Annotated in this window: 59 protein-coding genes, 1 pseudogene and 1 riboswitch (2 of these 61 running past the window's edge); of the genes and pseudogenes, 42 read left to right on the top strand and 18 right to left on the bottom strand. The window is 71.7% G+C overall.

Annotated elements, in window-relative coordinates:
* Both ACYU8V_RS12820 and ACYU8V_RS12825 read right to left on the bottom strand, forming a co-directional pair.
* On the bottom strand, nt 1–1062 hold the 5' portion of the coding sequence (locus ACYU8V_RS12820) for an alpha/beta fold hydrolase (RefSeq protein ID WP_460847850.1). Its footprint begins 591 nt before the window's first position; only the first 1062 of its 1653 coding nucleotides appear in the window; the start codon lies at nt 1060–1062; its stop codon lies beyond the left edge, outside the window.
* A gap of 77 nt (nt 1063–1139) precedes the next feature.
* Entirely contained in the window at nt 1140–1781 is a 642-nt protein-coding gene (locus tag ACYU8V_RS12825; protein ID WP_460847851.1) for a TetR/AcrR family transcriptional regulator, read from the bottom strand.
* Between the two features lie 73 nt (nt 1782–1854).
* Here ACYU8V_RS12825 and ACYU8V_RS12830 point away from each other — a divergent pair, with 73 nt between their 5' ends.
* The 6 genes from ACYU8V_RS12830 (at nt 1855) to ACYU8V_RS12855 (ending at nt 7894) form a co-directional block, all read left to right on the top strand.
* Complete coding sequence (locus ACYU8V_RS12830) at nt 1855–2298, top strand: ester cyclase (protein ID WP_460847852.1); 444 nt, start codon at nt 1855–1857, stop codon at nt 2296–2298.
* 103 nt (nt 2299–2401) lie between these two features.
* Nucleotides 2402–2508, top strand: a riboswitch (TPP riboswitch).
* Nucleotides 2501–3484: a thiamine ABC transporter substrate-binding protein gene (locus ACYU8V_RS12835; RefSeq protein ID WP_460847853.1), complete on the top strand. Its 984-nt coding sequence runs from the start codon at nt 2501–2503 to the stop codon at nt 3482–3484. (Overlaps the previous riboswitch by 8 nt.)
* A complete protein-coding gene (locus tag ACYU8V_RS12840) occupies nt 3460–5061 on the top strand; it encodes an ABC transporter permease (RefSeq protein ID WP_460847854.1) in 1602 nt (533 codons plus the stop codon). Before ACYU8V_RS12835 ends, ACYU8V_RS12840 begins: the two co-directional genes overlap by 25 nt.
* Nucleotides 5058–6029, top strand: a complete 972-nt coding sequence (locus ACYU8V_RS12845) for an ABC transporter ATP-binding protein (protein ID WP_460847855.1) — start codon at nt 5058–5060, stop codon at nt 6027–6029. Before ACYU8V_RS12840 ends, ACYU8V_RS12845 begins: the two co-directional genes overlap by 4 nt.
* 9 nt (nt 6030–6038) lie before the next feature.
* Nucleotides 6039–7166: a phosphatase PAP2 family protein gene (locus tag ACYU8V_RS12850; protein WP_460847857.1), complete on the top strand. Its 1128-nt coding sequence runs from the start codon at nt 6039–6041 to the stop codon at nt 7164–7166.
* A 14-nt stretch (nt 7167–7180) separates the two neighbouring features.
* Entirely contained in the window at nt 7181–7894 is a 714-nt protein-coding gene (locus ACYU8V_RS12855; RefSeq protein WP_460847858.1) for a class I SAM-dependent methyltransferase, read from the top strand.
* On the opposite strand, the gene ACYU8V_RS12860 is transcribed toward ACYU8V_RS12855, so the two are convergent.
* Nucleotides 7888–8379: an inorganic diphosphatase gene (locus ACYU8V_RS12860; protein WP_460847860.1), complete on the bottom strand. Its 492-nt coding sequence runs from the start codon at nt 8377–8379 to the stop codon at nt 7888–7890. The genes ACYU8V_RS12855 and ACYU8V_RS12860 overlap by 7 nt on opposite strands.
* Nucleotides 8380–8519: 140 nt before the next feature.
* Here ACYU8V_RS12860 and dacB point away from each other — a divergent pair, with 140 nt between their 5' ends.
* The 6 genes from dacB (at nt 8520) to folE (ending at nt 15453) form a co-directional block, all read left to right on the top strand.
* Nucleotides 8520–9992 carry a D-alanyl-D-alanine carboxypeptidase/D-alanyl-D-alanine endopeptidase gene (dacB, locus tag ACYU8V_RS12865; protein ID WP_460847862.1) on the top strand — a complete coding sequence of 491 codons (1473 nt, stop codon included), beginning with the start codon at nt 8520–8522 and terminating at the stop codon, nt 9990–9992.
* A 93-nt stretch (nt 9993–10085) separates the two neighbouring features.
* On the top strand, nt 10086–11129 hold the full coding sequence (locus ACYU8V_RS12870) for a zinc-dependent metalloprotease (RefSeq protein WP_460847863.1): 1044 nt from the start codon (nt 10086–10088) through the stop codon (nt 11127–11129).
* Nucleotides 11130–11132: 3 nt separating this feature from the next.
* Nucleotides 11133–12089 (top strand): tRNA lysidine(34) synthetase TilS, encoded by a 957-nt coding sequence (tilS, locus tag ACYU8V_RS12875; protein ID WP_460847864.1) that lies wholly within the window; start codon nt 11133–11135, stop codon nt 12087–12089.
* Nucleotides 12090–12093: 4 nt separating this feature from the next.
* Nucleotides 12094–12645 carry a hypoxanthine phosphoribosyltransferase gene (gene hpt / locus ACYU8V_RS12880; protein WP_460847866.1) on the top strand — a complete coding sequence of 184 codons (552 nt, stop codon included), beginning with the start codon at nt 12094–12096 and terminating at the stop codon, nt 12643–12645.
* A 139-nt stretch (nt 12646–12784) separates the two neighbouring features.
* On the top strand, nt 12785–14836 hold the full coding sequence (gene ftsH / locus ACYU8V_RS12885) for an ATP-dependent zinc metalloprotease FtsH (protein ID WP_460847867.1): 2052 nt from the start codon (nt 12785–12787) through the stop codon (nt 14834–14836).
* Nucleotides 14836–15453, top strand: coding sequence for a GTP cyclohydrolase I FolE (gene folE / locus ACYU8V_RS12890; protein WP_460847868.1), 618 nt, complete (start codon nt 14836–14838; stop codon nt 15451–15453). Before ftsH ends, folE begins: the two co-directional genes overlap by 1 nt.
* 9 nt (nt 15454–15462) lie before the next feature.
* Here folE and ACYU8V_RS12895 read toward each other — a convergent pair whose 3' ends face one another.
* The gene (locus tag ACYU8V_RS12895; RefSeq protein ID WP_460847870.1) at nt 15463–16023 is read right to left on the bottom strand and encodes a hypothetical protein; all 561 of its coding nucleotides are present in this window, start codon (nt 16021–16023) and stop codon (nt 15463–15465) included.
* A 68-nt stretch (nt 16024–16091) separates the two neighbouring features.
* On the opposite strand from ACYU8V_RS12895, the gene folP reads away from it, so the two are divergent.
* From folP to ACYU8V_RS12920, 5 genes are all read left to right on the top strand, one after another.
* Complete coding sequence (gene folP, locus ACYU8V_RS12900; RefSeq protein WP_460847871.1) at nt 16092–16952, top strand: dihydropteroate synthase; 861 nt, start codon at nt 16092–16094, stop codon at nt 16950–16952.
* Nucleotides 16945–17355 (top strand): dihydroneopterin aldolase, encoded by a 411-nt coding sequence (gene folB, locus ACYU8V_RS12905; RefSeq protein ID WP_460847873.1) that lies wholly within the window; start codon nt 16945–16947, stop codon nt 17353–17355. Before folP ends, folB begins: the two co-directional genes overlap by 8 nt.
* The gene (gene folK, locus ACYU8V_RS12910) at nt 17352–17921 is read left to right on the top strand and encodes a 2-amino-4-hydroxy-6-hydroxymethyldihydropteridine diphosphokinase (RefSeq protein ID WP_460847874.1); all 570 of its coding nucleotides are present in this window, start codon (nt 17352–17354) and stop codon (nt 17919–17921) included. The genes folB and folK overlap by 4 nt, the downstream gene beginning before the upstream one ends.
* Nucleotides 17922–17946: 25 nt before the next feature.
* Nucleotides 17947–18426: a DUF3180 domain-containing protein gene (locus ACYU8V_RS12915; RefSeq protein ID WP_460847875.1), complete on the top strand. Its 480-nt coding sequence runs from the start codon at nt 17947–17949 to the stop codon at nt 18424–18426.
* A gap of 93 nt (nt 18427–18519) precedes the next feature.
* On the top strand, nt 18520–19104 hold the full coding sequence (locus ACYU8V_RS12920; protein ID WP_460847877.1) for a hypothetical protein: 585 nt from the start codon (nt 18520–18522) through the stop codon (nt 19102–19104).
* 70 nt (nt 19105–19174) lie between these two features.
* Here the strand turns inward: ACYU8V_RS12920 and ACYU8V_RS12925 are convergent, their stop codons facing one another.
* Entirely contained in the window at nt 19175–20278 is a 1104-nt protein-coding gene (locus tag ACYU8V_RS12925) for a glycosyltransferase family 2 protein (RefSeq protein ID WP_460847878.1), read from the bottom strand.
* Between the two features lie 170 nt (nt 20279–20448).
* On the opposite strand from ACYU8V_RS12925, the gene ACYU8V_RS12930 reads away from it, so the two are divergent.
* The 8 genes from ACYU8V_RS12930 (at nt 20449) to ACYU8V_RS12965 (ending at nt 29142) form a co-directional block, all read left to right on the top strand.
* Nucleotides 20449–21357, top strand: a complete 909-nt coding sequence (locus ACYU8V_RS12930) for a Rossmann-like and DUF2520 domain-containing protein (protein WP_460847880.1) — start codon at nt 20449–20451, stop codon at nt 21355–21357.
* A gap of 5 nt (nt 21358–21362) precedes the next feature.
* The gene (gene panC, locus ACYU8V_RS12935; protein ID WP_460847882.1) at nt 21363–22223 is read left to right on the top strand and encodes a pantoate--beta-alanine ligase; all 861 of its coding nucleotides are present in this window, start codon (nt 21363–21365) and stop codon (nt 22221–22223) included.
* A gap of 16 nt (nt 22224–22239) precedes the next feature.
* Complete coding sequence (panD, locus tag ACYU8V_RS12940; protein WP_460847884.1) at nt 22240–22659, top strand: aspartate 1-decarboxylase; 420 nt, start codon at nt 22240–22242, stop codon at nt 22657–22659.
* Nucleotides 22659–24317 (top strand): L-aspartate oxidase, encoded by a 1659-nt coding sequence (locus ACYU8V_RS12945; RefSeq protein ID WP_460847886.1) that lies wholly within the window; start codon nt 22659–22661, stop codon nt 24315–24317. Before panD ends, ACYU8V_RS12945 begins: the two co-directional genes overlap by 1 nt.
* A gap of 2 nt (nt 24318–24319) precedes the next feature.
* Nucleotides 24320–25252 (top strand): carboxylating nicotinate-nucleotide diphosphorylase, encoded by a 933-nt coding sequence (nadC, locus tag ACYU8V_RS12950; protein ID WP_460847888.1) that lies wholly within the window; start codon nt 24320–24322, stop codon nt 25250–25252.
* A 3-nt stretch (nt 25253–25255) separates the two neighbouring features.
* On the top strand, nt 25256–26032 hold the full coding sequence (locus tag ACYU8V_RS12955) for a type III pantothenate kinase (RefSeq protein WP_460847890.1): 777 nt from the start codon (nt 25256–25258) through the stop codon (nt 26030–26032).
* Between the two features lie 112 nt (nt 26033–26144).
* A complete protein-coding gene (locus ACYU8V_RS12960) occupies nt 26145–26477 on the top strand; it encodes a histone-like nucleoid-structuring protein Lsr2 (protein ID WP_460847891.1) in 333 nt (110 codons plus the stop codon).
* A 115-nt stretch (nt 26478–26592) separates the two neighbouring features.
* Complete coding sequence (locus tag ACYU8V_RS12965; RefSeq protein WP_460847892.1) at nt 26593–29142, top strand: ATP-dependent Clp protease ATP-binding subunit; 2550 nt, start codon at nt 26593–26595, stop codon at nt 29140–29142.
* Between the two features lie 79 nt (nt 29143–29221).
* Here ACYU8V_RS12965 and ACYU8V_RS12970 read toward each other — a convergent pair whose 3' ends face one another.
* Complete coding sequence (locus ACYU8V_RS12970; RefSeq protein ID WP_460847894.1) at nt 29222–29548, bottom strand: DMT family transporter; 327 nt, start codon at nt 29546–29548, stop codon at nt 29222–29224.
* Between the two features lie 89 nt (nt 29549–29637).
* Here ACYU8V_RS12970 and ACYU8V_RS12975 point away from each other — a divergent pair, with 89 nt between their 5' ends.
* A complete protein-coding gene (locus tag ACYU8V_RS12975) occupies nt 29638–30204 on the top strand; it encodes a TetR/AcrR family transcriptional regulator (RefSeq protein WP_460847896.1) in 567 nt (188 codons plus the stop codon).
* A gap of 28 nt (nt 30205–30232) precedes the next feature.
* Here the strand turns inward: ACYU8V_RS12975 and ACYU8V_RS12980 are convergent, their stop codons facing one another.
* Nucleotides 30233–31111: an HhH-GPD family protein gene (locus ACYU8V_RS12980; protein ID WP_460847898.1), complete on the bottom strand. Its 879-nt coding sequence runs from the start codon at nt 31109–31111 to the stop codon at nt 30233–30235.
* A gap of 65 nt (nt 31112–31176) precedes the next feature.
* Here ACYU8V_RS12980 and ACYU8V_RS12985 point away from each other — a divergent pair, with 65 nt between their 5' ends.
* Nucleotides 31177–31959, top strand: a complete 783-nt coding sequence (locus ACYU8V_RS12985; protein WP_460847899.1) for a hypothetical protein — start codon at nt 31177–31179, stop codon at nt 31957–31959.
* Here the strand turns inward: ACYU8V_RS12985 and disA are convergent.
* Nucleotides 31956–33032 (bottom strand): DNA integrity scanning diadenylate cyclase DisA, encoded by a 1077-nt coding sequence (gene disA, locus ACYU8V_RS12990; RefSeq protein WP_460847901.1) that lies wholly within the window; start codon nt 33030–33032, stop codon nt 31956–31958. The genes ACYU8V_RS12985 and disA overlap by 4 nt on opposite strands.
* 52 nt (nt 33033–33084) lie before the next feature.
* Nucleotides 33085–34536, bottom strand: coding sequence for a DNA repair protein RadA (radA, locus tag ACYU8V_RS12995; RefSeq protein ID WP_460847902.1), 1452 nt, complete (start codon nt 34534–34536; stop codon nt 33085–33087).
* 82 nt (nt 34537–34618) lie between these two features.
* Here radA and ACYU8V_RS13000 point away from each other — a divergent pair, with 82 nt between their 5' ends.
* Nucleotides 34619–35182, top strand: a complete 564-nt coding sequence (locus tag ACYU8V_RS13000; RefSeq protein ID WP_460847903.1) for a hypothetical protein — start codon at nt 34619–34621, stop codon at nt 35180–35182.
* Nucleotides 35183–35251: 69 nt separating this feature from the next.
* On the opposite strand, the gene ACYU8V_RS13005 is transcribed toward ACYU8V_RS13000, so the two are convergent.
* The 3 genes from ACYU8V_RS13005 to ACYU8V_RS13015 all read right to left on the bottom strand — a co-directional run bounded on the left by ACYU8V_RS13005 (nt 35252) and on the right by ACYU8V_RS13015 (nt 38172).
* Nucleotides 35252–36850, bottom strand: coding sequence for a DUF726 domain-containing protein (locus ACYU8V_RS13005; RefSeq protein ID WP_460847904.1), 1599 nt, complete (start codon nt 36848–36850; stop codon nt 35252–35254).
* A gap of 99 nt (nt 36851–36949) precedes the next feature.
* Nucleotides 36950–37393: a hypothetical protein gene (locus ACYU8V_RS13010; RefSeq protein WP_460847906.1), complete on the bottom strand. Its 444-nt coding sequence runs from the start codon at nt 37391–37393 to the stop codon at nt 36950–36952.
* Nucleotides 37390–38172: an N-formylglutamate amidohydrolase gene (locus ACYU8V_RS13015; protein ID WP_460847907.1), complete on the bottom strand. Its 783-nt coding sequence runs from the start codon at nt 38170–38172 to the stop codon at nt 37390–37392. The genes ACYU8V_RS13010 and ACYU8V_RS13015 overlap by 4 nt, the downstream gene beginning before the upstream one ends.
* 184 nt (nt 38173–38356) lie before the next feature.
* Here ACYU8V_RS13015 and ACYU8V_RS13020 point away from each other — a divergent pair, with 184 nt between their 5' ends.
* A complete protein-coding gene (locus ACYU8V_RS13020) occupies nt 38357–39070 on the top strand; it encodes a flavodoxin family protein (protein ID WP_460847910.1) in 714 nt (237 codons plus the stop codon).
* A 42-nt stretch (nt 39071–39112) separates the two neighbouring features.
* Nucleotides 39113–40291, top strand: a complete 1179-nt coding sequence (locus ACYU8V_RS13025; protein WP_460847912.1) for an NAD(P)/FAD-dependent oxidoreductase — start codon at nt 39113–39115, stop codon at nt 40289–40291.
* A gap of 9 nt (nt 40292–40300) precedes the next feature.
* Here ACYU8V_RS13025 and ACYU8V_RS13030 read toward each other — a convergent pair whose 3' ends face one another.
* The 4 genes from ACYU8V_RS13030 to ACYU8V_RS13045 all read right to left on the bottom strand — a co-directional run bounded on the left by ACYU8V_RS13030 (nt 40301) and on the right by ACYU8V_RS13045 (nt 43981).
* Nucleotides 40301–41080, bottom strand: a complete 780-nt coding sequence (locus ACYU8V_RS13030; protein ID WP_460847913.1) for a class I SAM-dependent methyltransferase — start codon at nt 41078–41080, stop codon at nt 40301–40303.
* On the bottom strand, nt 41005–41643 hold the full coding sequence (locus ACYU8V_RS13035) for a VOC family protein (RefSeq protein ID WP_460847915.1): 639 nt from the start codon (nt 41641–41643) through the stop codon (nt 41005–41007). The genes ACYU8V_RS13030 and ACYU8V_RS13035 overlap by 76 nt, the downstream gene beginning before the upstream one ends.
* 68 nt (nt 41644–41711) lie before the next feature.
* Nucleotides 41712–42473 carry a hypothetical protein gene (locus ACYU8V_RS13040; RefSeq protein ID WP_460847916.1) on the bottom strand — a complete coding sequence of 254 codons (762 nt, stop codon included), beginning with the start codon at nt 42471–42473 and terminating at the stop codon, nt 41712–41714.
* Nucleotides 42474–42565: 92 nt separating this feature from the next.
* Complete coding sequence (locus ACYU8V_RS13045) at nt 42566–43981, bottom strand: hypothetical protein (protein WP_460847918.1); 1416 nt, start codon at nt 43979–43981, stop codon at nt 42566–42568.
* Between the two features lie 194 nt (nt 43982–44175).
* Between ACYU8V_RS13045 and ACYU8V_RS13050 the strand changes: the two genes are divergently transcribed.
* The 5 genes and pseudogenes from ACYU8V_RS13050 to proC all read left to right on the top strand — a co-directional run bounded on the left by ACYU8V_RS13050 (nt 44176) and on the right by proC (nt 48213).
* On the top strand, nt 44176–45126 hold the full coding sequence (locus ACYU8V_RS13050; protein ID WP_460847919.1) for a Ppx/GppA family phosphatase: 951 nt from the start codon (nt 44176–44178) through the stop codon (nt 45124–45126).
* A gap of 7 nt (nt 45127–45133) precedes the next feature.
* Complete coding sequence (locus ACYU8V_RS13055) at nt 45134–45940, top strand: sugar phosphate isomerase/epimerase family protein (protein ID WP_460847921.1); 807 nt, start codon at nt 45134–45136, stop codon at nt 45938–45940.
* Nucleotides 45941–46029: 89 nt separating this feature from the next.
* Nucleotides 46030–46420: pseudogene (locus ACYU8V_RS13060) on the top strand (ATP-binding cassette domain-containing protein); the annotation flags it as partial.
* Nucleotides 46421–46664: 244 nt separating this feature from the next.
* Nucleotides 46665–47399: an ABC transporter permease gene (locus tag ACYU8V_RS13065; protein WP_460847922.1), complete on the top strand. Its 735-nt coding sequence runs from the start codon at nt 46665–46667 to the stop codon at nt 47397–47399.
* A 19-nt stretch (nt 47400–47418) separates the two neighbouring features.
* Nucleotides 47419–48213 (top strand): pyrroline-5-carboxylate reductase, encoded by a 795-nt coding sequence (proC, locus tag ACYU8V_RS13070; protein ID WP_460847924.1) that lies wholly within the window; start codon nt 47419–47421, stop codon nt 48211–48213.
* 35 nt (nt 48214–48248) lie between these two features.
* Here proC and ACYU8V_RS13075 read toward each other — a convergent pair whose 3' ends face one another.
* The gene (locus tag ACYU8V_RS13075) at nt 48249–48941 is read right to left on the bottom strand and encodes an HAD family hydrolase (protein ID WP_460847925.1); all 693 of its coding nucleotides are present in this window, start codon (nt 48939–48941) and stop codon (nt 48249–48251) included.
* 212 nt (nt 48942–49153) lie between these two features.
* On the opposite strand from ACYU8V_RS13075, the gene ACYU8V_RS13080 reads away from it, so the two are divergent.
* From ACYU8V_RS13080 to ACYU8V_RS13100, 5 genes are all read left to right on the top strand, one after another.
* A complete protein-coding gene (locus tag ACYU8V_RS13080) occupies nt 49154–49369 on the top strand; it encodes a helix-turn-helix domain-containing protein (RefSeq protein ID WP_460847927.1) in 216 nt (71 codons plus the stop codon).
* Nucleotides 49370–49519: 150 nt separating this feature from the next.
* Nucleotides 49520–49621, top strand: a complete 102-nt coding sequence (locus ACYU8V_RS13085; protein ID WP_008356322.1) for a 30S ribosomal protein bS22 — start codon at nt 49520–49522, stop codon at nt 49619–49621.
* Between the two features lie 22 nt (nt 49622–49643).
* A complete protein-coding gene (locus ACYU8V_RS13090) occupies nt 49644–50702 on the top strand; it encodes an NAD-dependent epimerase/dehydratase family protein (protein WP_460847928.1) in 1059 nt (352 codons plus the stop codon).
* A complete protein-coding gene (locus ACYU8V_RS13095; protein WP_460847930.1) occupies nt 50695–51873 on the top strand; it encodes a lysophospholipid acyltransferase family protein in 1179 nt (392 codons plus the stop codon). The genes ACYU8V_RS13090 and ACYU8V_RS13095 overlap by 8 nt, the downstream gene beginning before the upstream one ends.
* Nucleotides 51874–51953: 80 nt before the next feature.
* Nucleotides 51954–52574 carry a hypothetical protein gene (locus ACYU8V_RS13100; RefSeq protein WP_460847931.1) on the top strand — a complete coding sequence of 207 codons (621 nt, stop codon included), beginning with the start codon at nt 51954–51956 and terminating at the stop codon, nt 52572–52574.
* Nucleotides 52575–52629: 55 nt separating this feature from the next.
* Here the strand turns inward: ACYU8V_RS13100 and ACYU8V_RS13105 are convergent, their stop codons facing one another.
* Nucleotides 52630–53355 (bottom strand): septum formation family protein, encoded by a 726-nt coding sequence (locus ACYU8V_RS13105; RefSeq protein ID WP_460847932.1) that lies wholly within the window; start codon nt 53353–53355, stop codon nt 52630–52632.
* 61 nt (nt 53356–53416) lie between these two features.
* On the opposite strand from ACYU8V_RS13105, the gene fbaA reads away from it, so the two are divergent.
* Nucleotides 53417–54448, top strand: a complete 1032-nt coding sequence (gene fbaA / locus ACYU8V_RS13110; RefSeq protein ID WP_460847933.1) for a class II fructose-bisphosphate aldolase — start codon at nt 53417–53419, stop codon at nt 54446–54448.
* Nucleotides 54448–55046, top strand: the 5' end (the start) of a protein-coding gene (gene ilvA / locus ACYU8V_RS13115; RefSeq protein ID WP_460847935.1) for a threonine ammonia-lyase IlvA. 640 nt of this gene lie beyond the right edge of the window; the window shows 599 of its 1239 coding nt (coding positions 1–599); the start codon lies at nt 54448–54450; its stop codon lies off the right edge, out of view. Before fbaA ends, ilvA begins: the two co-directional genes overlap by 1 nt.

The raw sequence follows: 55046 nt of genomic DNA on the forward strand, positions 1-55046 counted from the left end.
GTCGCCGTCGTTGATCAGGCTCGCGTACGCCGCGGCGTCCTGGGCCCACCCGATGACGTAGTAGCCGGCGTCCAGCATGACGTCGGTGAGCTCGTCCGGTCCCAGCTTGCCGCCGGCCGCCGGATGGTCGACCAGGTGACGACGCTCGGCGTAGAAGCCGCTCTTCAGGGCCGTCCAGTCGGTGCCGAGGTGGTAGACGTCGTCGTTGGCCGCGACCCACTTCCAGAAGACGTCCATGTTCGCGTCGAAGTGGACGTCCTGGTCGAGGTTGGCCCGGTACCAGACCCGCGACGGGTCGACGACCCCGTCGAGCACGACCCGCTTGACCCGGTTCGGGAACAGGGTGAGGAAGTCCTGGCCCAGGTAGCTTCCCCAGGAGAAGCCGTAGTAGCTGATCTTCCTGACGCCGAGCGCCTTGCGGATCGAGTTCATGTCGCGGGCGTTGTCGGCCGTGGTCATGTGCGGCAGCAGTCGCCGGGCGTCGGCGGTGCCACAGGCCCGTGCGTAGGCGCGGGTCCTCGAGCGCCAGTAGTGCATCAGGGCAGGAGTGGTCGGCTCATAGCTCGGCCGGTCGTAGCCGTTGTAGGACGGGTCGCAGTTCAGCGCCGGCCGGCTCTGCCCGACGCCGCGCGGGTCGAAGCCGATCCAGTCGAAGCGCGTACCGACGCCGTTGGGCACGTAGTTCTGCAGGATGGGAAGCGTGAGTCCCGAGCCGCCGGGGCCGCCCGGGTTGGTGAGGATCGGGCCGAGGTACTGCCCGGCCGAGGACGTGTGCCGGCGGATCGTGAGGGCCAGGGTGATCGTGGCCCCGTTCGGGTGGCGGTAGTCGAGCGGGACGCGGAGGGTGCCGCATCGCAGCGAGTACCTGCGCAGGGTGGCGTCGGCGCACCTCGTCCACCGGATCCGCCGGACCGTGGACGTCGTCGCCCGGGTCGCGGTGGTGGCGCGCTCCGCCGCGGCGGAGCTCGAGGGTGCGGCGTGGGCCGCCTGGATGTCGACCGTGCTCGCGGCGCTGATCCCGAGAGCGACGGCGAGGGTGGCCACGAGGGCGCGGTTGATCACGAGTTCTCCCACCGACGACGAATGACGTGCTCCCTTTCTACGCCCCGGCCGGTGGCGGACCGGAATCCGGGCGCGCGTCAGTCGGTGTCGGCCTGCCCGGTCGCCCGCGACACGGCGACCAGCAGGTGCCGCGCCAGCCAGTCCTCGTACGCCGCTCGCGTCCACCCGCGGCTCTGGACGAGCCGGTGCCAGTTCTCCGGTGAGGTCAGGACCCACACCTCGTCGACGAGCCGCTCGAAGTCCTCGCCGTCGGCCAGGAGGCCCTGCTCGACCAGGAACCGCAGGCCCATGGCGTTGCCCGTGCGCCGCTCGGTGTTGATCGTGGCGACGAACTCCTCGAGCATCGGGTCGCCGGCGGTGCCGTGGAAGAGCAGGACGCCGAGCAGCGTCCCGACCCGGTCGAAGATGTCCGCCGACCAGCGGGCGTAGGCGGTCGCGTAGCTGGCGGCGTCCGTCGCCGCGCGCACGGCCAGGTACGCCGGGCGCTCCATCATCGGGACCGCGTCGTGATCGCCGGCCAGCCCCACGTCGTACGCCGCCTTGACGATCTCGGCCTTGCCGCCCACGGAGTTGTAGACCGTCTGCGGGCTGACGCCGGCCTCGCGCGCAAGGTCGGCGATGGTCATGGCGGCGAGCCCGTCGCGCAGGAGCATCGCAGCGGCGGTCTCGACGATGCGTGCCCGCGTCTCCTGCGCCTTCGCCTGCCGGGTGGTCGACACGTAGGCCCTTGTCATTGGAATCCCATTCCATTAGATTCGTGTTCCAGTCAAGTCTAGCGAAGGTGGTGTCCCGATGTCCGAAGCGGCCATCCAGTCAGCGCGTGCGATCTTCGACGCGATCAACTCCGGCGAGCTGGACGTGCTCGACGACCTCGTCACCGAGGACTTCGTCGACCACGGCTCCCCGTTCCCGCTGCCCCCGGGCCCGGCCGGCTACCGGCAGATCCTCGGGTTCGTCAGCGGCGTGCTGAGGCTCCGCTACGAGATCCAGGACATCTTCGACGGACCGGACCGGGTGGTGGTGCGCGCCATCGGCCGGGGCGTCGCCGTGGACGCACTGCACGGGCCGGGCACCGCGGGTCGGCCGTTCGTGATGGAGACCGTGCACATCTACCGCACCGAGGGCGACCGGATGGCCGAGCACTGGGGCATGCGCGACGAGTACGGCGTCCGGATCCAGCTCGGCGTCCTCGCCCCGCCGGACCCGTCCGCCCTCGAGGCGCCGGCGCACGCCTGACCCGGCCTGACCCCGGCCTCCTCCGGCCGCGCCCCGGTGGGGTGGGTGCGGCCGGAGGGTCACGCCGCCCGAGGGTCGAGGGGCGGCGCGTCGGTAGCATGGAGGACACAGACAGGGGAGCACCCGTGGGTGCTGAGAGTGCGGATCCGCCGCAGACCCTCCGAACCTGATCCGGTTAGCACCGGCGAAGGGAGTCCATCCGATGAACCGTTCACGTGCGCTCGCGGCGGCCACCGTCCTCCTGGCCGCGACGTCGGTCGCCGGCTGCGGGTCCCAGGCCACCGACTCCGCCGCCCCGACCGATCACAAGGTCGTGCTGATCGCGCACGATTCCTTCAAGCTGCCCAAGGCGATGGTCGCGTCCTTCCGGAAGGCATCGGGCATCGACCTCGAGATCGTGAGGGCCGGTGACGCCGGCGAGCTCGCCAGCAAGCTGCAGGTGACCAAGGACGACCCGCTGGGCGATGTCGCCTACGGCGTCGACACCACCTTCCAGGCGGCCGTCACCGGCGCCGGGGTGTTCGACGGCGACCTCAGCCCGGTCGACGTGGGCTACGTCTGCGTGAACGTCGACGACGCCTGGTTCGCCAGCCACCACGTGACCGAGCCGACCGGCCTGGACGATCTGGTGAAGCCGGCGTACAAGGACCTCCTCGTGACCGAGGGCGCGACCACCAGCAGCCCCGGCATGGCCTTCCTGCTCGCCACCATCGGCGCGTACGGCGACGGCTGGCAGGACTGGTGGAAGCAGCTGATGGCCAACGGGGCCAAGGTCGACAGCGGCTGGACCCAGGCCTTCGAGAGCGACTACTCCTACTCCGGCGGCGACCGGCCGATCGTGGTCAGCTACAACACCGATCCGTCGTACACGGTGAAGAAGGGGAGGAGCTCCACGCACGCCCTCTTGAACACCTGCTTCGCGGACACCGAGTACGCCGGCGTGCTGACCGGGGCGAAGAACCCGACCGACGCGCAGAGGGTCGTCGACTGGCTGCGTAGCCCGGCGGTGCAGAAGGCGATGCCGACCAGCAACTACGTCTACCCCGTCGTCGACGGCACCCCGCTGCCGAGCGACTGGAAGCGGTTCGCGCCGGTGCCGCGGAAGCCGATCGAGGTCTCCGCGTCCGACATCGCCACGAACCGGCGTGACTGGACCACGGCATGGACCGACATCGTCTCCGGCTGACCCTCTCGTTCCTCGCTCTCGCCGCGGTCCCGGCCGCGGTGCTGGCGGTCTTCTTCGTGCTGCCCGTGGGCGGGATGGTGGCGCGCGTCGACGCCTCCGGGTGGGCGCTGCTCGGCGACGACCGCACCCGCCGGGTCGTCTGGTTCACGGTCTGGGTGAGCACCCTGGCCACCGCCGTGTCCGTCCTGCTCGGGACGCCGTGCGCGTACGTCACCCACCGGCTCCGCTTCCCCGGCCGGGGCTTGCTCCGCGGGCTGCTCCTGGTGCCGTTCGTGCTGCCGACGGTCGTGGTCGGCGTCGCGATCGGCCGGCTGATGGACAACGGCGCGCTCGCGATCCTGGTCGGGCTGGTGTTCTTCAACGTCTCGGTGGTGGTCCGCACGGTCGGCGTCGCGTGGGAGTCGCTCGACCGCCGCCCGGCCGAGGCCGCTGCCGCACTCGGGGCCTCGCCGGTGCGGGTCTTCCGGACCGTGACCCTGCCGGCGCTGCGGCCCGCACTCGTCTCGGCGGCGGTCGTGGTCTTCCTGTTCTGCGCGACCGGCTTCGGTGTGGTCCTCACCCTCGGCGGCCTGCGCTACTCGTCGGTGGAGACCGAGATCTACCTGCTCACCACCGGCGGGATCACCGGCTTCCCCGAGCTCAGCGCGGCCGCCGCCCTGTCGCTGGTGCAGCTGGTCGTGGTCGTGGTGCTGCTCGTGGTCGCCGCCCGGCTGCGCGCCGTCCCGGATCCGACGGTACGACGCCTCCCGGCCACCCCCGCCCGGCCGCGGCTGCGGGACCTGCCCGTCCTCGCGGTGACCGCGGCGGTGCTCGTAGCGCTCGCGGTCCCGCTCGCGTCGCTGGTCCTCGGGTCGCTGCGGCGCGACGGGCACTGGACCCTCGCGTTCTACCGGTTGCTGCAGAGCGACGGCGGCGGGCTGGTGCGGGTGCCGATCACCGAGGCACTCGGGAACTCGCTGCGCATCGGCGTCGAGGCGGCGGCGCTGTCGCTGACCCTCGGTCTGCTCGTGGCGGTCGTCGTGACGCGGCGGTCGCGGAGCAGGGTCGAGCGCCGCGTGCGCGCCGTGTTCGACGGGCTGTTCATGGTGCCGCTCGGAGTGTCCGCGGTGACGCTGGGCTTCGGCTTCCTGATCACCCTCGACCATCCGCCGGTCGACCTGCGGGAGAGCCCGTGGCTGGTGCCGATCGCCCAGGCGCTGGTGGCCATGCCGCTCGTGGTCCGGATCCTGGTGCCGGTCCTCGCCGGCCTCGACGACCGGCAGCGGCAGGCCGCCGCGTCGCTGGGCGCCGGTCCGCTGCGGGCCGCGCTGGTGGTCGACGTCCCGGCGCTGTGGCGCCCGCTGCTCGCCTCGGCGGGCTTCGCCTTCGCGGTCTCGCTGGGTGAGTTCGGGGCGACGAGCTTCCTGGTCCGGCCCGAGACCCCCACCCTGCCGGTGGTGATCTACCGCCTCGCCGGCAGCCCGGGCCCGCTCAACTACGGTGCCGCCATGGCGGCCTCGGTGATCCTCGCCGCCACGGGCGCCGCCGTGGTGCTCGTGATCGAGCGGCTGCGGGTGCCCGGGGTGGGATCGCTATGACGCTGGAGCTCGTGGGCGTGAGCGTGGACGTCGGGGTGCCGCCGCTGCGGGCGGTGGCCGACGTCGACCTCGCCCTGGCCGACGGCGAGGTGCTGGCGGTCCTCGGCCCGTCCGGCTGCGGCAAGTCCACGCTGCTGCGGGCGATCGCGGGCCTCGAGCCGCTCGCCGCGGGGCGCGTCGCGTGGGACGGCACCGACCTGTCCGGCGTACCCACCCACCGGCGGGGCTTCGCCCTGATGTTCCAGGACGGCCAGCTCTTCGACCACCTCACCGTCGCGCGGAACGTGGCCTACCCGTTGCGGTTGCGCGGTGTGCCGCGCCGCCGGGCCGCCGCCGAGGCGCGCGACCTGCTCGAGCTCGTCGGCCTGCAGGCGTACGCCGGCCGCCTCCCGCGGACCCTCTCCGGCGGCGAGCGCCAACGGGTCGCCCTCGCCCGGGCGCTCGCGGCCGAGCCGCGCCTGCTGCTCCTCGACGAGCCGCTCAGCGCCCTCGACGCCGGCCTGCGCGCGCGGCTGGCCGCCGACCTGCGCCGGATCCTCACCGAGGCGGGCACGACCGCCCTGCTGGTCACCCACGACCAGTCCGAGGCGTACGCCGTCGCCGACCGCCTCGCCGTCATGCGCGCCGGCCGCGTGGTGCAGCAGGGGCCGGTCGGTGAGGTCTGGGCGCACCCCGTGGATGCCGAGACCGCCCATTTCCTGGGCTACTCCAGGCTCCTCGAGGGCGACGCCGCGCGCCGGATCGGGGGAGCGGATCGGGTCGCGCTGCGGCCGACCGCGCTCGCGACCTCCGAGGACGGGGACCTGAAGGGCGTCGTCCGGGGCGTCAGCGCCGCACCCGACGCGACGCGGCTGGTCGTCGACATCGAGGGCGTCGGCGAGCTCGACGCGACGACCGACGGTCCGCCGCCGGCACTCGGCGACACGGTCCGCCTCGCCCCGACCGGGCGCGGCGTAGCGGCCATCTAGACTCCGCGGGTGCGGACGGACGGGAGGCAGACGAGCAGGGCGGCGTACCGCCTCGCCTATCCGCTGCTCCTCGGCACCGCCGGGCTGATGGCGGCCGGCACCGTCTACGTGCACGTGCGGTACGACCGGCCGATCCTCGACCCCGAGGGCAGCTTCCTGGGGCCGTCCTACGTCCGGATCCCGGTGCTGGTCCTGCTGGCGATGGCGGTCGACCTGGTGCCGCTGGCGTGGTGGCAGTCGCGCGGCCAGCGCAGCGCGCTGATCCCGCTGATGCGCGACCGCTGGCGCAGCCACTGGACCAGCGAGCGGCTGCGGCTGGTGGTGCTCGGGGTGGCGTGCTTCTACGTCACCTACGTCGGCTACCGGAACCTGAAGTCCGACCTGCCGTTCGTCCGGATCGGCGACAACGGGATGCCGCTGCTCTACGACAACGAGCTGCACAAGCTGGACCGCGTGCTGTTCTTCGGGCACGACCCCAGTGACGCGCTGCAGGCCGTGCTGGGCACCCACGCGGCGTACGTCCTCTCGCCGGTCTACCTGTTCTTCCTGCCGCTGGTGCCGGTCGTCATCACGCTGTGGGCGGTGTGGTCGCGCAACATCTCCTACGGCTACTGGTTCGTGGCCAGCCAGTGCCTCGCATGGGCGCTGGGCACACTGAGCTACTACCTGCTGCCGACCCTCGGGCCCGGCATCGCCTTCCCCTCGGAGTACCAGGGCCTGCCGCACACCAGCACCACCGCACTCATGGAGACGATCGTCGACACCCGAGGCCGGCTGGTCTTCGGTGGCGTGTCCAACACGGTCAACTCCATCGCCGGCTTCGCGAGCCTGCACACCTGCATCACCCTGCTGGTCGCGCTGATGGTGCAGTACACGATCCGCAACCGCGCGCTGCGCATCGCCTGCTGGGTCTACTTCGGCCTGGTCGTGGTCTCGACCCTCTACTTCGGCTGGCACTACCTGGCCGACGACATCGCCGGCGCCGCCATCGCGATCGCGTCCTTCTGGCTGGCCGCCGTCTGCAGCGGCCAGCGGTTCGGCCCCGACACCCCGGTGGCTCCCTACCCCCGCCGGGCCGGCGCCGTCCCGCTGTGGCGGGTCCCGCTGGAGAAGGTCGGGCTCGGGCGTCGTCCCTGAGCGACCGTTGCGCGATGCTGGACCCGCACATCGACGATGGAGGGCCCGTGTTCCTGCTCAACCGCATCCCCGGCCTCGGCGGCTGGTCCGAGGACCCGCTGTGGGCCGGCTTCTACGACTGGACCGTGGAGCACCCCCGGGCGGGCGGGGCGATCTGGCGCACCGGGATCCGCAGCGACCTCGCGCGGCTCTACCGGGCGGCCGACGAGATCGGCCGGCAGCCGGCGGGGGCGAGGGTCCTCGACATCCCCTGCGGTGGCGGCGTGGCGCTGCGCGGCCTGAAGAAGGACCAGGGCGTCGAGTACGTCGCCGCCGACATCGCCCAGACCATGCTGGACCGCACGATGCGGGCCGCGGAGCGGCGTGGCGTGGCCGACCAGGTGACGCCGCGGCTGGCCGACGTGGGGGAGCTGCCGTTCGAGGACGGCGAGTTCGACCTGGTGGTCAGCTTCACCGGCCTGCACTGCTTCCCCGATCCCGAGCTCGCGGTCCGCGAGATGTCCCGGGTCCTGCGGGCGGGCGGCGTGGTGACCGGCAGCGCGCTCACCAACGACACCGGCATCGTCTTCGAGCCGCTGCGTCAGGTCGGCCGGGCGGCGGGCCTGCTCGGCCCGGGCTGCACCCGCGACGACCTCCGGGAATGGTTCGGCGCCGCCGGCGTCGACGACCTCGTCATCGACACCAGCGGCGCCATCGCCTACTTCCGGGGGATCCGCCGGGGTCAGTGACCGCCGGACTCCGCGAGCCGCTTGATCGAGTTCTCGATCTCGATCTCGGCGGCCGCGCGGTCCGCCCAGTTCGAGCCCTTGACCGACTTGCCGGGCTCGAGGTCCTTGTAGCGCTCGAAGAAGTGCTGGATCTCGTCGAGGTCCCACTCGGCCACGTCGGGCAGGTCCTGGATGTCGTCGAAGCGCGGGTCGCACGGCACGCAGAGGACCTTCTCGTCCTGGCCGGCCTCGTCCTCCATGACGTACATCGCGACCGGGCGGGCCTTGACGATCGTGCCCGGGTAGACCGGGAACGGCAGCAGCACCAGCGCGTCCAGCGGGTCGCCGTCGCCACCGAGGGTGCCCTCGATGTAGCCGTAGTCGGCGGGGTAGACCATCGAGGTGAACAGGACGCGGTCCAGACGGATGCGACCGGTCTCGTGGTCGACCTCGTACTTGTTCCGGCTGCCCTTGGGGATCTCGATCAGAACGTCGAACTCGGCCACTGCAGTTCCTCCACGCGTCGCGCCTGTCCGTCCAGGCTCTCTCAGGCCGCCCGGTGCGGTCGGCCCGGAGCATTGTCGCGCACAATATGCGCGAAGGGCAGTCGAGGGCCTCGGAGCGGACCGGGGGTGAGGGGACGATCGTGGCCGACGCGGCCCAGGCGGTACGACGCAAGCTGCTGCTCGCCGTCCCCATCGTGCTCGCGCTCGCGGTGGCCGTCGCCGGCCTCGTCGGCTGGCGCACCGGGAGGCTCGACGACTGGTGGCACCAGGTGCGCGGCGAGGTCGTCGCGACCGGCCCGGCCGCGGTCGCGCCGCCGCAGGGCGTCCAGGCGCCCGACGTCGTACGCCCGGGGGTCGTGGCGCAGCCGGTCGCCGACCACCCGCTCAGCCGCGCCCGGATCGCCGCGGCGCTGGCCGGCCCGCTCTCCAAGGCGGCGCTCGGGCGGCACGTGCTGGCCGCCGTCGGCCCGCTCGACGGCTCGGGGCTGACCTACCGCTACGCCTCCTCGGGCAGCTTCCTGGCGACCCCGGCTTCGACGACCAAGGTCGTCACGACCACCTCCGCGCTCTTCGCGCTGGGCCCGTCGCACACCTTCGACACCACCGCGGTCCTCACCGGCTCCGGCGCGAGCCGGCGCTTGGTCCTGGTCGGCGGCGGCGACCCCTACCTCGCGTCCGCGCCCGAGCAGCCGGGCCAGGACGACCCGTCGCCGACGTACGACCTGCACCGCGCGGATGTGACCACCCTCGCCTCCCGCGCCGCCGCGGCGCTGCGTCAGCGCGGGATCCGCAGCGTCCGGCTGGGCTACGACGACTCGCTGTTCTCCGGGCCCGCCGTCAACTCCCACTGGGAGGACGACTACGTCTCCAGCGGCGAGGTGGCCCAGACCAGCGCGCTGTGGGTCGACGAGGGCCACACCGCACAGGGCAGCAGCGTCGCGAACCCGCCGCTGACCGCGGCCACCGTCTTCCGCAAGGCGCTCGCCCGCCGCGGCATCACCGTGACCGGCCCGTCCACCCGCACCGTGGCCCCGCCGGGCGCGACGGCCGTCGCCACGGTCACCAGCGCGCCGCTGGGGCAGATCGTCCAGCGCATCCTGCAGGTCAGCGACAACGACGGCGCGGAGGTCCTGCTCCGCCAGCTCGGCGTCGCCGAAGAGGGCCAGGGCTCGATCGAGGCCGGCCGGACCGCCGTGCGGAAGGTCCTCGCGGCCAACGGCATCGGCATGCAGGGCAGCGTCCTGTACGACGGCAGCGGACTCTCCCGCCACGACCTGATGTCGCCCGGCCTGCTCGTCGCCGTGCTGCGGTTCGCCGCGAGCAGCGCCCACCCGGGGCTGCGCGCGGTGGTCGAGGGGCTGCCCGTCGCGGGCTTCAACGGCTCGCTGGCCGACAGCTCGGGCGGCCCGACCCCGCAGGGTTGGGGACGGGTCCGCGCCAAGACCGGCACCCTCACCGGCGTCACCGCACTGGCCGGCATCGGCGTGGACGGGTCCGGCGACCCGATGGTTTTCGTCCTGATGGCCGACCGCATCCCTGCCGACAAGGACGGCCTGGCCCGCGAGTGGCGCGACAAGGCCGCCTCCGCCCTCGGCGCCTGCCGCTGTCGTTGACGTCGTACCTGACCAACGCGTTGGTTTTCCACCCCGGACCCAACGCGTTCGTCAGGTACGACGGGCCGCGGACCGCCCCCGTAGGCTGGCCGCATGAGCGACGCCCCGGCACCCGAGATGATCGACTGGAAGATCGCGGTCGCGCTCGGCAGCAAGATCGCCGGTGACGGGCCGGTCGTGTCCCGCACCGAGGCCGACGAGGCCGTCGCCGAGCTGCGCGCGGACGCGAACCGCTCGACCTCCCTGGTCCGCGACTTCACCGGCCTGGACGCCCCCGACGGCACCGCGCCGATCCTGGTGGTCGACCGTCCCGGCTGGGTGCGCGCCAACGCCGAGGGGTTCCGGGCCGCCACCGCGCCGCTCCTCGACAAGCTGACCGAGAAGCGGCCGCCGTCGGGGCTGAGCCGCGCGATCGGCGCGAAGGTGACCGGCGTCGAGGTCGGCGGCCTGCTCGGCTACATGGCCGGCAAGGTGCTCGGCCAGTTCGACCCGTTCCACCCCGACCACGGCCGGCTGCTGCTGGTCGCCCCGAACGTCGTCCACGTGGAGCGCGAGCTCGGCGTCGACCCGACCGACTTCCGGCTCTGGGTGTGCCTGCACGAGGAGACCCACCGGGTGCAGTTCACGGCCGTGCCGTGGATGCGTGACCACCTCTTCTCCGAGATCGCCGCGATCACCGGCGCGATGGAGCCGGGCAGCCTGCTCGAGGGCGGCGCCGAGCGGCTCGCCGAGATCGTCCGGGCGGCCCGTACCGGCGGCAGCATCATCGACATGGTCAGCACCCCCGAGCAGCGCGAGATCCTGGACCGGGTGACCGGGATGATGTCGCTGCTCGAGGGCCACGCGGACGTGGTGATGGACGACGTCGGTCCCGAGGTCATCCCGAGCGTCGAGGCGATCCGCGCGAAGTTCACCCAGCGTCGCAAGGGCCTGGGCACCCTGGACCGGATCCTGCGCCGGCTGCTCGGTCTCGAGGCGAAGATGGCGCAGTACCGCGACGGCGCGAAGTTCGTCCGCGCCGTGGTCGACAAGGTCGGCATGGAGGAGTTCAACGCCGTCTGGGCCGAGCCCGCCCACCTGCCCAGCAAGGCCGAGCTCCTCGACGCCGAGGCCTGGATCGCCCGCGTCCTGGGGTAGCGGATGGCTCTCCACCCGGCCATCGCCGCCTGTCGCCAAGGAGTACGCCGGACCCTGGCGACCCTCGATCCGGGCGACTCGGTCCTGGTCGCCTGCTCCGGAGGGGCCGACAGCCTCGCCCTGCTCTCCGCCGCCGTCTTCGAGAGCCGCCGGGCCGGCCTGCGGGTGATCGGCGTGACCGTCGACCACGGCCTGCAGGAGGGCTCGGCCGCCCACGCCACCCACGTCGTCGAGCAGATGGCCGCGATGGGTGCGCACGAGACCGCGTCGGCCCGGGTCACCGTCGAGTCCGCCGGCATGGGCGTCGAGGCCGCCGCCCGGCAGGCCCGCTACGAGGTGCTCGAGCAGATGCGGGAGCACTTCGGCGCCGCCCTCGTGCTGCTCGGCCACACCCGTGACGACCAGGCCGAGACCGTGCTGCTCGGGCTGGCCCGGGGCTCGGGCGGACGCAGCCTGGCCGGGATGCGGCGTACCTTCGACCACTACGCCCGCCCCCTCCTCGACGTCGGCCGCGACGACACCGTCACGGCCTGCCAGGTGGAGGGGATCGAGACGTGGGAGGACCCGCACAACCTGGACCTGAGCTACGCCCGGGTGCGGGTACGCCGCCGGGTGCTGCCGGTCCTCGAGGACCAGCTCGGCCCGGGGATCGCCGCGACCCTGGCGCGCACCGCGGACCAGCTCCGCCAGGACGTGGAGGCGCTCGACGCCATGGCGGCGGCCGCCTTCGCGGCGGGGACCGACCCCCGCGAGGTCCCCCCGGCGCTGGCGACCCGGTTGCTCCGGCTGGCCGCGCTCGACGCGGGAGCGGTGGACGCGGAGCTGTTCCACGTGCACGTCCAGCAACTCCTGTCACTCGTGCTCGGCGAGATCCGGGGCGAGGTCCAGCTCCCGGGGCACGTCACCGGATATCTCCACGACGGTCGCCTGCGGTTCCGCACCACCCGTGTGGAATCCTGAGGACATGGATTCAGCCGCGGTTGAGAACGACCTGGTCGAGGTGCTGTTCACCGAGAAGCAGATCCAGGACCGGGTGGGCGAGCTCGCGGCCCAGATCGAGGCCGACTACGAGGGCAAGGACCTGATCATCGTCGGCGTCCTCCGCGGGGCCGTGATGGTGATGGCCGACATCGCCCGCAGCCTGAACCGGCACGTCGAGATGGACTGGATGGCGGTGTCGTCGTACGGCTCGGGGACGAAGTCCTCCGGCGTGGTCCGGATCCTCAAGGACCTCGACTCCGACCTCACCGGCCGGCACGTGCTCATCGTCGACGAGATCATCGACACCGGCCTGACCCTGTCCTGGTTGACCCGCAACCTGTCCTCGCGCGGCGCCGCGAGCGTCGAGGTGTGCACGCTGCTGCGCAAGCCGGACGCCCTGCAGATGCCGGTCAAGGTCCGCTACATCGGCTGGGACATCCCCAACGAGTTCGTGGTGGGCTACGGCCTCGACTTCCGTGAGCGCTACCGCAACCTGCGCGACATCGCGACGCTCGCGCCGCATGTCTACAGCTGAGCCACGGAGCGTGACCGATGTCGCCCGAGGGTGCTGGAACCAGGAGCCGGACCGGCGCGTTCAGTCTTCGGGAGCGCGTGTACGGTCATGTGATCCAAACGCGCGGCGTTGATCGCCGGATCAAGGAGCGGAAGAGTCAGTGAAGCGTGTGTTCAGGGGGCCGTGGCTCTGGATCGTGGTGGCCGTGGTCGCTGTGGTCCTGGCGCTGGAGTTCCTCGCCTCCGGCGGTGGGTACGACGAGGTCGACACCTCGCAGATGTCGACCTACGTCCAGAGCGGCGACGTCAAGGACATCACCTTCATCGACGGTGACCAGGTCATCCAGGCGACGCTGAACGACGGCGTACGTCCTCAGGGCTCGAAGATCTCGACGCACTACATCGACGGCCAGCAGCCCGAGCTGCTCAAGGTCGTCGACCAGGCGCTGAAGGACCACAAGCTGCAGACCTCCAACTCGGAGAACCCCAAGCCCAGCCTGCTCAGCTCGATCCTCGGCACCGTGCTGCCGTTCGTGCTGATCATGCTGCTGTTCATCTTCTTGATGAACAACGTGCAGGGCGGCGGCCGCGGGGTCATGCAGTTCGGCAAGTCCAAGGCGAAGATGATCACCAAGGACATGCCCAAGACCACCTTCGCCGACGTCGCCGGGTGCGACGAGGCGATCGAGGAGCTCGGCGAGATCAAGGAGTTCCTCCAGGAGCCGGCCAAGTTCCAGGCCGTCGGCGCCAAGATCCCGAAGGGCGTCCTGCTCTACGGCCCTCCGGGCACCGGCAAGACCCTGCTCGCGCGTGCCGTCGCCGGCGAGGCGGGCGTCCCGTTCTACTCGATCTCCGGCTCGGACTTCGTCGAGATGTTCGTCGGCGTCGGTGCCTCCCGGGTGCGCGACCTGTTCGAGCAGGCCAAGGAGAACGCCCCCGCCATCGTCTTCATCGACGAGATCGACGCCGTCGGCCGCCACCGCGGCGCCGGCATGGGCGGCGGCCACGACGAGCGCGAGCAGACCCTCAACCAGCTGCTGGTCGAGATGGACGGCTTCGACGTGCGCGGCGGCGTCATCCTGATCGCCGCCACCAACCGCCCCGACGTGCTCGACCCGGCCCTGCTGCGTCCGGGCCGCTTCGACCGGCAGATCGGCGTGGACGCCCCCGACCTCGCCGGCCGCCACCAGATCCTCAAGGTCCACTCGCGCGGCAAGCCGCTGGGCCCCGACGTCGACCTGCAGAACGTCGCCCGTCGTACGCCGGGCTTCTCGGGTGCCGACCTGGCCAACGTGCTCAACGAGGCCGCACTGCTCACCGCGCGCAACAACCAGAAGCTGATCACCGCGACCGCCATCGACGAGGCGATCGACCGCGTCATCGCCGGGCCGCAGCGCCGGACCCGCCTGATGAGCGAGAACGAGAAGCTGATCACCGCTTACCACGAGGGCGGCCACGCCCTGGTCGCGGCGGCGCTCCCGGGCACCGACCCGGTCCACAAGATCACGATCCTCCCGCGCGGCCGCGCCCTCGGCTACACGATGGTGCTGCCCGACGAGGACAAGTACTCCCAGACCCGCAGCGAGATGCTCGACAAGCTCGCCTACATGCTGGGGGGCCGGGCCGCGGAGGAGATGGTCTTCCACGACCCGACGACCGGCGCCGGCAACGACATCGAGAAGGCCACCAGCCTGGCTCGCGCCATGGTCACCCAGTACGGCATGACCGAGCGGCTCGGCGCCATCAAGCTCGGCGAGTCCAACTCCGAGCCGTTCCTGGGTCGCGACATCGGGCACTCGCGCAACTACTCCGAGGACGTCGCCGCGATCGTCGACGAGGAGACCAAGAAGCTCCTCGCGACCGCGCACCAGGAGGCGTTCGACATCCTGGTCGAGAACCGCGACGTGCTCGACGCCCTGGTGCTCGCGCTGCTCGACAAGGAGACGCTGGACAAGGCGCAGGTGGCGGAGATCTTCACGCCGCTGCGCCGCCGTCCCGAGCGTCCGGCCTGGACCGGCTCGCCGACGCGGATCCCGTCCGCGATCCCGCCGGTGGAGATCCCCGAGGAGATCCGCAGGCGGGCGCAGAACGGCACCAAGCCCGAGGAGCCGGCCGGGGGCCAGATCCTGACCCCGCCGTCGTCCGGTGGCGACATCCACGGGGGCGGTGGCGACGTGACCCCGCCGCCCGCACCTCCCACGCCGGGGATCTGATGCCGGACCCGATCTCCCACCCCGACGGCCCCGTCGAGGAGATTCCTCCGTTCGACCACGCGCGCGCCGAGGCCGCCGTGCGCGAGCTGCTGTACGCGATCGGCGAGGACCCGGAGCGGGAGGGCCTGCACGACACACCGGCCCGCGTCGCGCGTGCGTACGCCGAGGTGACCTCCGGGCTGCGCCAGCGGCCCGAGGACGTCCTCACCACCACCTTCGACCTCGGTCACGACGAGATGGTGCTGGTCCGCGACATCGAGCTGTGGTCGATGTGCGAGCACCACCTGGTGCCGTTCACCGGCGTCGCTCACGTCGGCTACATCCCGGCCGAGTCGGGCAAGATCACCGGCCTGTCCAAGCTGGCCCGGCTGGTCGACGTCTACGCGAAGCGGCCACAGGTCCAGGAGCGGCTCACGACCCAGGTCGCCGACGCCCTCGTCGAGCTCCTCGACGCCCGCGGCGTGATCGTGGTGATCGAGGCCGAGCACCTCTGCATGACGATGCGCGGCGTCCGCAAGGCCGGCGCCCGCACCATCACCTCGGCGGTCCGGGGCCAGATGCACAACGCCGCCACCCGCGCCGAGGCGATGTCGCTCATCCACTCGCCCCGCGGCTGAGGACCGGGCTCAGCGTCGGGGGATCTGGGCGTCGATGAGACGCGCCACGGTCCGGGCGTCGGGCACGTCGAAGAAGTTGACGCCGGACGGCGTACCGCCCAGCTCCCACCCGGTGTTCTGGTAGGGCCGGCGGCCCCACCCCGCGGCCGCGGCGTCGAAGAGCACGTCGCCGCTGCCGTCGGCGCGGATCTTGGAGGTCACCTGCGGCCGGCTGCCGAGGTACGCCGACGTGACCGTCCCGCTGCCGGTGAGGACCAGCGCGCGCTGATCGGTGAGCGCGTAGACGGTCCTCCGCTTGCGGGCCGCCTTCACCACGAACCGCCCCACCGTGATGTAGGCGCCGGCCACCAGGAACGGCAGGCCGAAGAGCCGGAAGAAGATCGGAGCGCCGCCGACGTTCACCGCGATGTTCCAGAAGAGCGCGAAGCCGCCCCACAGGAGGCTGAAGGGGATCAGGAAGATGTCCGCGGTGGTGAAGATCCGGGACGGGTCGGGCCGCCCGGTCCACAGCAGCTCCTCCTCCGGCGGCAGGGCGGCCAGCACGCGGGCGCGGTCCTCCGATCCGGTCACGGAGCAAGCGTCGCACGACGCCCTCCCACCCCGCAGGCGTTCGCGCGACCGGCGATAGGTTGGACCGCATGACCGCCTCGTCCGTGCCCTCCGCGCGGCCGCTGGTGATGGGGGTCGTCAACGTCACGCCGGACTCCTTCTCCGACGGAGGCCGGTACGACGACACCGACCGCGCCGTCGAGCACGGCCGCGAGCTGCTGGCGCAGGGCGCCGACATCCTCGACATCGGGGGCGAGTCCACCCGCCCCGGGGCGACCCGGCCGCTGCTGACCGAGGAGATGGACCGCGTGGTGCCGGTCATCTCGGCGCTCGCCGCCGACGGGGCGCGGGTATCGGTGGACACCATGCGCTCGGAGGTCGCCGCGGCCGCGCTCGCCGCGGGGGCCACGATCGTCAACGACGTCTCCGGTGGCCTCGCCGACCCGGCCATCCTGGACGTGGTGAAGGACTCGGGGGCGACGTACGTCGCGATGCACTGGCGGGCGCACAGCGACCGGATGCAGGCCCTGGCGACGTACGACGGACCGGGCGGTGTCGTCGAGGCGGTGCACCACGAGCTGGGCGAGCGGGTCGCGGCCGCGCGGGCCGCCGGCATCCCCGACGACCGCTTGGTGCTCGACCCGGGGCTGGGCTTCGCCAAGCTGCCCGAGCACAACTGGGAGCTGCTGCGGCACCTGGACCGCATCGCCGAGCTCGGCCTCCCGATCCTGGTCGGCGCCAGCCGCAAGACCTTCCTCGGACGCCTGCTGGCCGACGCCGGCGAGCCGCGACCCGTGGACGGCCGGGAGGCCGCCGGGGTGGCGCTGACAGCGCTGCTGGCCGCCGGCACGGGGCGCGCGGACGTGTGGGGGATCCGCGTCCACGACGTACGGGCGCACCTCGATGCTCTCCGGGTCGTGGCCGCATGGCAGGGTGAGGCGCGTGCCTGAGCTCACGAACGACGTCGACGTGCTGTCCGTCGTCGGCATCGAGTGCTGGGGGCACCACGGTGTCTTCGACCACGAGCGGCGCGACGGACAGCGGTTCGTCATCGACCTCGCGCTGGCCGTGGACACCCGCCCGGCGGCGGCCTCGGATGACTTGCGCGACACCGTGGACTACGGAAGTCTCGTGGCCGAGGTTGCGGATGCGGTGGGCAGGGACCCGGTCGACCTGATCGAGACCCTCGCCGAACGGATCGCCGCCGTCTGCCTCAGGGACCGTCGTGTTGAATGGGCTCGGGTGACCATTCACAAGCCGGACGCACCGATCGAGAATCCCTTCGGTGATGTCCAGTTGACCATCACCCGTCGTCAAGCCGCTGAAAGTGCGCAGGGAGAGGGCCAAGGATGACCGAGACTCCGAATCCGAACATCATCGATGCCGACACGCTGACCGGCGAGATGCGACCGATCCGGCGGGTTGTCATCGCCCTCGGCTCCAACCTGGGCGACCGCTTCGCCAACCTGCAGGGTGGTGTCTCGACGATCGCGGACACCCCCGAGGTCTGGGTGACCGGTGTGTCGCCGGTCTACGAGACCACCCCGGTCGACTGCCCGCCCGACTCCGGGACCTTCCTCAACGCGGTCGTCCTGGCGGACACCACGCTGTCGGCGAGCCGCCTGCTCGACCGCGCCCTCGCCGTCGAGGACGCCTTCGACCGCGCCCGCAGCGGCGAGAAGAACGCGCCGCGCACCCTGGACGTCGACCTGATCGTGGTCGGCGACCGTCGGGCCGACACCGCCTCGCTCAAGCTCCCGCACCCGCAGGCCCACCAGCGCGCGTTCGTGCTGAAGCCGTGGCTGGACCTGGAGCCGGACGCCCAGTTCCTGGACAAGGGCCCGGTCGCCGACCTGCTCGCCGCGACGGACAGCACCGGCATCACCCGGCGCGACGACCTGGTGCTCGAGGCGGAATGACCCGGGTGACCCGGCGTCCGCGGGTGTGAACGAGCCGTCCGAGGAGCAGCACGGATCGCTGCGCCCTACCTCGCCGCTCGCCCTGCTGGGCTGGGCGGTCGTGGGCGGTGCGGGAGGCTACGCGCTGCACGGGCTGTGCGACCGGTTCGGCGCCGTACCCCCGCTGGTGCCGTGGGTGCAGTCCGCCGCGATGTTCCTCATCGCGGGGATCCTGGGCTGGACGGCCTGGGTCACCCACCGTGCCCTGCAGGTACGCCGGGACCGCTGGTCGGTCGAGAACGCCGTCAACCGGCTGGTGCTCGCCCGCGCCTCCGCGCTGGTGTGCGCGCTGGTGGGGGCCGGCTACCTCGGCTACGGGCTGAGCTGGATCGCCGATCCCGCCGACCTGGCCGACGAGCGGCTGGTGCACTCGATCGTGGCGGCCGGAGGTGGCTTCCTGGCGGTGGTCGCGGCGCTCCTTCTCGAGCGGGCCTGCCGGGTCTCGGACCCGCCCGACCGCGACTGAGCATCTATCACCGAGCACACAAGTCACACCGGTCTCACCCGCCACGCGGGCGACCTCCGCGCGATCCGCTCCGGTCGGGCCTACCGTGAAGCCATGACGTCCCCGGTCGGAACCCGCCGCCGCCAGCGCTCGACCCGCATCGTGGTCGCGTTGGCCCTCCTCGTGCTCGCCGCGGTGACGGTCGTCGCCACCGCCCTCTCCGGTTCCCTCGCCGCCGCGGTCGTCGGTGGCGTGGTCGCGCTCGTGCTCGGCGCCGCCGCCACCAAGATCACCCACGCCGAGGTCACCGCGACCCGGCTCGAGGCCGCCCGCGACCGTGCCGCGCAGGCCCAGGACTACCGCCGGCTCACCGAGGAGCGGACCCGCGAGGGCGTCGAGTTCGCCGCCGACATGCAGGGCCGGATCGCCAAGCGCGACGCCACCGTCGCCCGCCTGGAGAAGCGCCTGACCGAGGCCGCCGGCGAGCTCGCCGACGCCCGCCGCGAGCTGGCCGACGTCACCAGCCGCGCCGAGATGGCCGAGCGCGAGACCGAGCGGGTCCGCACCCGGATCGGCGACGCCGAGACCCGTGCCGCCGACGCCGCGATCCGGGTGGCCGAGCTGGAGCAGCAGCTCGACGTGCTCGAGTCGGAGCTGGCCACCTGGCGGCGTACCGACTCCAAGCGGCGGGCCGTCTGACCCCACCCGCTGCCCCTTGCTTGCGCGCAAGCAAGGAGTTGCTTGCGCGCAAGCAAGGCAACGGCAGGGGCTACTTCTCGTCCGCCCGCAACGCCACCGCCTCCCGCGGCACACCCCCCAGGTCGAGCCCCGGCACGTCGACCCGCACCCCGGCCCCGTCCCGGACCCGCGGCAGGCCTCCGTTCTCCACGACGTAGGAGATCACCGCGCTCGCCTCCGCCCGGCGGTCCTGCTCGACGAGCCAGCCGACCAGCCGGTGCGCGGGCAGCAGCCGGCTGGCCGTGAGTGAGCCGTGGGTGCCCCAGAACTCGCGGACCCCGGCGACCAGGAGCGCCCACCACTCGTCGTCGCAGCTCGGGATCTGCAGGAAGTAGCGCCACAGGTCGCCGGGCAGCACGCGCTGCTCGAAGGTCTTCGTCACCGGCACCGAGCCGTAGCCGCGCACGCTCGCGAGGGACATCCGCTTGGTCGTCCACCGGTCACGCAGGTCGGCGGTGCTGGCACGCTGCTGGGTGATCGACGAGCCGTCCTCGCGGATCCGCCAGTGGTAGACCACGTCGGGGACGACGCCGATCAGCCGTGCCTGCAGGTAGGCGCGGGTGAGCGTGGGCTGGTCCTCGTAGCGCAGCCGCTCCGGCCACGACAGCCCGGCCGACTCCCAGAAGGAGCGGCGGTAGAGCTTGTTCCACGCGAACACGTCGCCGAGCAGCTCGGGACGCTGCTCGATGAGGACCGCCGCCCGGTCCTTGTGGATCCGCCGCATCCACGGGATCTCCCGCGTCTCCTCACCGACCAGCTGGACGACGTCGCCGGTCACCAGGTCGGCACCGGTGCGCCGCAGCTGGCGCAGCAGGGCGGCGTACGCCTCCGGCGGGACGACGTCATCGGAGTCCGCGAACGCGATGACCTCGCCGGTGGCGTGCCGCAGCCCCGCGTTGCGCGCGGCGCCGAGTCCGCCGTTCTCCTGGCGCACGAGCCGCACCCGCGGGTCGCGCTCGGCGTACGACGCCGCCACGGCCGCCGACGCGTCGGGCGACCCGTCGTCCACGACGACGATCTCGAGCTCGGTGTGGGTCTGCGCGAGCAGGCTGTCCAGGCACGCGGGCAGGTACGCCGCCGTGTCGTAGGCGGGAACCACCACGCTGATCAGGGGAGCCCTCCGACGCAACCGCACGCGGCAACGCTAGAGGATCACTACTCATTGTTGCCCTGCTCACACCCGCCAGAGGTATCGCAGCGGGATGACGGGGCCTACCCTCGACGTTGTCCAGTACGAGCACACACGTCCGGTACCCACACCGACCCGCAAGGGTGGCCGGTGGGATTGGAACGGAAAGGTTCGCCATGGCTGAGAGGTCCAGCAGTCCTGCCCTGCGGGTAGGCGTCATCGGTGCCGGCAGGGTCGGCTCCGTCCTCGCCGCCGCACTCCGCGCCGCGGGCCACGAGATCGTCGCCGTCGCCGGCGAGTCCGACGCCTCGCGCCGCCGCGCCGCCGACCTGCTGCCGGGCGTCCCGCTGCACAAGCCGACCACGGTCGCGCGCAAGGCCGACCTGCTGCTGCTGACCGTTCCCGACGACATGCTGTCCAACGTCGTCACGATGCTGTCCGAGAGCGGCGCGCTGCGCGCCGGGCAGTACGTCGTGCACACCTCCGGCGCGCACGGCCTCGCGATCCTCGAGCCCGCCGCCCGGGTCGGCGCCCGCGCGGTGGCCCTGCACCCCGCGATGACCTTCACCGGCACCGCCGTCGACCTGGACCGCCTCACCGGCTGCGTCTTCGGCCTGACCGCCGGCCCGCTGGAGCGCCCGCTCGCCGAGCGGCTCGTGAACGACCTCGGCGGCCGCGCCACGTGGGTTCCCGAGGAGATGCGCACGCTCTACCACGCGGGTCTCGCCCACGGCGCCAACCACCTCGTCACCCTGGTGAGTGAGGCGATGGGGATCCTCGCGGCCGCCGGTGTCGACGACACCGCCGGCACCCTGCGACCGCTGCTCCAGGCCGCCCTCGACAACGCCCTGACCCAGGGCGACGCGGCCCTGACCGGCCCGATCGTGCGGGGCGACATCAAGACGGTCGCCGCCCACGTGCGCGAGATCGAGCGCACCCGGCCGGACACGCTGCCGTCGTACGTCGCTCTCGCCCGGGCCACGCTCAGCCGCGCGGTCACCGACGGCCGGGTCCTGCCGATCCGCGCCCGCCGGATCCTCGAGGTGCTCGACGCGGCCGCGCAGCGCAGCCGCGTGGAGATCTGACGACGGTGGACATCGCCCGCACCCGCGTCGACCTCGACGCGATGATCGACCGTTCGCGCCCGGTCGCGCTCGTGCCCACCATGGGCGCGCTGCACGACGGTCACGTGTCCCTGATGCGGCTGGCCCGCGAGCGCGCCGGGGCCGACGCGACGCTGGTGGTCTCGCTCTTCGTCAACCCGCTGCAGTTCGGCCCCGACGAGGACTTCGACCGCTACCCGCGCACCGAGGACGCCGACCTCGACGTCTGCACGCGCGAGGGCGTGGACCTGGTCTTCGCTCCGAGCGTGGAGGAGATGTACCCGACCGGGGTGCCGCACGAGCAGGGCGCCGATCCGGTGACGGTCGACCCCGGAGCCACGGCCGCGATCCTGGAGGGCGCCAGCCGCCCCGGCCACTTCCGCGGCGTCCTGACCGTCGTCGCCAAGCTCTTCGGGCTGATCCGCCCGGACCTCGCCGTCTTCGGCGAGAAGGACTACCAGCAGCTGGCCCTGATCCGGCGGCTGGTCGACGACCTGTGCCTGCGGGTGGAGGTCGTCGGTGCCCCGACCGACCGCGAGCCGGACGGCCTCGCGCGCTCGAGTCGCAACCGCTACCTCGACCCCGAGCAGCGGCAGCAGGCGGTCACCCTGAGCCGGGCGCTGCGCGCGGCACAGGAGCGGGCCGTGTACGGCGTACCGGCGGCTCGGTGGGCCGCCATGTCCGTCATCAAGGGCGAGCCCGCCGTGGAGCTCGACTACCTCGCCCTCACCGAGACCAACCTCAGCCAGCCGCCGGACTATCCCGAGCCCGGCAGCGAGGGTCGCATCCTGATCGCGGCCCGGGTCGGCACGACCCGGCTGATCGACAACATGCCACTCACGTTCTGAAAGATTGGGCGATCCCATGCTGCGCACCATGATGAAGTCCAAGATCCACCGGGCCACCGTGACCCAGGCGGACCTCCACTACGTCGGATCGGTGACGATCGACGAGGACCTCCTCGAGGCCTCCGACCTGCTTCCCGGCGAGCTGGTCCACATCGTCGACATCACCAACGGCGCCCGGCTCGAGACCTACACGATCGCCGGCGAGCGGGGCTCGGGCGTGATCGGCATCAACGGCGCGGCCGCGCACCTGGTGCACCCCGGCGACCTGGTGATCATCATCGGCTACGGCCAGATGAGCACCGAGGAGGCCAAGGAGCTCCAGCCGCACGTGGTCTTCGTCGACGCCGACAACAAGATCATGGCGACCGGCTTCGATCCGGCGGAGACCTTCGGCGACGCCACCCTGCAGCGCGGCGACGCGGTGGCCGCGCGCTGATGCAAGCCCCCGCGACCGCCCTCCCCGCACGTCTCACCGCGCCCGAGCCCGGCTGGACCACCCGCGCGGACGTCGTCGTCATCGGCTCCGGCATCGCCGGCCTGACCGCGGCCCTGCGGCTGCGCAAGAAGGTCGGCAAGGTGCTGCTGGTGACCAAGGACGTCCTCAGCGCCGGCTCGACGCAGTGGGCGCAGGGCGGCATCGCGGCGGCCCTCGGGCCGGAGGACACCCCCGAGCAGCACGAGCGCGACACGCTCGTCGCGGGGGCCGGGGTGTGCGACCGGGCGGCCGTGCAGGTGCTGGTCACCGAAGGCCCCCAGGCCGTCCGGTACCTCCTCAAGCAGGGCACCAACTTCGACCTCGACGCCGCCGGCGACCTGTCGCTGACCCGTGAGGGCGGGCACCACCGCGACCGCATCGCCCACGCGGGCGGCGACGCCACGGGCGCCGAGATCCAGCGCGCGCTGATGAAGGCGATCGCGGACGCCCCCCAGATCGAGGTCATCGAGCACGCACTCGCGGTCGACCTGCTCCTCGACGCCGACGGCGGCGTGGCGGGCCTGACCCTGCACGTCCTCGGCGAGGGGCAGCGCGACGGCGTGGGAGCGGTCCACTGCCGGGCGATCGTCCTGGCCAGCGGTGGCCTCGGGCAGGTGTTCTCCCAGACCACCAACCCGGCCGTCTCCACCGGCGACGGGATGGCGATCGCGCTGCGGGCCGGCGCGGTGCTGCGTGACCTGGAGTTCGTCCAGTTCCACCCCACGGTCATGTACCTCGGCCCGGACTCGCTCGGCCAGCAGCCGCTCATCTCCGAGGCCGTACGCGGCGAGGGTGCCTTCCTCGTCGACGACGACGGCAACCGGATCATGCAGGGCGTCCACGAGCTCGCCGACCTCGCTCCGCGCGACGTGGTCGCCAAGACCATCATGAAGCGGATGCTCGAGACCGGCCGGCCGCACATGTGGCTCGACGCCCGGCACCTCGGCCCTGCCTTCTGGGAGCGCCGCTTCCCCACGATCCTCGCGTCCTGCCGCGCGCACGGCATCGACCCGACCACGGACCTGATCCCGGTCGCGCCCGCCTGCCACTACGCGTCCGGCGGTGTCGCCACCGACCTGCACGGGCGTACGTCGATCCCGGGCCTCTACGCCACCGGGGAGGTGGCCTGCTCCGGCGTGCACGGCGCGAACCGGCTCGCCTCGAACTCCCTGCTCGAGGGACTGGTCTTCTCGCGCCGGATCGCGAAGGTCCTCCCCGGCGAGCTGCGGCCGTGGTCCGAGCCGGCCCCCGACACCCGCTCCGCCGGCCTGGTCTCCGGATCGGTGCGCGGCGAGCTCCAGGAGACGATGAGCGGACGGGTGGGCGTGCTCCGCACCGCCCCCGGCCTGACCGAGGCGCGCGCGGTGCTCGACAAGCTCGCCGGCGTCTCCGCCGACGAGGTCGGCCCCGACGCGTGGGAGACCACGAACCTGGTCACCATCAGCACCGCGCTCGCCGCGGCCGCGCTGCTGCGCGAGGAGACCCGCGGCTCGCACTGGCGCGAGGACTTCCCCGACCGCGACGACGCCGGCTGGGCGGGCCACTTCGACGTGGTGATGGCCGACGCGACCACCTCGGTGTCGTTCCACCCGGCTCCGGCCACCGACGGGGAGGCCTGAGCATGGCGATCGCCCGGACGGCGTACGACGACCTCCCCGTCGCCCTCGTCGACGAGATCGCCGCGGCGGGGCTCGACCCGCGCGCGATCTACACCCACATCGCACTCGCCTTCGACGAGGACCTCCCGGGTGGCGTCGACGACGTGACGAGCGCGGCGATGCCGGACATGGGCGTCGCGGTCGGCGACTTCGCGGCTCGCGAGACCGGCGTCGTGGCCGGGCTCGCGATCGCGGAGCTGGCATTCCGCTACGCGCTCGGCGACACCGTCGAGCTCAGCGGCCGGATCCCCGACGGCACGCGCGTGGAGCCGGGTGACGTGGTGCTCACCGCCAGCGGTCCGGTGCAGGGCGTGCTCACCGCCGAGCGCACCGCCCTCAACTTCGCCTCGCACCTCTCCGGCATCGCGACCGCGACCTCGCACTGGGTGGAGGCCCTCGCCGGCACCAAGGCACGGGTCCTCGACACCCGCAAGACGCTGCCCGGGTGGCGTGCGCTGCAGAAGTACGCCGTGCGCTGTGGCGGGGGAGTCAACCACCGGTTCAGCCTCGTCGACCGGGCGATGGTCAAGGACAACCATGCCGTCGCGGCGGGGGGCGTCGTGCCGGCGTACCGCGCCGTCGTGGCCGCCAACCCGGGCCTGCGGGTCGAGGTCGAGGTCATGGACCTGGACGAGCTGCGGGCGATCCTCGAGGCCGGGTGCGTCGAGGTCCTGCTCGACAACATGTCCGACGCGGACATGACCGAGGCCGTGCGGATCCGCGACGAGCTCGCGCCGGCGGCGACCCTGGAGGCCTCCGGCGGGCTCACCCTGGAGCGTGCCCGCGCGGTGGCCGAGACCGGCGTCGACTTCATCTCGGTCGGCGCGCTCACCCACTCGGTCAAGGTCTTCGACCTCGGCCTCGACTTCCGGACCCAGCTGATCGAGGAGGCCTGACCCATGGGGCTCCTGCTCGCCGCCGACATCGGGAACGCCCACACGGTGCTGGGCCTGGTGACCGACGGTGAGGTCGGCGCGCACTGGCGGGTCTCGACCGACGCGCGGCGCACCTCGGACGAGTGGGCGGTGCTGCTGCGCGGGATCCTCGGCGACGCGCTCGGCGGCGTCGACGGCATCGCGGTGTGCTCCACGGTCCCCTCGGTCCTCAACGAATGGCGCGACATGCTCGCGCGGGAATTCGCCGATATCCGCCAGGTGATCGTCGAGCCCGGGGTGCGCACCGGCGTCGCCATCCAGGTCGACAATCCGCGCGAGGTCGGCAGCGATCGGATCATCAATGCCCTCGCCGCGGTCGATATCGCCGCTCCCAGCATCGTGGTGGATTTCGGTTCGACCGCGACGACTTTCGATGTCATCGACGCGCAGGGACGGTACGTCGGCGGTGCGATCACGCCCGGCATCGAGGTCTCCCTCGCCGCGCTGAGCCGCGCGGGCGCTCAACTGCGCCAGGTCGAGCTGGTCCGGCCCAAGGGCGTCATCGGCAAGAACACCGTCGAGGCGCTGCAGTCCGGCATGGTCTTCGGCGTGGCCAGCCAGGTCGAGGGCATGGTGGCGCGGCTGGTCGGCGCATTGGGCGCGGAGCCCGGTGAGGTCGCGATCATCTCCACCGGATATCTCGCGCCCGTGGTCATCGACGAATGCGATTGCTTCACCACGCATCGTCCCTTTCTGACGCTCGAGGGACTCGCAAAGGTGTTTGCGCGCAACGTGCGTTGATTCCAGGAGTCGTTCCGGCTTTATTCTCCGAATTCTGCGGATATGACAGGATCCGTCGAAAAGGGCGGTGCATTACGGGACCGCTCATCATGAATATGAGCGGAGAAATGCAATGGCGCAGAAGGTCAACATCGTCCTTGTCGACGACATCGACGGCAGCGACGCCACCCAGACGGTCGTGTTCGGGCTCGACGGCAGCAGCTATGAGATCGACCTGAGCGACGCCAACGCGTCGGCACTCCGCGAGGCGCTGGCGCCGTACGTCGGCCACGCCCGGAAGGTCGGCCGCTCGGCCCGTCGTACCGCCCGCGCGGCCGCGGCCTCCGGCTCCACCGGCGCCTCCGCCCGCGAGATCCGCGAGTGGGCCAAGTCCAACGGTCACTCCGTCCCCGAGCGCGGCCGCATCCCGGCCGATGTGCGGGAGGCGTTCGAGTCGGCCAACTAGGACGGCGTCCCGGCCCTGTTCGCTGTGAGCGCACGCGATCCTGCCCTCGGGTGGGAACGCGTAGGCTGCTCGTGGGGTTGTCTCATGCGTGACCCCCCAGTCTGGAGGAGCGAATATGTTCGAGCGGTTCACCGACCGAGCCCGACGCGTTGTTGTGCTGGCCCAGGAAGAGGCCCGCATGCTCTCGCACAACTACATCGGCACCGAGCACATCCTGCTCGGCCTCATCCACGAGGGTGAGGGCGTGGCCGCGAAGGCGCTGGAGTCGCTGGACATCTCGCTGGAGGCCGTGCGCGCGCAGGTCGAGGAGATCATCGGCCAGGGCCAGCAGGCCCCGTCCGGCCACATCCCCTTCACCCCGCGTGCCAAGAAGGTGCTCGAGCTGTCCCTGCGCGAGGCGCTGCAGCTCGGCCACTCCTACATCGGCACCGAGCACATCCTGCTCGGCCTGATCCGCGAGGGCGAGGGCGTCGCCGCCCAAGTGCTGCAGAAGCTCGGCGCCGACCTCAACCGGGTGCGCCAGCAGGTCATCCAGCTGCTCTCGGGCTTCCAGGGCAAGGAGTCCGGCCCGCAGGCCGCCGGCGCCACCACCGGCGCGGGCACCGACGCCCCGAGCTCGAGCCTGGTGCTCGACCAGTTCGGCCGCAATCTCACCCAGGACGCCCGCGAGGGCAAGCTCGACCCGATCATCGGTCGCCACCAGCAGATCGAGCGGGTCATGCAGGTCCTGTCGCGGCGGACCAAGAACAACCCGGTCCTCATCGGTGAGCCCGGCGTCGGCAAGACCTCGATCGTCGAGGGCCTGGCCCAGGACATCGTCAAGGGCAACGTCCCCGAGACGCTCAAGGACAAGCAGATCTACACCCTCGACCTGGGTGCCCTGGTCGCCGGCAGCCGCTACCGCGGTGACTTCGAGGAGCGCCTGAAGAAGGTCCTCAAGGAGATCCGCACCCGCGGCGACATCGTGCTGTTCATCGACGAGATCCACACCCTCGTCGGTGCCGGTGCGGCCGAGGGCGCGATCGACGCGGCCTCGATCCTCAAGCCGATGCTGGCCCGTGGCGAGCTGCAGACGATCGGTGCGACCACCCTCGACGAGTACCGCAAGTACCTCGAGAAGGACGCCGCCCTCGAGCGCCGCTTCCAGCCGATCCAGGTGCCCGAGCCGTCCATCGCGGACACCATCGAGATGCTCAAGGGCATCCGCGACCGCTACGAGGCGCACCACCGCGTGACCATCACCGACGAGGCGCTGGTCTCCGCGGCCACCCTCGCCGACCGCTACATCTCCGACCGGTTCCTGCCGGACAAGGCCATCGACCTGATCGACGAGGCCGGCTCGCGGCTGCGGATCCGCCGGATGACGGCGCCCGCCGACCTGCGCGAGTACGACGAGAAGATCGCCGAGGTGCGCCAGCGCAAGGAGGGCGCCATCGACGGCCAGGACTTCGAGGCCGCCGCCCGCCTGCGCGACGAGGAGAAGCAGCTCATCCTGAAGAAGGCCGAGCGCGAGAAGCAGTGGCGCGCCGGCGACATGGACGAGGTCGCCGAGGTCGACGAGGAGCTGATCGCCGAGGTCCTCGCGGTCGCGACCGGCATCCCGATCGTGAAGCTGTCCGAGGAGGAGTCCACGCGGCTGCTCAAGATGGAGGACGAGCTGCACAAGCGGGTCATCGGGCAGGACGAGGCGGTCAAGGCGCTCAGCCGCGCGATCCGTCGTACCCGTGCCGGCCTGAAGGACCCCAAGCGTCCCGGCGGCTCGTTCATCTTCGCCGGGCCCTCGGGCGTCGGCAAGACGTGGCTGTCCAAGACGCTCGCCGAGTTCCTCTTCGGCGACGAGGACGCGCTGATCCAGCTCGACATGAGCGAGTTCGGCGAGAAGCACACGGTCTCGCGGCTGTTCGGCTCGCCTCCGGGCTACGTCGGCTACGAGGAGGGCGGCCAGCTCACCGAGAAGGTGCGCCGCAAGCCGTTCTCCGTAGTGCTCTTCGACGAGGTCGAGAAGGCCCACCCGGACATCTTCAACAGCCTGTTGCAGATCCTCGAGGAAGGTCGCCTGACCGACTCGCAGGGCCGGGTGGTCGACTTCAAGAACACCGTCATCATCATGACCACCAACCTCGGCACCCGCGACATCGCCAAGGGCATCAACCTCGGGTTCCAGCAGAGCGGTGACGCGGCCGGCTCGTACGAGCGGATGAAGGCGAAGGTCTCGGAGGAGCTCAAGCAGCACTTCCGCCCCGAGTTCCTCAACCGCGTGGACGAGATCATCGTGTTCCCGCCGCTGAGCCAGGAGCAGATCATCGCGATGGTCGACAACATGATCGCGGCGGTCGAGGTCCGGCTGAAGGACCGCGACATGCAGCTCGAGCTCACGCAGGCGGCGAAGAACCTGCTCGCCGTGCGCGGGTTCGACCCGGTCCTCGGCGCGCGCCCGCTGCGTCGTACGGTCCAGCGCGAGATCGAGGACATCCTCGCCGAGAAGATGCTGTACGGCGAGGTCGGCCCCGGCCAGATCGTGCTGGTCGACGTCGAGGGCGAGGGCCCGACCGCGAACTTCACGTTCAAGGGCCAGAAGGTCGCCGAGCTGCCCGACCTGCCGCCGTTCGAGGCGGTGGCCGAGGGCGGCGAGGCCGGCGGCGACGAGGCGGAGAGCCTCGGCTAGACCGCATCGCACCTGATGGAATGGCCCCGGATTCTTGCGAATCCGGGGCCATTTCGTCTGGTGCGAGGTGTTTCTCGGGTCAGTGGGCGGTGCCGGTGAGGTTCAGCAGCACCACGCCGAGCACGATCAGGCTCAGGGCGGCCAGCTTCATCGGGTCCAGGCGCTCTCCGAGGAAGAGCACGCCGACCAGCGCGATCCCGGCCGTGCCGAGGCCGGCCCAGACGGCGTACGCGATGGAGATGGGGAGCTGCTTGACCACCACGGTCAGCATCCAGATCGACAGCACGTAGCCGCCGACCACCAGCACGGTCCAGAACGGGTCACGGAACCCCTCGGTGCGGGACAGCGCTGCGCTGGCCGACACCTCGACCCCGATCGCCGTGAGCAGGAGCATCCAGGCGAACATTCACAACACCTCCTTCCGATGACTTTGTAGCGACTGCTACAGAAATGTAGCACCTGCTACAGTTTGATGCCAGACGGGAGGTGGTGTTCGTGGCGAAGGACACGGACAAGCGCGCCAAGCTGGCGGACGAGGCGACCGACTACGTCCTCGAGCACGGCCTGATCGGGCTCAGCCTGCGACCGCTCGCGGCCGCGATCGGCACCAGTGACCGGATGCTGCTCTACCACTTCGCGGACAAGGACGACCTCGTCGCGACGGTCCTTCGAACCTCCAACCAACGATCGATCGAGATGGTGCGGGCGCTGCCTCCCGCCCGGTCGGTACGCCGGGCCGTCCTCGACCTGTGGGCCGCCTGGAGCTCGGGCCACCTCGAGCGCTGCCAGCGGCTCTACGTCGAGGCGGCAGCCCTCGGCCTGTTCGGGCAGGAGCCGTACGCCGGCGTCGTCCGCGCCGCCAACGAGGTGTGGGTGCAGGCGCTCGCGGACTGGCTGGTCGCGGCCGGCTGCCCGCCGAAGGTCGCTCCCCGCGCGGTCCTGCTGCTCGACGCCGCGCTGATGGGCCTGCACCTCGACCTCCCGCTGGATCGCGGCAGCCGCGAGCTGAGCCGCGCCGTGGCGGACCTCGCCGACACGATCCAGGCCATCGCGAATCCCTAGTTCGGCGGGCCACAACGCGTGATTCGCGTCAGGGGAGGCGGTAGCGGCCGTCCTCGACCGTGGCCAGGCCGTCCTCGACCAGGGAGGCCAGGCACCGGTCGCGCTGCGCGGCGTCCTCCCACACCCGGTCCAGCCGCTCCTTCGACACGCTGCCCTCGCTGTCGCGCAGCACCGCGAGCAGGCGGCCACGCACCTGCCGGTCGGTGCCGGCGTAGGTCTGCACGGGTCGCGGCGGCCCGTCGTACGCCGGGCGCCCGGAGCCGTGCCACGCGCACAGCGCGACGATCGGGCAGTCGGCGCAGCGCGGGCGCTCGGCGGTGCAGACCAGGGCGCCGAGCTCCATCACGGCGACCGACCAGGTCGCCGCGGTGGCGTCGTCCTCGGGCAGCAGCGCCGCCGCCGCGTCGCGCTCGGCCCGGGTGACCGACCGCGCCGGGAACTCCTCGCCCGACACCGCCCGGGCGATCACCCGGCGCACGTTGGTGTCCAGCACCACGTGCCGGCGGCCGTGGGCGAAGCTGGCGATCGCGGCGGCGGTGTAGTCGCCGACGCCGGGCAGCGCGATCAGGTCGTCGTACGCCGCCGGCACCTCGCCGCCGTGCCGCTCGACGATCGCCTGCGCGGCGGCGTGCAGGCGCAGTGCGCGACGGGGGTAGCCGAGCCGGCCCCAGGCGCGCACGGCCTCGCCGCTGCTCTCGGCGGCCAGGTCCGCGGGCGTCGGCCAGCGCTCCAGCCACGCCTCGTGCACGGGCAGGACCCGGACGACCGGTGTCTGCTGCAGCATGAACTCCGAGACCATGGCCGACCATGCCGACGGGGCCGAGGCGTCGGTACGCCGCCAGGGCAGGTCGCGCGCGGCACCGGCGTACCAGTCCAGGACCGGGGCGACGATGGGAGAGCTGGTCATGCCCGCATTCTGCGGGTACGGCGAGGGTCCGCCGATCGGTGGGTCGGTGTGGTTAGCGTGATCGCATGCAGTCCGGCACCACGCTCACCCGCGGACCGCTGCCTCCGGGGGTCTACTGGCGACGTCGGCTGGTCCTGCTCGTGGTCGGCGCCGTGCTGGTGTTCGTGATCGCCCAGCTCCTCGGTGGCGGCAGCGACGGCAAGGGCGGTGCGCCCGTCGCCCAGCAGGCCGCGGCCGGGTTCTCCACCTCCACCGACTCCCCGTCGACGAGCAGCACGGGGACGGTCATGGCCGGTCCGTCGTACTCGGCTCCCACGGGCCGCAGCACCTCGGCCTCGCCGCTCACCCTGGCCGCTCCGAGCGGACCCTGCGCCCCCAGCGACATCACGGTGACCCCGTCGGTGTCGCACGCGGTTGCCGGCTCCGACATCACCATCAACCTCGCGCTGGAGACCAAGAGCTCCGCCGCCTGCACGTGGGACGTCGACCAGCACGACATCGCGGTCAAGATCGCCCGCCACGGCAAGGTGCTGTGGACCTCGCAGCAGTGCCCCGGCGCGCTCCCGGTCCGATCCGTCGTGGTGCGCAACGTGGTCCCCAGCATCGTGACGATGGTGTGGAACGGCCGGGTCTCGACCGTCGGCTGCCGCAGCGGGTCGGACTTCGTGCGCCCCGGCAAGCTCTACCTGTACGCCAGCACCCTCGGCGGGGAGCCGGCACACTCCGCGTTCACCCTCGTGCTGCCGGACGCCCAGACCGTGACGGCCACGCCGACCCAGACCGCAACGGCCACTTCGTCGTCCTCGCCCTCGAAGGCGACGTCCACCACGAGCCCGAAGACCCGTTAGACGTATCTTTCAAGAATCGTCGACTCGGCGAGCCGCGAGAGACCCTCGCGGACGCTGCGCGCCCGGAGCTCGCCGACGCCCTCGACGGCCTGCAGGTCGTCGATGCCCGCCGACAGCAGCTTCTGCAGCGTGCCGAAGTGGTCGACGAGGTTCTCGACCACGATCGCCGGCAGCCGCGGCACCTTGGCCAGCAGTCGGTAGCCGCGCGGCGCGATGGCGCCGTCGAGGTGCTCGCCGCCGGCCAGGCCGAGCACCTTGGTGACCGCGGCCGGGTCGACGAGCTCGGTGGAGGACAGCTCGGCCAGCTTGCCGAGGAGCTCCTGCGGGTCACGGCTGCGCTTGCGGGACGGGACGTAGTCGCGGATCACCAGCTCGCGCTCGATGTCGACGCCGGTCACGAGCTCCTCCAGCTGCAGCGTCAGCAGACGGCCGTCGGTGCCGAGCTCGAGCACGTAGTCCTCGATCTCACGGGCGATCCGGGTGACCATCTCCAGCCGCTGCGCCACCACCGCGACGTCGCGGACCGTGACCAGGTCCTCGATCTCCAGCGCCGAGAGGGTCGAGGACACCTCGTCGAGGCGCAGCTTGTAGCGCTCCAGGGTCGCGAGCGCCTGGTTGGCGCGGGACAGGATCTGGCCGGAGTCCTCGAGCACGTGGCGCATCTCGCCGACGTACGCCGCGATGATCTGCATCGACTGCGACACCGAGATCACCGGGTGACCGGTCTGCTTCGCGACCCGGTTGGCGGTGCGGTGCCGGGTGCCGGTCTCCTCGGTGTGGATGCTCGGGTCCGGCATCAGGTGCACGGCGGCGCGGATGATCCGGGAGAGGGCGCCGTCGACGATGATCGCGCCGTCCATCTTGGCCAGCTCGCGCATGCCGGTGGCCGTGAAGGGCACGTCGAGCTGGAACCCGCCGCTCGAGATCTGCTCCACCAGCCGGTCGTGACCGAGCACGATGAGGGCGCCCGTGCGGCCGCGCAGGATGCGCTCCAGGCCGTCGCGCAGCGCGGTGCCGGGAGCGATGGCGGCGAGCGTCTCGCGCAACCGCTCCTCGTCCGTGCGTTCGGTCATCACGCCGTCACCCTACCGATCACTGCCCATGTCCATGCCCGGTTCGGCTCGTTCAGGTGACGCTGTGCAGATGGGCGCCCGCGACCGGGTCCGCCGCACGGGGCTCGGACTGCTGGCCCATCCGCAGCCCCTCCAGCGTCTGGCGCAGGTCGGGGGCCTCGATCACCCGCATGTTGTCGACGCGGCGCTCACGGATCCGGAGCGGGCGGTCGCGCGCGCTCGAGGGGACGATCGCGACCGAGAACCCCAGCCGCGCCGCCTCGGCGATGCGCAGCTCGGCGTCGCGCACCGGGCGCAGCTCCCCGGACAGCCCGATCTCACCCATCGCCACCACGCCGGCCGGCGGTGGGCTCCCCAGGTACGCCGACGCGAGCGCGATCGCCAGCGCCAGATCGCTCCCGGGGTCGGTGAGCCGGGCGCCGCCGACGGTGGAGGCGAAGACGTCGTACTTGTGCAGGACCAGGCCGCAGTGCTGCTGCAGGACGGCCATCACCATGGCCAGCCGGGACCCGTCGAGGCCCGAGGTGGTGCGGCGCGGACGCTCGGCGGGCGTGGGCGTGACGAGGGCCTGCACCTCGGCCAGCAGCGGGCGGCGGCCCTCCATGGTGACGGCGATGCAGGTGCCCGGCACGCGGCCGTGGTGACGCTCGACGAACAGGCCGGTGGGGTCCTCGACGGCGTGGATGCCGTCCGGGCCCAGGTCGAAGCAGCCGACCTCGTCGACCGGGCCGAACCGGTTCTTGATGGCGCGGACCATCCGGAAGCGCGAGTCGCGGTCGCCCTCGAAGTGCAGCACCACGTCCACGAGGTGCTCCAGCACCCGGGGGCCGGCGATGGTGCCGTCCTTGGTGACGTGGCCGATCAGGACGACCGTGATGTTGCGGGTCTTGGCCACCCGGACCAGTGCCTGGGCCACCTCGCGCACCTGGGTGACGCCGCCCGGCACGCCCTCGACGCCCGAGGCGCCGATGGTCTGGACCGAGTCGACGACCAGCAGCGTGGGGCGGACCTCCTCGACGTGGGTGAGCAGCGCGCCGAGGTCGGTCTCGGCGGCGAGATAGAGCTCGTCCTGGACACCGCCGGTGCGGTCGGCCCGCAGCCGCACCTGGGCCGCGGACTCCTCGCCGGTCACGTAGAGCGTGCGCTGGCCGGCCTGGGCGGTGCGGGCGGCGACCTCGAGCAGCAGGGTGGACTTGCCGACGCCGGGCTCGCCCGCGAGCAGCACCGCCGCGCCGGGCACCATGCCGCCGCCGAGCACCCGGTCCAGCTCGGCGACGCCGGAGGACGTGTGCGCCGCCCGGTCCGCCGACACCGTGCCGATGGGCACTGCCGGGGAGGTCACGGCCGCCGCCGGCGTACGACCCCCGGGGCCTGCGGCTGCCGAGGACGCCTCGGCCACTGATCCCCAGGCCTGGCACTCGCCGCAGCGACCCACCCACTTGCCGGTGCTCCAGCCGCACTCCGCGCAGCGGAACACGGAACGGGGAGCCTTCGCGGATGCCATGCGGCCAACGGTAGGCGGAGCCACCGACGGTGATCGTCCGACGTGCCGAAGCGTCGGGGGCCACTGGTTGAATCGGCCCACCATGAACGATTACTGCCACTTGTGCGATGCCGACCCTTGCTACTGCGGCCAGAACGGCACCGTCGCGGCGAGCCCGTCGCGATCCGCGACGTCCCGCAGCGGCCCGCGTGGCATCGACGAGCCGATGCGTGACTTCGTCCTGAGCGGCTACGAGTCCGGCGTGCACGAGGACTGGAACGGCTGGTTCGTCAGGCTCCTGGAGAAATTCGGGCCCGACCGCACCGCCGTCCGCAACGCCTGGAACCGGGTGAGCAACCAGCTCGGCCGGGAGTGGCGACTCATCGCGCCCGAGGGAGAGCCGATGATGCATCCCTCGCACTACCCGCACATGCAGCACCTCTCCGTGCCCGAGACGATCGTCGAGGTCGAGCGGCTCATCGCGTCAGGAGCGTGGAAGGTCGGTGATCCGGGTCTGCGCATGTGGCAGGTCGCGACACGCCTGCCCAGCGTCGTCTACATCAGCGTGTACGACGCTCTTCACGAGCTGAACCGGCGTCAGCACCTGGTCACCACCACCGCGCCGAGCGGCAAGCCGAGTCAGTTCTGGTACGTGCGGGCCGACTGATCGCGGGCGGGGTGCCCTGCCCTGCGGGCGCGGCGGTTGGCGATGTGGCGGTGGCCAGGGTGAACGCGGCTACCTCAGGCTGACGTTCGCCAGGTAGTCCGAGTGCCCATGCACCTTCGTCGTGACGTTGTGGTCCTTGATGTTCGGCCATTTCGAGGTGAAACCGCTGTGGCCGACGGCGGACGATCCGAGCTGGGCGGTCGAGTAGAGCCACTTCAGGACGTGGTCGTCGGTCGAGTGGTAGTTGCGCACCATGCCGCGCACCGCGCGGTGCAGCGACTGCCAATCCGCCTTGGTGTTGACGGCCGCTCCGAAGAGATGCATCTCCTCGATCTTCGGTGCGGTGCCTGTCCGCGTGCCCAGTGCCTGAGCAGCGTTCACCATCACTCGGCCACCCAAGCTGTGGCCCATCAAGATGTACGGCCCCTCATCGGCGCGAGCGATCAGATCGGCGAGGATCGCTCCCGTCATCGTGGCGCGGTTCACCGCGACCGACCAGGGGTTCACGGCGATGTCCCGGGCACCGAGAACCCAACCGAGACCCGGGATCCCCGCCTTCTTCGATGCGCCCTTCGCGAGCTTGACCACTGCCATCCTGGCGCCCTGCTTGCCGAGGCCATGAGCGGCGAGCACCCCCAGGCCGACGAGCTCCTTGGCGCCCCAGTGGACTCGGTACACGGGCGATTCTGGGTACTTCTGGTCGATCGTCTTCTTCCAGCCGGCCCAGCCGTCCTGGCCCTCGGTGAGGAAGCCGGTCGCGAACACCACGGCCGGGCCGTGCCCCTCCCGGAGCTTCTCGATCCTGAACGACTTGTCCGCTCCGACGTACGCCGTCGTCGCCGTTGCCCCGAGGATGCCTCCGAGTGCGGTGCCCGTCGCCGTCACGACGACCGTGCCGCCGAGCATCCCGAACCCTCCTGCGGCAACTGATCCGCCGCCCAACGCGGCCAGCCCAGCACTTCCGGCAGCCGCGCCCTGCAGACCGAGCACCGTCGTCCCGATCGCGCCGCCGATGGCCGGCGCAGCCATCAGCGCGAGTGGGCCGAGGACGGCCGCCGCGCCGACGACACCGCCTGCCACGAGCGTGACGCGCGAGGCGTTGACGTGGTCGAAGTCGAGCCAGTCGGCTGCTTCAGCCAGGGTCGGGATGTGGGCGTTGAGCTTCTCGAACGAGGGGATCTCGTGCCGGTGCGGCGCGCAGTAGTCCACGGGCCGTCCCGGCAGCTCCAGCGCGAAGTTCTTGCACCGGGGCACAGGGCACTCCACCGTCGGCGTCCCGCAATGGCTGCAGAGGAACTCCTGGAGCACTCGGACGCCGCGCCTCCGGCGGTGCATCGTGAACTCGAAGCAGCCCGAGCACCAGCCTTGCTCCGTCACGTCCGACAGCTGGCCGATGCGCGTGGCGACGCGTCGGGCCAGCTTGGCCTTGGCGGCCGACTCCTTGCGGTGACTCTCCCGCTTCTCCGGGGAGGAGGTCCGACGAGCGGCGAGCTCGTTGTCGGCATAGCCGACGAAGCTCCCGACGAGCGCGGCGTTCCCGATGTAGTCGTCATGACCACTGATCACCGCTCCCTCGCCGGACTCGACGGCTTCGACGACCGTGACGCCGTCGACCTCCAGCTGTGCCTCGTACCCGGTCCTGCGGCCGGTGTAGCGCAACTCGATCACTGCTGACCTCCATGGGTCTCGCTCACACAGCCTTCGGCGCGAGCACGGAAGGAGCCTAGGTTCGCAACATTCAGACCGATGTCGAACCAGGCATTCTCATCAGGGCCGCTCCGCGGCGGCGGTCCGGTAGAGGGCCCGAGCCGTGTCGTCGCCGTACTGCGACCACAGGATCTCGGCCGCGAGATGGGCGTAGCCGGCAACGGCCGAGCGCTCGTCGAGATCCTCGACGTCGTCACCCGCGAAGGGCGCGCCACCGTCCCACCTCTCCGCGCTGGTGAAGTTCTCGTTCTCCAGCGCCACGGCGTAGCCGTCGTACCAGGTCAGCCAGCCGAGCGACGGGCTGGACGACCCGGGGCTCGTGTCGGCTGCGTTCTCGCTGATGTCGAATCGCACGGTCGCCGAGGTCGGCGACGTGTGCTCGAACCGGAAGGTGAACGGCATGCCGTTCCACACGACGCTCACCTGCGCCCTCTCCGCGCCCTTGTCGTAGGCGCCCTCCCACCAGCCGGACTCGCCGTAGGCGATGGTCGATGAGCAGGTCATGGCTGCACTCCTTCGGGTTGATCGATCATGGTGACGAGTCGTGCTGTTGCGTGCTGGAGCTGGTCCATCCGGGCCGCGACGACGTCGCGGCGGATCTCGAGCATCACGCCACGGACGTGCCTGTTGGTGCCGTACTGCTCGAGCGGCACGTAGCAGCCAGCGAACGGTGAGTCGAGGCCGATCCCACCGACCGCGCTCATCGCCTCGACCGCCGCGAGCCGGAGGTGAGCGGGGGTGTGGAAGCTGTCCGTTCCGATGCAGATCTCCGGGCGCGGGCCGCTTCCGTGGAGCTCGTAGGGGAGCGCAGTCTGCGGGTACGAGTGGACGTCGACGACCGTCACGTCCCCTGCTGCTTCGAGCCGATCGCGCACGAGCTCGGCCAGTGCGTCGGCGTACGGCGTGAAGTAGCGGTCGATCAGGTCCTGCCGCTGACCCTGCGACGGCTCGCGGAGGATGCGCAGGTCGGTCGTGCGCTCGTAGACCGCTCCCATGCCGACGGCGTTCATCTCCTCACGCTCGTCGGGGAACCGCTCCGGGTCGACGACGAGACGCGACGTGCGGTTGACGAAGATCCACGGCCGTACGGACACGAGCTCGGCCGCGCCGAGTGCCACCCGGTCGGTGTCCGCGTCGGTGATGGCGCTCAGCTCCGCAGACAGCTCGTGGTCGTTCAACAGGATGTCGGCGCGGACGTCGCCGGGGATGTGCGTCGACGAGTGGGGAACATGCAGGACGACCCGCGATGACGCATCTCCCGGGATCACCTCGAACGTCCTCACGCGTCACGCACCCTTCGGTCGGCGGCGAAGCCGCGGTCGTTGCTCTCGTCCTTTGTCCTGCACAGTGCTCTTCTACAGCAGACGTCCGACGTGAAGGCGACACGAAGCCGTCGCCGAAGCGCCGTAAGGCTTCCGTAAGCCGCACCCCCTGTCGGTACGACGCCCGTGCGGCCAGCATGGGGACATGACCGACGCCCACGACTTCACCGGCCTCCGCGCCGTCTTCGTCAACTGCACCCTCAAGCGCTCGCCCGAGCCCAGCCACACCCAGGGCCTCGTCGACGCGAGCGCCGGCATCATGCGCAAGCACGGTGTCGAGGTCGAGGAGATCCGGCTCATCGACCACGACGTCGCGACCGGCGTCTACCCCGACATGACCGAGCACGGCTGGGCCAGCGACGAGTGGCCCGAGCTGGGGAAGCGGATCCTGGACGCCGACATCCTGGTCGCGGCGGGGCCGATCTGGCTCGGCGACAACTCCAGCCAGATGAAGGTCCTCATCGAACGGCTCTACTCGCTGTCGGGGATGCTCAACGACAAGGGGCAGTACCTCTACTACGGGCGCGTGGCCGGCTGCCTGATCACCGGCAACGAGGACGGCATCAAGCACTGCGCGCAGAACATCCTCTACAGCCTGCAGCACGTCGGCTACACGATCCCGCCGAACGCCGACGCCGGCTGGATCGGCGAGGCAGGGCCGGGGCCGTCGTACCTCGATGCGGGTAGTGGCGGGCCGGAGAACGACTTCACCAACCGCAACACCACCTTCATGACCTGGAACCTGATGCACCTGGCGAAGCTGCTCAAGGACGCGGGCGGGGTGCCGGCGTACGGGAACCAGCGCTCGGAGTGGAACGCGGGCACCCGCTTCGACTTCGAGAACCCCGAGTACCGCTGAGGACCCCTTCCGCGGCTTGGCTCCGCGCGCCACGATGGAGGAATGGCTGAGTCAGCGGGAGACAGCGTCGAAGAGATCGTCATCGTCGGAGGCGGGCTCGCCGCGGCCAAGGCCGTCGAGACCCTCCGGGACGAGGGGTACGCCGGCGGGGTGACCGTCGTGAGCGGTGAGGCGGAGCCGCCGTACGAGCGACCACAGCTGTCCAAGGACTTCCTCAAGGGCGACAAGGACTTCGCGGTCCTCCACGACCCCCAGTGGTACGCCGACCGCGACGTCGCGCTGCGCAGCGGTGTCCGCGCGACCCGGCTCGACCTCGGGGCCGGCACGGTGCACCTCGAGGACGCGACCGACCTGCGCTTCGACCGGCTGCTGCTGGCCACCGGCGCATCGCCGCGCCGCATCGACCTGCCCGGCGCCGACCATGCCGTCACCCTGCGCACCATCGAGGACGCCCGCCGGATCCAGTCGGCACTGGAGCCGGGGCGGACCGTCGCGCTCATCGGCGGCGGCTGGATCGGGCTCGAGGTCGCCGCGGCGGCCCGCGCTCGGGGTGCCGACGTCGTGGTCCTCGAGGCCGGCCCGCTGCCGCTCGGCAACGTGCTCGGCCCGGACCTGGCGCGCCACCTGGTCGAGCTCCACCGATCCAAGGGCGTCGACCTCCGCACCGAGGTGCACGTCGAGTCGATCGAGCCGGACGGGGTCGTCACCTCGGACGGGAGGGTCGACGCGGACCTGGTCGTGATGGCCGTGGGCGCGGTCCCGGAGACCGCCCTGGCCGAGGCGGCCGGCCTGGCTGTGGACAACGGCGTCGTGGTCGACCAGCACCTGCGCACGAGCGACCCGCGGGTCTTCGCCGCCGGCGACGTGGCCAAGGCGGAGAGCTCGCTGTTCGGCCCGCTCCGGGTGGAGCACTGGGACAACGCGATCCGGCAGGGCCGGCTGGCCGCGCGGACGATGCTCGGCCGGGAGGGGGAGTACGACTGGGCGCCGTACTTCTACACCGACCAGTTCGACTTCTCCATGGAGTACGTCGGCCACGGCGCCCCCGACGACGAGGTGGTGGTGCGCGGGGACCTCGCGGGCAACGAGTTCATCGCCTACTGGCTGCGCAACGGCACTCTGACCGCCGGCATGAACGTCGGGATATGGGACGTCAACGACAAGCTGCGGTCGATGGTCGGGACGCGGGTGGATCCCGAGGACCTCACTGACCTGCGCTGAGGCCGCTGATCAGAACCGCTTCCACCACAGGTTGACCGCGTAGTCGACCTCGAGACCCTCGTGGTGCCGCAGCACCTGCTCGGCGGTCTCCGGGTTCAGCTCGATCCGCACGACCTCCTCGAGGTCGGCCCGGCTCTCGAAGCGCCACCCCATGTCCACGCGCTCCAGCGTCCACCCGTGCGTCGTCCAGAACCGCTCGATCGTGTCCGGCGGGTCGAGGTGCGGGTAGCCGCGGCGGAACCAGGCGCCGAAGGTCGAGCGGGAGCCGTCGTTGTCGATGACCATGGCGGTCCCGCCGGGCCGGACGACCCGCGCGAGCTCCGCGAGTCCCGGCTCGCAGCCGGGCCCGAAGAAGTACGCCCAGCGAATGTGGACAGTGTCAACACTGTGGTCGGGCAGCGGGATCTGCTGGGCCGTGCCCACGCGCAGCGTGATGTTGCCGAGGTCGCGGGTACGACGCCCGGCCAGCCGCAGCAGGCCCGTGTGGGGCTCGACGCCGACGACGTGGTCGGCGGTCTCGGCGAACCGCGGCAGGTGGAAGCCGGTCCCGCAGCCGAGGTCGAGGACGACCCGGTCCCGCCAGTCGGCGCACGCCTCCATGGCGCGCCACAGCCGGCCGTCCGGGTCGGCGGCGCGGTTCTCGATCTCGTAGCTCGCCGTGTGCCGCCAGATGTTGGGGCTCGCGATCGCGCCGCGGGCGATCCCGGAGGTGCTCAGATGCGGACCAGGCCGTTGGGCGTGAGCACCTGGGCGGCGAGCAGCCCCGGCGTGCCGTGCGGGGCGACCCACTCGACCTTGACGTCCTCGAGCGGCGCCTCGACGGTCTCGCCGAGCCACTCGCTGACCCGCTGCGGGTCGCCGGCGATCTCCAGGGCGACCAGGCTGGCCTCGCCGTCGGAGTCGGCCGACGGGTGCAGCGCGCGGTCGGACTCCCACTGGATGAAGAACGGAAGCTGCGGGTCGGCGATCAGGCCGTTGACGCCGATCTGCTGCCAGCGCAGCTCGGTGCCGTCGGGCCGGTGCCGGCTGCCCTGCGCCGCGCTGCGGCCGAGCCGCTGCTCGACCACGGTGATGTCGGGAACGGCGACGACCCAGCCGAGCCACCCGCCACCGGCTGCCGAGCGAGCCTTGACGGCCTGACCGAACGGTGCCTTGTCCGAGGCCGGGTGGTCCAGCGCCTCGACGACCTCGAGGTAGGTGCCGTTGCTCATCGGCAGGATCCGGTTGCGGGTGCCGAAGCGGGGGTGCACGCCCCCCTCGCCGAACTCCACACCGAGAGCCGCGCCGAGCCGCTCGGCGGTGCTGTCGAGACCATCGGGGCCGGCGGCGTAGGAGAGGTGATCCAGGCGCATGTCGGTATTGTTCTCCGGCCCGCGCGGCCGGTGTCGCCCGGGGTCAGGATCTCTTGATGTCGAGGTACCTAGCGAGGGTCGGCGGGGTGCAGGGCCAGGGCCGACCGCGACCGCAGGTGCGCCTCGCAGTGCGCCACCAGCTCGTCGTACGCCGCCTGTCCCATCAGCGCGACCAGCTCGGCCTCGTTGGTCACGTAGACCGGCTCGACGCCGACGTGCGCCTCGGTGTTGCCCGAGCAGTACCAGTCCAGATCGTGCCCGCCGGCACCCCAGCCCCGCCGGTCGTACTCGCCGATCGAGACCTCGGTGTACGTCGTGCCGTCGGTGAGCTCGACGTTGCGGAACGTGCGCCGGATGGGCAGCTGCCAGCACACGTCCGGCTTGGTCTCCAGCGGGTTGCGGCCCTGCTCGAGCGCGAGCAGGTGCAGGGCGCAGCCGGCCCCGCTGGCGAAGTCGCCGCGGTTGTGGAAGACGCACGCCCGCTGGCCACCCACCTCGTGGGCGCGGGTCTTGCGCTCGCCGTCCTCGTCCTTCTCCACCCAGTCGCGTCGCTTGACCGCCCGTCCGGGGTGGAACTGCCACTGCTCGGGGGTGAGCTGGTCGACGAAGCCCGCGACGCGCTCCTCGTCCTCCTTGCCGGAGAAGTGCGCGCCCAGCGTGCAGCAGCCGACATCGGGGGAGTCGGCGTAGATGCCCTGGCAGCCGCTGCCGAAGATGCAGGTGAACGACGACGTGAGCCAGGTCAGGTCGCAGCGGAGACGTTCGGTGGCGTCATCGGGGTTGACGAATTCCACGAACGCACGGGGGAAATCCAGGGCGACCTCGGGCACCGCGCAACTGTAGTGCCCCGGGCACGACACAGGCCCCGTACCGGCCGGAGCCGGGACGGGGCCTGCTTGGTCAGGATCGGGTCAGGACCCGATCAGGGACCGAAGGTGGGGTCCGGGACCCACTTGCCCACCGAGAGGTGGATGCCGTAGTAGTTCGCCAGCGTCACCGTTCCCGGCGAGCACGGGCTCGCGGTGCAGGTCTTCTTGAAGGTGAACTTCCCCGGGGACGGGTTGCCCGACGGCGGGGTCGCGTAGCCCTGGATGTGGACGTTGGCACCCGCCGACGCCGGAGCGAAGACGAACCCATTGGCGAGCGTGATCCGCACGGCACCGGCCGCGCTGATGCTGACGGTGCCCGCGGCCTTGGTCTGGCCGGCGTACAGGTTCCAGGTGCCCGACGGGCCCTTGACGTACGTCGCCCAGTTGCCGCTGGTCATGCCGTTGTACTTGCCGGTCTTCGCGGCCGTGGCTGCCCAGGCGGTGTCGCCCTGGAACACGACGCACTGACGGTGGACGGTGGTGGACGCGCTGGCCGACTGCCCGGTCGAGAGCGAGGCGTTGTTGGTCACGACCGCGTCGCCGCACGGCGAGCCCGCGTAGGTGAAGCTCTCCGCGAACGACTGGTCATAGCTGGCCGGCGCGGTCAGCGGGACGCTCAGGCCGAGGCGCGCGTCGGTCAGGACCGTGTCGGCGCCGTAGGTGTTGGTCGGCGTCGAGGACCAGTCGACCGAGTCGGTGTCGCTGTAGGCGTCGACGTCGGTGGTCGCGGTCGCAGTGATCGGCCCGGCGAGCTGGGTGCTCGCGCTGTAGGTGCAGTCGACCTCGGCACCCTTGGCGATGGCGGCACTGGCGGACCCGCCGCCGCAGTCGACGTTGGTGATGCTCGGGTCGGACAGCGTCAGCGTGAAGTCGGTGTCGTTGTCGCCGTCGTTGGTGACCGCGACCATGCCGTGGACCGCGTAGTTGTCGTCGGCCGAGGTGGCCGAGGCCTGCAGGTGCCAGTTGACGGTTCCGGACTGCGGGCCGTCGGTGGAGTTCGCGTAGAGGTAGACGTCGGGGTCGTCCACGCTCTTGCTGAGCGACCAGGTGTAGGTGCGGTCCCAGCTCGTGGTGATCGTCTGGGCGACGGTCAGGTGCTCGACGTCGACGTGACCGGGGCAGATGTTCGCGTCGCTCGGGTCGTCGGACAGCGCCGGGATGTCGTGGCGCCCGTCGGAGGACATGTGCTTCCAGTAGACGATGCTGGTGTCGCCGGCCTCGTAGAGGGCCAGCAGGTCGGCGTCGATGTGGCTGTCGGACTTGTCCGGCGGGATCAGGTTCCAGCCGTTGCCGAGCTCGCCGGCCCCGTTGACCGGGTGGCAGACGTACTCGGCGACGTGGCCGCCGGTGTCGGCGGTGGCGTGCGGAGCGAGGGCGACACCCGAGATCGCCGCGGTGGCGGCGAGGGCAAGGGCGGCGCCGATGCGCGTACGGCGGTGGTCCCGCCTGCGGTGCAGTGGCTTGGGCATGACACGGAGTCCTTACCTGGGAGCTGGGGAGCTGGGTAGTGGCGGGGTGGGAGCACCCCACCGAGCAGCCAACGTGAGCCCGCACGATGCGGCAGCGGTTCGGCGGGATCCAGCGGATCCGAGGGATGGATCCGGGTCATCGGACTAGACCGGTCGGGCCTCGGGCCGCCCGTCGAGCGGGTAGTTTGGGTGCCATGCGGCTGGGCGTGCTCGACATCGGTTCGAACACCGGACATCTCCTGGTGGTCGATGCGCACGACGGAGCGGCGCCGCTCCCGGCGTACTCCTACAAGCAGCCGCTGCGGCTCGCCGAGCACCTCGACGCCGACGGCAACGTGTCGCAGACGGGCATCGACGCCCTCGCGTCGTTCACCGCGGAGGCCCTGGTCGTCGCCGAGGAGCGCGGCTGCGAGGACATGCTGAGCTTCGCGACCTCCGCCGTCCGCGACGCGGGCAACTCCGAGGACGTCCTCCGCCATGTCAAGGACCGCACCGGGGTGGCGATCTCGGTGCTGTCGGGGGAGGACGAGGCCCGCCTCACCTTCTTGGCGGTACGCCGGTGGTTCGGCTGGTCCGCGGGACGGCTCATCGTCTTCGACATCGGCGGCGGCTCCCTCGAGATCGCGGCCGGCAGCGACGAGCGGCCCGACGTGGCCCAGTCGCTCCCGCTGGGCGCGGCCCGGCTCGCGACGCGCTACTTCGGTGCCGGGGGTGAGGGGACGCTCGACGAGGACGCGCTGCGCGGGATCCGCCGGCAGATCCGCGCCGACATCGCCAAGGACGCCGGCCAGGTCCTCCGCGCGGGCAGCACGCACCGCGCGGCCGCGACCTCGAAGACCTTCCGCTCGCTGGCCCGGATCTGCGGAGCGGCGCCGTCGGCGGACGGCCCGCTGACGCCGCGGTCGTTGCCGCTCGACGGGCTGCGCCAGTGGATCCCCAAGCTGATCGAGATGACGCCCGCCGAGCTCGCGGACCTGCCCGGGGTCTCGCCGAGCCGCACCCACCAGATCGTCCCGGGTGCGCTGGTGGCCGAGGCGTGCATGGACATCTTCGACGAGGACCGCCTCGAGATCTGCCCGTGGGCGCTGCGCGAGGGCGTGATCCTCGAGACCATCGACAAGCTGAGCGTCGCCGACGAGGTGTGAGCCGGGCATGAGTCAGGCCACGAGTGACATCCAGGTGGGGCTGTCCACCGTGTCGGTCTACCCCGAGTCGACCGCGCACGGCTTCGCGTACGCCGCCCACCTCGGCTACGACTCGGTCGAGGTGATGGTCGGGATCGACGCGCTCTCCCAGCAGACGACGGCGCTCCAGCAGCTGTCCGACCACCACGAGATCCCGATCAGCGCGGTCCACGCGCCGTGCCTGCTGTTCACGCAGCGGGTCTGGGGGATCGAGCCGTGGGGCAAGCTGCAGCGCTCCGCCGAGATGGCCCGCGACGTCGGTGCCGACGTGGTCGTCGTGCACCCGCCGTTCCGCTGGCAGAAGGAGTACGCCGCCGACTTCGTCAACGGGATCGCGGCGCTGGAGGAGTCGACCGGCATCGCGTTCGCGGTCGAGAACATGTACCCGTGGCGCGCGTCGCGGCGGCAGATGCCGATGTACCTGCCCGGCACCGACCCGTCCGAGGAGCCCTACGCCAACGCCACCATCGACCTGTCCCACGCGGCGATCGCGGGCGACGACGTCATCGCGATGGCACAGCGCCTGGGGCCTCGGCTGCGGCACATCCACCTCACCGACGGCACCGGCAACGCTCGCGACGAGCACCTGGTGCCGGGCCGCGGCGAGATGGGCGCGGGCGCGTTCCTCGAGCACCTGGTGACGAGCGGGTTCGCGGGCGAGGTGATCGTCGAGATCAACACGCGCCGCTGCCCGACCGTCGATGAGCGGACGGCCGACCTGGCGGAGTCGCTGGCGTTCGCCCGCGCGCACCTGGCCGTCCGGGCCCGGCCGTGAGCGCGCCTCCCGTCGAGGTCGCCGGGCTGCGGGTCGTCCGCGGCGGTACGACGGTGCTCGACGGGCTCGACCTCACCGTCGAGGCGGGGGTGACCGGACTGCTCGGACCGTCGGGCTGCGGCAAGTCCACCCTGCTGCGCGCGATCGTCGGCGTGCAACGGGTGGCGGGCGGCTCGGTCAGCGTGCTCGGGGCCCCGGCCGGGTCGGCGTCGCTGCGCACCCGGGTCGGCTACCTCACCCAGTCCTCCAGCGTGTACGACGACCTGTCGGTCACCGAGAACCTCCGCTTCTTCGCGCGGGTGCTCGGGCGCCCGTCGCGCGTGGTCGACGAGACGATCGAGCTGGTCGACCTCGGCCGGCACCGCGACCAGGTGGTGGGTCGGCTCAGCGGCGGGCAGCGCTCGCGCGTGGGTCTGGCCGCGGCGTTGCTCGGTGACCCCGAGCTGTTGGTCCTGGACGAGCCCACGGTCGGCCTCGACCCGGTCCTGCGGCGCGACCTGTGGGCGGTGTTCCACCGACTGGCCGACGACGGCAAGGTGCTGCTGATCTCCAGCCACGTGATGGACGAGGCGGACCGCTGCGACCGGCTGCTGCTGATGCGCGAGGGCCGGATCATCGCCCACGACACCCCTGCCGCGGTGAAGGCCGCAGCCGGCGTGGAGACGGTCGAGGAGGCGTTCCTGGCCCTCGTCGAAGGGGTCGAGGGATCCGGGGGAGGCGCGCGATGACGCCCCGGATCACCGCCGCGATCACGGCCCGCGTGCTGCGCCAGCTGACCCGCGACCGTCGTACCCTCGCGATCCTGCTGGTCCTGCCGTGCCTGCTGCAGACGCTGCTGTGGTGGATCTTCCAGAACTCCTCGTTCGTCTTCGACCGGGTCGGGCCGGCCCTGCTGGCGATCTTCCCGTTCTTCGTGATGTTCCTGGTGACCAGCGTGACGACCCTGCGCGAGCGCGCGAGCGGCACGCTGGAGCGGCTGTTCACGCTGCCGATGGGCAAGCTGGACTTCCTGCTGGGCTACGCACTGGCCTTCGGGCTGGTCGCGATGCTGCAGGCGGTCCTGGCCGTCGGGGTGGCCGTCGGGCTGCTCGGCATGGACGTCGGCGGTCCGATCGTCCTGCTCGGGGTGGTCGGGGTCGCCGACGCGGTGCTCGGCACCGCGCTGGGGCTCTTCGTCTCCGCGTTCGCCCGCACGGAGTTCCAGGCGGTGCAGTTCCTGCCGGCGGTGGTGGTGCCGCAGATCCTGCTCTGCGGGCTGCTCGCCCCGCGCTCGGCGATGCCCGACGTGCTGCACGCCGTCTCGGACGTGATGCCGCTGACCTACGCGGTCGATGCGATGTCGCGCCTCGCGGCGGGCGACGCCCTGGGCGGTGTGTGGCGCGACCTCGGTGTCGTGGTCGGCTTCGCCCTGGCCGCGCTCGCCCTCGGGGCCGCGACCCTGCGCCGGCGTACCGAGTAGCGCGGGTAGGTTGCGGGCCATGACGCAGATTGCTCTGATCGGTGCCGGGATGATGGGCGAGGCGCTGCTCGCCGGCCTGCTGGGCGCGGGCCGCGCGGCCGACTCGGTCCTGGTGGGGGAGAAGCGCGCCGAGCGCGCCGCCGAGCTCACCGAGCGGTACGGCGTCCGGGTGCTCGACAACATCGGTGCCGCCGAGGCCGACACGGTCCTGCTCGTCGTCAAGCCCCAGGACGTCGCCGGGGTCCTCGAGGAGATCTCGCCGTCGCTGCGGGCCGGCCAGCTCGTCGTCTCCCTGGCGGCCGGCATCACCATCGCCGCGATCGAGGCGCTCGTGCCGGAGGGCGTCGCCGTGGTCCGGGTCATGCCGAACACGCCCGCGCTCGTGGGCCAGGGCATGGCGGCGCTCTCGCCGGGCACGCACTGCACCGACGCCCAGCTGGCCGTGGCCATCGAGCTGCTCTCGGCGGCCGGACGCGCCGTCGTGGTCCCCGAGAAGCAGCAGGACGCCGTCACCGCGGTCAGCGGATCCGGTCCGGCGTACGTCTTCCTGGTGGCCGAGGCGATGATCGAGGCGGGTGTCCACCTCGGCCTGCCGCGGGCGACGGCCCACGAGCTCGCCGTCCAGACCCTGCTCGGGGCCGCGACGATGCTCAGCGAGAGCGGCGAGCACCCGTCGGTGCTGCGCGAGAACGTCACGTCGCCGGCCGGCACCACCGCCGCCGCCCTCGGCCGGCTCGAGGCCCACGGCCTGCGCGCCGCCTTCCTGGACGCTCTCCGGGCCGCCCACGACCGCTCGGTCGAGCTCGGCAGCTGACCCGGGCGCAAGCAAGGGCGACGAGGAGGAAGTCGTCAGGCCCAGCGCAACGTCGCGAGATCCCGCACCCGCGTGACCTCGGAGCCGCCGCGCGCCCAGCCCTGCCGGTCCAGCAGTACGCCGGTCAGGCCGGCCCGCCGCGCGCCGAGCACGTCGTGGCGCAGGGAGTCGCCGACCATCAGGGTGCGGTCGGGGCGTACCCCGAGCGCGGCGCAGGCGGCGGCGTACGAGCGCGGGTCGGGCTTGGCCGCCGGCAGCTCGGAGGAGGCGAAGACCGGGACGTCGCGGCGCAGCAGCCCGGTCCGGCGCAGCTTCTCGGTCTGGATCGCGGCCTCGCCGTTGGTGAGGATCCCGACCCGCAGCCCGTCGGTCAACGCGCGCTCCAGCGTCGCCGCCGCGTCGCCGAACGCCCGCCAGGCGGACTGGTAGCAACCGAGGTAGCCCGCGAACACGTCGTCGGCCAGCGCGTCGTCGGCCAGGTCCCAGCTCGGCAGGAACTCCCGGATCCGCACCCGGCGCTGCTCGACGTGGGAGATCTCGCGGCGCTGGTAGCGCTCGTGGTGGCGCGCCTCCAGCGCGAACCAGCGCTCGACCAGCTCCTCGAGGTCGTTCGGTGTCTGGGCCAGCCCGAGCCCCGCCAGCCAGGACCGGACGCCCCGGTCGGCGGCTCCGCGGTGGTCGACCAGGGTGTCGTCGAGGTCGAACAGAACGCCCTCGAAACCGGTCATGGACGCAGTCTCCCAGCGACCGCCGACAGCGCAGCAGCGTGGGCGACCGCCGCGCCGCCCGATCCCCGGGTCAAGCCGACACGCCGCATCCCCAAAAGTTGCTCTGGTGAATCCCTTCCCCATCAGTCACATCAGGCCCTATTGTCACCAACAGGTCCGGTGATCACAGCTGGGGAAGGCTGTGACGGACACACCAGAAAGCGTGGTTTGCCATGGCTCCCTCGTCGCGCGAGCGCACCGAGTCCCTCCCGGACCCCAAGTTCCTGACGATCGCGGAGGTCGCATCGATGATGCGGGTCTCCAAGATGACCGTCTACCGCCTCGTGCACGACGGGACCATCCCGGCGCACCGGGTCGGCCGCTCGTTCCGCCTCACCGAGGACGACGTGAACGCCTACCTGGAGAAGTCCTTCTACAACGCGGGCTGACCCGGTCCCGGCGTACGGCCGTGACCTGTGTCCCATTCGTAACCGCTGATTCACCCACCTCGCCCCGCCCCCGATAGGCTGGTCCGGTCCTCCGGCGTCTGCCGTGGGCGACAGACGAGGTCGGATGGTCCGGTCGTTGGAGAGGTACACGTGGGTTCTGTCATCAAGAAGCGGCGCAAGCGCATGGCCAAGAAGAAGCACCGCAAGCTTCTGAAGAAGACGCGCGTCCAGCGCCGCAAGCTCGGTAAGTGACCGAGCTTCCGCCGGGAACGTCATGAGCGGCCGCACGGTCCTGATCACCGGGGTCTCCCGCGATCTCGGTCGTGCTTTCGCGCGTTCCCTGGCGGAGCACCCGGGCATCGCCCGGGTCGTCGGTGTCGATGTCACGCCGCCCCGCGGCGACCTCGGCGCCGCCTCGTTCGTCCGTGCTGACATCCGCAACCCGGTGATGGCCAAGATCATCGCCAAGGAGGATGTCGACACCGTCGTCCACATGAGCGTCATCGCCACCCCCGGCTCCGCCGGTGCGCGCGGCACGATGAAGGAGCTCAACGTCATCGGGACGATGCAGCTGCTGGCCGCCTGCCAGAAGTCCGAGCGGGTCCGGCAGGTGGTGGTCAAGTCCTCCACGACGGCGTACGGCGCCAGCAACCGCGATCCCGCCATGTTCACCGAGGACATGGAGCCGCGGAGTGCCGCACGCAGCGGCTACGCCAAGGACGTCGTCGACGTCGAGGGCTACGTCCGCGGCTTCGCCCGTCGCCGGCCCGATGTGGCGGTCACGATCCTGCGCTGCGCCAACGTCATCGGCCCGCAGGTGGTCAGCCCGCTGACGTCGTACCTGAAGCTGCCGGTCATCCCGACCGTGCTCGGCTTCGACCCCCGGTTGCAGTTCCTGCACCAGGCCGACCTGCTCGGCGTGCTGACCCACACCGTGGACAACCCCGCGCCCGGCACCTTCAACGTCGCCGGTGACGGCGTGCTGATGCTGTCCCAGGCGCTGCGCCGGATGCAGCGGCCGAGCGTGCCGCTGCCGTCCTTCGCCTTCGGCGGGGTCGGCTCGGCGCTGCGCTCGGCGCGGATGGCCGAGGTCTCGCCGGAGCTGTTGGCGCTGCTGACCTACGGCCGTGGCGTGGACACCACCCGGATGAAGGCCGAGCTCGGCTTCGAGCCGGCGTACACGACGGCGAGCAGCTTCGCGGAGTTCGCCGCCACCCTCAGCCCGACTGGTGGTCGGTCCCAGCGCGCCGTCGGGGCGCTGGCCGATCGCTTCCCCGTCCGACCCGCCGCCCCTGCGGGTCTGCTGACCCTCGCCGGAGGCGACGATGGCTGACGCCGAGATCATCCCGATCGGCACCCGCGGACGTCCCGGCCGCGGCACCGGCACGCGTCCGTCGGCGGCCGCGCGCGGCCTCGCCCAGCCCAAGCCCAAGCCGAAGACCAAGCCCTCGGCAGAGGACACCACGGCGGCCCAGCCGCCCACCGAGGACGTCATCCGCCTCCCCGAGGACGCGATCATCCCGCTTCCGACCGAGACGCCGACCCTGCTGCCGACCTCGCCGACCGCGCTGGGCCACGGCCTCGAGGTGGTCGATCGCGAGCCGTCCGGCGGCATTCCCGTCGGCGACTGGCTGATGGCCTTCCAGCACGCGGCCCGCGAGCTGTTCGGTGAGCAGTGGGAGCCGCAGCTGGCGCGCTTCCTGGCGTTCCTGCGCCGCCGCCTCACCGGTGAGTACGTCGTCGACGAGTACGGCTTCGACCCCGAGATCACCGAGCGCTTCCTGTTCGCGGCGCTGCGCCCGATCGCGCAGAAGTGGTTCCGGATCGAGGTCCGCGGGATCGAGAACATCCCGACCGCCGGTGGCGCCCTCGTGGTGTCCAACCACTCCGGCACCATCCCGGTCGACGGCCTGATGACGATGACCACCATCCACGACGAGACCGGCCGCTTCCTGCGACCGCTGGGTGCGGACCTGGTCTTCCGGCTGCCCTTCGTCGGCACGGTCGCCCGCAAGGGTGGCGCCACCCTGGCCTGCAGCGAGGACGCCGAGCGGATGCTGCGCGGCGGCGAGCTCGTCGGCGTCTGGCCGGAGGGCTTCAAGGGCATCGGCAAGCCGTACGCCGAGCGGTACAAGCTCCAGCGCTTCGGGCGCGGCGGCTTCGTGTCGGCGGCGGTCCGCACCGGCGTACCCATCGTGCCGCTGTCGGTCGTCGGCGCCGAGGAGATCTACCCGCTGGTCGGCAACATCCCGGCACTGGCGCGCGTCCTCGGCATGCCCTACATCCCGATCACCCCGCTGTTCCCGCTGCTCGGCCCGCTCGGCCTGGTGCCGCTGCCGTCGAAGTGGATCCTGGAGTTCGGCGAGCCGATCCGGACCGACACCTACGACGCGGGCTCCGCGGACGACCCGATGCTGACCTTCAACATCACCGACCAGGTCCGCGAGACCATCCAGCAGACGCTGTACACGCTGCTGCGCCAGCGCGAGTCCGTCTTCCGCTGAGCCGTGGGCCGGGGCGTCCGCGCCCCTGACCCAGGCCGCTCTCAGGTCCGCCACAGCCTCGACCCGTAGGCTCGCCACCCATGAGCTCCGACAAGACGCCTGACGCCGAGTCCCTCGCCGACCTGGTCGCGACCGCCGCCGAGAAGGCCGCGAAGACCGAGCGCCCCACTCCGACGGTGACCGTCCGGTCGGGCGACGACGCACCGACGGCGACGCGACGCCCGGGCAAGGCGGTCCTGATCGCCGCCGGTGTCGGCGTGGTCGCCGCGCTGGCCGGGGGCGGGGTGGGCTACGCGATCGGCCACGGCTCCGGCTCCACCAAGGCTGGCGACACCGCGACCCTGACCCTCCCGGGCACCCTGTCCGGCGGCTACCAGCGGTCGGCCACCGTCGACTCCAACATCAAGTCCGCCACCCAGTCCGCACAGGACACCCTGGGCGCCGGGACCGACATGGCGCTCTACACCAAGAGCAAGTCGCAGGTGCTCGTCGAGGCGACCCGGCTCCCGGGCAACGCGCTGCTGCAGGCCGGGATGACCTACGCGAAGGTCGGCGACACGATCTGTGCGTCGACCACGTCCACCAGCGGCACCGAGGCGATCTGCAGCCGCACCAGCGGCGACCTCACGGTGAAGGTCACCGCCTCGTCGTCCGACATCTCCTCCAAGTACGTCGACGAGGTGTTCGCCGCCCTGGCCTGAGCCGGACGCTGCCCGGCGCCGCGGCCGCCGCCCTCCGCGCGCGCCGAGGCTGACGTCAGCTCGTGCGGTGCGGGATGCACACGGCGTAGTGGTCGCCCCAGTTGAACACGCGGCGCGAGTGCGGGTAGTGGTAGAAGAAGTCGACGTGGGGGTACTTGTGCCCGCACGCCGTCCGGGCGAAGGTCGCCGCGGCCGTCGCGCTGGTCCAGGTCGACATGGCGATGGTGGCCGTCGCCCGGTAGCGGTGGGTCTTCGTGCACGGCACGTCGAAGTAGCCGGTGGTCCGCTTCTGGATGCACAGCGTCTCGCGATCCATCAGCCAGTTGCTCAGTCCCGAGGCCGACGGGAGGGGCTGCAGCGTCCGGCCGGCGCCGTGCAGCGCGACGTCGCAGCGCACCCAGCGGGCGCCGGCGCTCCACTGCGCCTCGGTCGGGACGAACACGAAGAGGCCGTACATGCTGCGCACGTAGTTGCGCCACCCGCCGACCGCTGCGGCCGCGGCGGGGTAGCAGCGGGAGAGGACCTGGTTCGCGGCCTCGGTGCGCACGGAGTCGGCGCGGACCGCGGCCACCTTCACCGTGATGGTGTCGTGCGGGCCGTCGCACGACACGGGGGCCTGCGGATCGGAGTAGGCGCCCGCCTGCTGGTAGGTCAGCTGGTGGCAGCTGCCCTCGGTCGGAGTGCTGGACGGCCCGGCGGTCGCGGTGGACGCTCCCGCGACCAGTGAGGCGGTGGCGCAGGCGAGTGTGGCGACGGCGGCGAGCGAGCGGATCGGGCGCATGGCCGGCAACATACGCCTGCTCGGCGGTCGGCGTGGCCGGTTCCCCGGTTAGGGTCTACCCATGCCGATCGCCACGCCTGAGAAGTACGCCGAGATGCTCGCTGCCGCGAAGAGCGGCGCCTACGCGTTCCCGGCCATCAACGTGTCCTCGTCCCAGACCCTGAACGCGGCCCTGAAGGGCTTCGCGGATGCGGGGTCGGACGGCATCATCCAGATCTCCACCGGCGGAGCGGAGTACCTCTCCGGCCCCGGCGTGAAGAACATGGTGACCGGGTCGGTCGCCTTCGCGGCGTACGCCGCCGAGGTGGCCAAGAGCTACCCGGTCAACATCGCGCTGCATACCGACCACTGCCCCAAGGACAAGCTCGACGGCTTCGTCCGTCCGCTCATCGACCTCTCCGCCGAGCGCGTCGCCCGCGGTGAGGCGCCGCTGTTCCAGAGCCACATGTGGGACGGCTCCGCCGTACCGCTCGACGAGAACCTGCAGATCGCCGAGGACCTCCTCGCGAAGTGCAAGGCCGCGCGGATCATCCTCGAGATCGAGGTCGGCGTCGTCGGCGGCGAGGAGGACGGCATCGTGGGGGCCATCGACGAGAAGCTCTACACGACCCCCGAGGACGCGCTCGCGACCGTCGCCGCCCTCGGCCTGGGCGAGCAGGGCACCTACCTGACCGCGCTCACCTTCGGCAACGTGCACGGCGTCTACAAGCCCGGCAACGTCAAGCTGCGCCCGGAGATCCTCAAGAACGCCCAGGACGCGATCGTCGCCAAGTACGGCGACGCCGCCGGCGCCAAGCCGCTCGACCTGGTCTTCCACGGCGGTTCGGGCTCGACCGAGGAGGAGATCGCGGCCGCGGTGTCCTACGGCGTGGTGAAGATGAACGTCGACACCGACACCCAGTACGCCTACACCCGCCCGGTCGCCGATCACATGCTGCGCAACTACGACGGCGTGCTGAAGATCGACGGCGAGGTCGGCGACAAGAAGACCTACGACCCGCGCGCATGGGGCAAGGCCGCCGAGGCCGGCATGTCCGCCCGGGTGGGCCAGGCCTGCGCCGACCTCAGCTCGGCGGGCAAGTCGATCGGCTGATGACCGACGCCGCCTCACCGACCGTCGGCGGTACGCCGCTGCAACGGGCCCCTCGCCTCTCCGAGCTGACCGGCCTCGACGTCTGGCTGAAGCGCGAGGACCTCACCCCGGTGCGGTCCTACAAGGTCCGCGGCGCGTTCAACGTCGTCTCCTCGCTCTCGGGCGAGGAGCGGGAGGCGGGTGTGGCCTGCGCGTCCGCGGGCAACCACGCCCAGGGTGTGGCCTTCGCGTGCGCGCGCGCCGGTGTGCGGGCGACGATCTTCCTGCCCGGCACCACGCCGCGCCAGAAGCGCGATCGCGTCGCGGCGCTCGGCGGCTCGTACGTCGACGTCGTCATCGCGGGGGAGACCTACGACGACTCGGTGGTCGCGGCGGCCGAGTTCGCGGCCGCGTCGGGCGCCACGGTGATCCCGGCGTTCGACCACCCCGGCGTGATCGAGGGCCAGGGCACCGTCACGGCTGAGATCCTCGACGAGCTCGGCGCCGCCGGCATCGGCCTCGACGCGCTGGTGGTCCCGGTGGGCGGAGCCGGGCTGCTCGCCGGCGCGGTCACACAGCTGCGCGAGCGCTCGCCGGGCACGATCGTGGTTGCGGCCGA

It is taken from the genome of Nocardioides ultimimeridianus, assembly GCF_054777895.1.

Coding starts and splice junctions, on each gene's coding strand:
- ACYU8V_RS12830 (WP_460847852.1), top strand. CDS start 1,855: ATGTCCGAAGCGGCCATCCAGTCAGCGCGTGCGATCTTCGACGCGATC.
- ACYU8V_RS12835 (WP_460847853.1), top strand. CDS start 2,501: ATGAACCGTTCACGTGCGCTCGCGGCGGCCACCGTCCTCCTGGCCGCG.
- ACYU8V_RS12840 (WP_460847854.1), top strand. CDS start 3,460: ATGGACCGACATCGTCTCCGGCTGACCCTCTCGTTCCTCGCTCTCGCC.
- ACYU8V_RS12845 (WP_460847855.1), top strand. CDS start 5,058: ATGACGCTGGAGCTCGTGGGCGTGAGCGTGGACGTCGGGGTGCCGCCG.
- ACYU8V_RS12855 (WP_460847858.1), top strand. CDS start 7,181: ATGCTGGACCCGCACATCGACGATGGAGGGCCCGTGTTCCTGCTCAAC.
- ACYU8V_RS12870 (WP_460847863.1), top strand. CDS start 10,086: ATGAGCGACGCCCCGGCACCCGAGATGATCGACTGGAAGATCGCGGTC.
- tilS (WP_460847864.1), top strand. CDS start 11,133: ATGGCTCTCCACCCGGCCATCGCCGCCTGTCGCCAAGGAGTACGCCGG.
- hpt (WP_460847866.1), top strand. CDS start 12,094: ATGGATTCAGCCGCGGTTGAGAACGACCTGGTCGAGGTGCTGTTCACC.
- folE (WP_460847868.1), top strand. CDS start 14,836: ATGCCGGACCCGATCTCCCACCCCGACGGCCCCGTCGAGGAGATTCCT.
- folP (WP_460847871.1), top strand. CDS start 16,092: ATGACCGCCTCGTCCGTGCCCTCCGCGCGGCCGCTGGTGATGGGGGTC.
- folK (WP_460847874.1), top strand. CDS start 17,352: ATGACCGAGACTCCGAATCCGAACATCATCGATGCCGACACGCTGACC.
- ACYU8V_RS12920 (WP_460847877.1), top strand. CDS start 18,520: ATGACGTCCCCGGTCGGAACCCGCCGCCGCCAGCGCTCGACCCGCATC.
- ACYU8V_RS12930 (WP_460847880.1), top strand. CDS start 20,449: ATGGCTGAGAGGTCCAGCAGTCCTGCCCTGCGGGTAGGCGTCATCGGT.
- panD (WP_460847884.1), top strand. CDS start 22,240: ATGCTGCGCACCATGATGAAGTCCAAGATCCACCGGGCCACCGTGACC.
- ACYU8V_RS12945 (WP_460847886.1), top strand. CDS start 22,659: ATGCAAGCCCCCGCGACCGCCCTCCCCGCACGTCTCACCGCGCCCGAG.
- nadC (WP_460847888.1), top strand. CDS start 24,320: ATGGCGATCGCCCGGACGGCGTACGACGACCTCCCCGTCGCCCTCGTC.
- ACYU8V_RS12955 (WP_460847890.1), top strand. CDS start 25,256: ATGGGGCTCCTGCTCGCCGCCGACATCGGGAACGCCCACACGGTGCTG.
- ACYU8V_RS12960 (WP_460847891.1), top strand. CDS start 26,145: ATGGCGCAGAAGGTCAACATCGTCCTTGTCGACGACATCGACGGCAGC.
- ACYU8V_RS12965 (WP_460847892.1), top strand. CDS start 26,593: ATGTTCGAGCGGTTCACCGACCGAGCCCGACGCGTTGTTGTGCTGGCC.
- ACYU8V_RS12970 (WP_460847894.1), bottom strand. CDS start 29,548: ATGTTCGCCTGGATGCTCCTGCTCACGGCGATCGGGGTCGAGGTGTCG.
- ACYU8V_RS12980 (WP_460847898.1), bottom strand. CDS start 31,111: ATGACCAGCTCTCCCATCGTCGCCCCGGTCCTGGACTGGTACGCCGGT.
- ACYU8V_RS12985 (WP_460847899.1), top strand. CDS start 31,177: ATGCAGTCCGGCACCACGCTCACCCGCGGACCGCTGCCTCCGGGGGTC.
- disA (WP_460847901.1), bottom strand. CDS start 33,032: ATGACCGAACGCACGGACGAGGAGCGGTTGCGCGAGACGCTCGCCGCC.
- radA (WP_460847902.1), bottom strand. CDS start 34,536: ATGGCATCCGCGAAGGCTCCCCGTTCCGTGTTCCGCTGCGCGGAGTGC.
- ACYU8V_RS13000 (WP_460847903.1), top strand. CDS start 34,619: ATGAACGATTACTGCCACTTGTGCGATGCCGACCCTTGCTACTGCGGC.
- ACYU8V_RS13010 (WP_460847906.1), bottom strand. CDS start 37,393: ATGACCTGCTCATCGACCATCGCCTACGGCGAGTCCGGCTGGTGGGAG.
- ACYU8V_RS13020 (WP_460847910.1), top strand. CDS start 38,357: ATGACCGACGCCCACGACTTCACCGGCCTCCGCGCCGTCTTCGTCAAC.
- ACYU8V_RS13025 (WP_460847912.1), top strand. CDS start 39,113: ATGGCTGAGTCAGCGGGAGACAGCGTCGAAGAGATCGTCATCGTCGGA.
- ACYU8V_RS13035 (WP_460847915.1), bottom strand. CDS start 41,643: ATGCGCCTGGATCACCTCTCCTACGCCGCCGGCCCCGATGGTCTCGAC.
- ACYU8V_RS13045 (WP_460847918.1), bottom strand. CDS start 43,981: ATGCCCAAGCCACTGCACCGCAGGCGGGACCACCGCCGTACGCGCATC.
- ACYU8V_RS13050 (WP_460847919.1), top strand. CDS start 44,176: ATGCGGCTGGGCGTGCTCGACATCGGTTCGAACACCGGACATCTCCTG.
- ACYU8V_RS13055 (WP_460847921.1), top strand. CDS start 45,134: ATGAGTCAGGCCACGAGTGACATCCAGGTGGGGCTGTCCACCGTGTCG.
- ACYU8V_RS13065 (WP_460847922.1), top strand. CDS start 46,665: ATGACGCCCCGGATCACCGCCGCGATCACGGCCCGCGTGCTGCGCCAG.
- proC (WP_460847924.1), top strand. CDS start 47,419: ATGACGCAGATTGCTCTGATCGGTGCCGGGATGATGGGCGAGGCGCTG.
- ACYU8V_RS13075 (WP_460847925.1), bottom strand. CDS start 48,941: ATGACCGGTTTCGAGGGCGTTCTGTTCGACCTCGACGACACCCTGGTC.
- ACYU8V_RS13080 (WP_460847927.1), top strand. CDS start 49,154: ATGGCTCCCTCGTCGCGCGAGCGCACCGAGTCCCTCCCGGACCCCAAG.
- ACYU8V_RS13090 (WP_460847928.1), top strand. CDS start 49,644: ATGAGCGGCCGCACGGTCCTGATCACCGGGGTCTCCCGCGATCTCGGT.
- ACYU8V_RS13095 (WP_460847930.1), top strand. CDS start 50,695: ATGGCTGACGCCGAGATCATCCCGATCGGCACCCGCGGACGTCCCGGC.
- ACYU8V_RS13100 (WP_460847931.1), top strand. CDS start 51,954: ATGAGCTCCGACAAGACGCCTGACGCCGAGTCCCTCGCCGACCTGGTC.
- ACYU8V_RS13105 (WP_460847932.1), bottom strand. CDS start 53,355: ATGCGCCCGATCCGCTCGCTCGCCGCCGTCGCCACACTCGCCTGCGCC.
- fbaA (WP_460847933.1), top strand. CDS start 53,417: ATGCCGATCGCCACGCCTGAGAAGTACGCCGAGATGCTCGCTGCCGCG.